This is a genomic window from Gilvimarinus sp. DA14, assembly GCF_024204685.1.
Classification (GTDB): Bacteria; Pseudomonadota; Gammaproteobacteria; order Pseudomonadales; family Cellvibrionaceae; genus Gilvimarinus.
Genome location: NZ_CP100350.1, coordinates 3,347,679 through 3,405,066 on the forward strand (window position 1 = coordinate 3,347,679; position 57,388 = coordinate 3,405,066).

Genomic DNA, 57,388 nt, shown 5'->3' on the forward strand with positions numbered 1-57,388 from the left:
TACAGCGCATGCGCGCGGCCAGCTGCGCCATAGTGTCGGGTGTGGATACCGTGCTGATGGATAATGCCAGCCTTACGGTGCGCGCTGAAGATTGGCCCGAAGCACCGGCAGACGGCGAGATTCGCCAGCCTTTGCGGGTGGTATTGGATTCTAAAGGCAGGCTCACGCCCGATTGTGCTCTGGTGCAGATCGAATCGCCCATACTGTTGTTGCACACCACCGAGGTTGATACCACAGGCTGGCCTGAGCATGTAGAGCATATGGTATTAGCCGAGCGCGAAGGCGGCGTAAACCCCTACGCGGTGCTGCGCGAGTTGGCCAAACGCGGCTGTAACCGGGTGATGGTGGAAGCCGGTGCTAAAGTGGCGGGCAGCTTTTTGCGTATGGGCATGCTGGATGAGCTGGTAATTTATATGGCGCCCAAACTTCTGGGCAATCGTGCCCGTGGCTTGTTTGAGCTACCCATTGACGCAATGGCCGGTCAGTTACCGCTCAAAATTACCGATATGCGCGCGATAGGGCAGGACTGGCGCATTACCGCCGTGCCCGATTTTGACTCTTAACCAGTAAAGGGTGGAATGTGTTTACCGGCATTATAGAAGCAGTGGGCGAGGTGGTTGAGGCCACGCCAAAAAGCGGCGATTTAAGCTTGCGGATTCGCACCGGCAAGTTGGACTTGACCGACGTTGCACTCGGCGATTCCATCGCCACCAATGGCGTTTGTCTCACGGTGGTGGACTTACCCGGCGACGGTTTTCGCGCCGACGTGTCGCGTGAGAGCTTGTCGCTGACGACGATTGGCCAATGGCGCCCCGGGCAGGCGGTAAACCTGGAAAAGGCACTGCTGCCTACTACCCGTCTCGGTGGACATATCGTCAGTGGGCATGTTGATGGTCTGGGTGAGGTGATAAGCCGCCACCGGGATGCTCGCTCCGAGCGCTTTCGCCTGCGTGCGCCGGACGATCTCGCCCGTTATATCGCGCACAAGGGTTCAATTACTGTGGATGGCACCAGTCTAACCGTTAACCGGGTTGAAGGCGCCGAGTTTGAACTCAATATTGTGCCTCACACGCTCGCCGAAACTATTATGGGTAGTTATCGGGCGGGCAGCGCGGTCAATTTGGAGGTGGATGTGCTGGCGCGTTATCTGGAGCGCTTGCTACAGGGGGCCGAGCAGCCCCAGGGCTCTGGATTGACCGAAGAATTTCTGGCCGAAAACGGCTTTAGGTAGCGCCACATCTGGCGCCACCTCGACACTCAACTAGCGTGAGCACTGCAATGCAATTTAATACCGTTGAAGAACTTATCGACGACTTGCGTCAGGGCAAGATGATTATCCTGATGGACGATGAAAATCGCGAAAACGAAGGCGACCTGATTATGGTAGCTGAGCAGGTCCGAGCCGAAGATATCAACTTTATGGCCAGTCATGCACGCGGTTTGATTTGTCTTACCATCACCCCCGAGCGCTGCGAGCAGCTGGGGCTGCCGCTGATGGTGCAGGACAACAAGGCTAAACACTCCACTAACTTTACCACCTCAATCGAGGCGGCTGAGGGGGTGACCACGGGAATTTCCGCCGCCGACCGCGCCCGCACGGTGCGGGCGGCCGTAGCGCTGAATGCCAAGCCCACCGATATCGTGCAGCCCGGCCACATTTTTCCTATCGTGGCCCAGCCTGGCGGCGTAATGAGCCGCGCCGGTCACACCGAGGCAGGGTGCGACCTGGCTCGCATGGCGGGTTTCGAGGCCGCTGCTGTCATTGTTGAGGTGATGAACCCAGACGGCTCTATGGCTCGGCGGCCCGAGCTGGAACAGTTTGCACAAACCCATGGTTTGAAAATTGGCACGATTGCCGATTTGATTCACTATCGCGCCACCAAAGAGCAGACGGTTGAGTGCGTTAATAAGCGCCAGGTAGAAACCGAGTACGGCAATTTTGCCTTGCATACCTACAAAGATACCGCCCGGGGCGATCTACACTTTGCTTTGGTGAAGGGCGAAATTAAGCCGGATGATGAAACTCTGGTGCGCGTGCACGTAATGGACACCGCCCGCGACCTGCTGGCCATTAAGCGCCCGGCAGTGGACGGCGTATGCTCCTGGACTTACGCCGAGGCGCTCGAGCGCATCGAAAAAGAGGGGCATGGCGTGCTGGTGCTGATTTGCCACGATGAGTCCACCGCGGATGTTGAAGAGTCCATCGACTGGCTGCTCTCTGGGCGTCAACAGCGGCGCAGCCCGGATGTGGTCTACAAACAAGTGGGTACCGGCTCGCAAATTCTGCGCGATTTAGGTGTTAGCAAAATGCGGGTGATGTCGGCGCCTATGCGGTTTTCGGCGCTGTCCGGCTTTGACCTGGAAGTGGTCGACTATGTCGGCCCGGACAACAGTTAATTGATTATTGAGACAAAACTATGACTAAACATGTTATTGAGGGCGATTTTTCCGCCGCTAGTGGCAAATATGCCCTGATCGTGAGCCGCTGGAATAGCTTTGTGGTTGAAAGCCTGAAAGAGGGCGCCCTGGATACCTTGCGTCGCCACGGTATCAGCGAAGACAAAGTGAGCATTTACTACGCCCCTGGCGCCTTTGAATTCCCGCTGGTCGCGCAAAAAATTGCGGCCAAAGGTGAGTTCGATGCAATTATCGCTTTGGGAGCGGTTATTCGCGGCGGTACACCGCACTTTGATTATGTAGCGGGCGAATGCACTAAAGGGTTGGCGCAGGTTTCTCTGGATGCCGGTATTCCGGTGACATTTGGCGTGTTAACCGTTGACACTATCGAGCAGGCCATTGAGCGCTCGGGTACCAAAGCCGGCAACAAAGGCGTCGAGGCCGCCTCTACCGCGCTGGAAATGGTTTCACTGTTGGGTAAGATTTAATGAGCGATACAGGTATTTCTCCTTCCGCACGACGCAAGGCGCGCCACTATGCGATGCAAGGTCTGTATCAGTGGAAAATGTCGGGCAATAGCGTCAACGTGATCGAGGCGTCATTTCGCACCGATTACGACATGAAAAACGTCGATATTGCCTATTTTCATGAGCTGTTGCACCAGGTTCCGGCCAAGCTGGATCAGGTGGAAGAGGTGTATGTGCCTCACCTGCAAGAGCGCAGTGGCGAAGAGCTGGATCCGATTACCGAGGCGCTGTTGCGCCTGGCAGCCTACGAGCTTAAGTTCCGTATCGATGTGCCTTACAAGGTTGTGATCAACGAAGCTGTGGCACTGGCCAAAAAGTTTGGCGCCACCGATAGCCACAAGTTTGTTAATGGCGTTCTCGATCGCGCTGCTGCTCAGGTGCGTGCACTTGAGGTTAAGGCCAACAAAGGTCCGCGCTAACCGTGCCTTTGGGTGAGTTTGAGCTGATAAACCAGTACTTTCGCCCCGCCGCGGATAAATCCGATGGCGTCGGCGTGGTGCTGGGTATCGGTGATGATGCCGCCCTGATCCAGCCCGATGCCTCTCAGCAGTTGGTGGTGGCTGCCGATACTTTAGTCTCTGGCGTTCACTTTCCTGAAACCGCTGCTCCAGAGTTAATAGGTGAGCGCTCACTTCGCGTAAATATAAGCGATATGGCTGCTATGGGCGCCGAGCCTGCTTGGTACACCCTGTCTTTAACGCTGCCAGCCGAGTGGCAGGAAGAGACTCGCCGCGACTGGGTGGCGGGTTTTAGTCGCGGTTTGCGCAAAGCCTCTGAAGCTTATACTTGTGTGCTTGTTGGGGGGGACACCACAAGCGGGCCACTCAATATTGCGATTCAGATGCTGGGCCAAGTACCGCCGGGTAAGGCTCTGCGGCGCGATGGCGCCTGCGTGGGCGACTTTGTACTGGTTACTCACTGTCTCGGCGATGGTGCCGCCGCTTTGGCGAGCTTTTCTGAGACGGGTATCTGGAGCGACACCGAGCGCGATTACTTATTCGAGCGCTTCTACCGCCCGACCGCGCGTGTGCGCGAGGGCGTATTGCTACGCGACTTCGCCACCAGTGCCCAGGATATATCCGATGGTCTATTGGCCGACTTAGGCCATATCTGCGCGGCCAGTGATGTGGGCGCCGAGTTGGACGTGGATAAGCTCCCTATCAGTGACGCGACTTTGGCTGCAGGCCTGGAGCGCGCCCGCCAATTTGCTCTCACCGGCGGTGACGATTACGAGCTGGTGTTTACCCTGAGCCCGGAGCAAATGCCCGAATTCGCCATGGCGCAGGCGCGTGGCGATATAAATGCCTGTGTGGTTGGTCGGATTGTCGCCGGGGCTGGTGTACACTGCCTGCTGGACGATAAACCCTATGTTGTAGAAGTGCCGGGTTACCGACACTTCTAATGAGATAAAGGCTCCATGAACCGCGCCGCCAGACTCCCCAAGCCCAGTGTTCGGCAGTTATATACCCAGGCCAGTCATTTTTTCGCCTTCGGTTTTGGCTCAGGCATGGCGCCTAAAGCTCCAGGGACTTTTGGTACTTTAGCCGCTATTCCCATCTACTGGCTGATCGCTGATCTCAGTCTGTCGCTGTATGCTCTTTGGTTGCTGGTGACTTTTGCGCTAGGTGTTTTCTGGTGCGACCGCAGCTCGAAGGCGTTACAGGTGCACGACCATCCCGGCATCGTCTGGGATGAAATGGTGGGATACTGGCTCACCATGATGTTGGCCCCAGCAGGATGGCAGTGGATGCTGATCGGGTTTGTACTGTTTCGGGTATTCGATATTTTAAAGCCATGGCCTATTGGTGCCATTGACCGCAAAGTGCACGGCGGCCTGGGTATTATGCTGGATGACATACTTGCCGCCGTATTTGCCTGGCTGGTGCTGCAGGCGCTGGCATGGTGGTGGCTGCCTTAACAATGAGCAAGCTATGAGATCAATGGATTTGAGAATTTTGCTGTGGTTAATGTGGTTAAGCCTTTTCCCTTTCAGCGCTGGGGCAGCCGACATAACGGCGAAAATGTTGGCAAAGGATGCGGCGTTAATTGATATCAACGGCAAGCAGCGAATGATGCGCGCCGGGCAAACCAGCCCTGAAGGTGTCACCCTGCTGAGTGCGTCGCGCAATGGCGCTGTCGTAAAATATCAAGGAGCAGAGTATAGCCTGTCATTGCAAAAACATATCGCCACTGACTTTGAACAGGCCGAGCGAGCTGAGGTCCGTATCGCCAGTGGGCGCGGTGGCCACTATGAGATCCCCGGGCGTATTAACGGCATTGCTGTAGACTTTATGGTAGATACCGGTGCTACTGCGGTGGCGATGAATAGCCAGCACGCGCAAAAGCTTGGTATTAACTATTTGGCCGGGCAAAAGATTCGCGTCAATACCGCCAACGGTACAGTTACCGCCTACAGCGTTTGGCTTGATCGGGTAGCGGCAGGCACGATTGAAATAAAACACGTTGAGGCGATTGTCCATGTAGGGACCTCGCCTCATGTCATTTTGCTGGGCAATAGTTACCTAAGTCTGGTGGATATGAGTACAGAAAACGGTGTGCTGGTTCTCAAGGCGCGCCACTAAGCAAGAGATAAACCGTTGAGCATACGTTTTGTAGAGTCCTGTAAGCTGCCCACCCCTTGGGGTATGTTTGTAATGCACGGCTTTAGTGATGACAGTTTAGATAAAGAGCATATCGTTCTCACCATGGGTGAGGTAAGCGATGGTGAGCCGGTGCTTGCGCGGGTGCATTCCGAGTGTCTAACCGGAGATGCGCTGTTCAGTATGCGATGTGACTGCGGGCCTCAGCTGCAAGCGGCAATGCATAAATTATCCATTGTTGGTCGCGGTGCTATTTTTTATTTGCGTCAGGAAGGGCGGGGCATTGGCTTGCTTAACAAAGTCAAAGCCTATCATTTACAAGATTGCGGCGCCGATACAGTTGAGGCAAACGAACAGTTGGGTTTTGGCGCCGATATGCGGGACTACAGTATTCTCAAGCCGATGATGGATCACCTGAATATTCACGCGCTTAAACTGATGACTAACAATCCGCGCAAAGTAAATGCGCTGCAGGAAATGGGTATTGATATCGTCGAGCGTATTCCCCACCAAACGGGCCGTAACCCGCATAATGCCAAGTACCTGGAAACGAAAAAGGGCAAGCTTGGCCACCTGTTTGAAGACGACAGCGAATTAAATTAAACAGAGAATTAATCCAAGGGTTTCATTCATGACTACTCGAATCGCCGTGACCGGTGCCGCCGGTCGTATGGGAAAAATTTTAATTGAAGCGACGGTAAAGTCCCACAGCGCTGAGTTAACTGCCGCAGTCGTACGTGCTGGCAGCTCCCTGGTAGGTGCGGATGCCGGCGAGCTTGCCGGCGTCGGTAAACAAGGTGTAGCCATTGTCGACAATCTGGCCGATGTGATCGACCAGTTCGATGCTATTATCGATTTCACTACGCCTCAGGCCACGCTTGCAAATGCCGAGCTCTGCGCTGCGCATGGTAAGGCTATGGTGATTGGTACTACCGGTTTTAGCGATGCTGAAAAAGACGCACTACTCGCTTATCAAAATAAAATCCCACTGTGTTTGGCCGCCAATTACAGCACCGGCGTAAACCTTTGCTTTAAATTATTGGAGACCGCTGCGCGTGTTATGGCTGCAGAGTCTGATATCGAAATAGTCGAAGCGCACCACCGTCACAAAGTCGACTCCCCGTCAGGCACCGCCCTGCGCATGGGCGAGGTAATCGCTGATACTACAGATCGCAACTTAAAAGACGTTGCCGTGTACGGCCGCGAGGGTATTAGCGAGCCCCGCGATCGCGACACCATTGGTTTTGCCACAGTGCGCGGCGGTGATGTGGTGGGCGAGCATACGGTGATGTTCCTGGCCGACGGCGAGCGGGTTGAAATCACCCACAAAGCATCAAGCCGATTAGCGTTTGGTTATGGCGCTGTGCGCGCGGCGCAGTGGTTGTTGACCAAAGATTCGGGTCTTTTCGATATGCAGGATGTGTTGGAGCTACGCTAGCCTGAGCTTTGAAATGAAAAACCATTCGCCAGATAGTTAGTTGCACGTCATTGTTGGGAAACTGAATGGACAGTAAGAGCCAAACATCAATCGCCACTTCAGCTGGCCTCGGCCTTGCATACCTTATTGTTGCTTCGCTTTTCATTTACGTGGTGGGGTACGACTTACTGGTGCGAGGGCCATTCGCTTGGCATTTGACTCGCCCGTCGGCGGTTCAGGGCGGTGTAGAAGCTATTATTTTGGCGAGTATTGTGACCTTTGCGTATGTGCACGCGCGTCTTTGGGTAACATGCTTTGCTGCAGTGGCGGTGCTTCTCTACCTCCGGCGCCACAATGCGGAATTCACCATTTTGGTGGCGTTAATTTATCTTGAGCTACTTTTATCTATTGGGCATCTGCTCCTGGGGCAGGGTTCAAAAAGTACGCAGCTGGGCGAGGTGCCCAATCTATTGGTTGGCGCTGCCCTGTGTGTATTGATTACCGCGGCACTTTCACTTTTCGGTTTGGCCTATCCGGCTACACTGCTTGTGCTATTCACTTTGCTGGGGATCTTTTCTTTAGTGTTGCGGCGTAGAGGGTTGGCGTTGGTTCGCCTGCTTCGCCCCTTGCGGCCCGAAACTAAGATGGAAGCCTGCCTTCTAGGGGTGACAGCCTCGTGGTTTATCGTTCTTGCCGCGAGAACTGCAAACGTTATTGGCCATGACTCAGTCTGGTATTTGGGGAGAGGCGATATTGTCTATGCTCCAGTGGGTAGTATTTTTGAGTGTTTGCAGTTTGTCTCACCGGTGCATTATTTCCCCAAGCTTTGGGAAACTCTTGTCTTGCCCATTACCACTTTTGATCAGCTAAGGCTACAGGAAGGGTTTGCCATTGCAGTGATGCTGGTGTCCTTGGTATTCGTATGGCAGCTTTGTGAAAAGCTATCGATTACTAGAGTTTGGCGTTTTTCCGCTGTTTTGCTGCTTGCCACTTTGCCTGCTTGGGCCAATACAGCTTTGCAGATGAAGTCGGATGTCATTTGTACCGCAATGCTTTTGTCGATGGTGTTGTGTTTGGCGAATTGGTTCGCTGAGCGCCAACTAAGCTACTTACTTTATGCGTCTGCAGCGGCTGCTTTAGCAGTTTCGAGTAAGTACACGGCGATTCCTTTTGTCGGGGTAACATTCTTATTTGTTGTATTAGAGGCGTTGATCTTTAGAGGTTATCTGACTCAAAGAATGGGCGCGTCTGCCATCAGACCTGCAGCTCTGGCTTTTTCTGTGTGTCTTTTGGCAGCTTTGGTGTTGTTGGTGCGTACTTGGTATCTCAGCGGTGCGCCTACTGTGGGACCCGATCCCTTACTTGCCATTTGGCGATTGTTGGGGTTTTCTCTTGATGAGCCTGTGGGGACTCTGAATTGGACTCGGCCGCAAGTTTGGTCCGATGTGCCCAGGCTGTTTTACGAATGGTTTTTTGCTCCAAGCCACATGCCAAAAATTAGGATCACTTGGCAGGGAAATTACTGGTTACTGTTTTTGCTATTTGGCTGTCTTTTGGTGCTTTTAAATGGTGGGTCTCCCCTGCAACATCAGCGCACTCAGTTAAGAAACTTGATATTTGTGCTGTGTTTAGTCGGCCTGCTGGTAGCCATTTTATGGCGTTATCACTCGAGGGGTGGGGACGGAAACTACTATATGTTTCCTTTGGCGCTAGTAACTTGCTTGGCAGTTAAGCTTATTGGTCGAGGGCTGGCCCTCAGATCAGGGTTGGCCTTTGTTGTTCTCTTGTCAGTGTTTGCCTTCGGCGCTTTTCAAGGGACGCAAAGCTTTATTGCAGCGGCTTGGTCTAAGCCAGGCACCCGAGTTTTGGATATGGATTTTTCTCGCTCGCCAGAGGAAGATGGCTTTTGGCGACAAAGATTGTTAAAGCGGATGGGAATTGCGGGAATTGCAGCTGAACTAAGAGGCCTACCTCCCCAGACAAGGGTTGTTGCGCTTGGGTTTGAGAAAGACGCCGTACTATTGCCAGTTCCCACAGAAGACTTGATGGCAATTGTTTACTCCCGTCCTGAATATGTGAAGTCTGCGCCGGCCGTTGTCGAGTATTTGCAGAGGTACAATATTCAGTACCTGCTGTTGGCGAACAACCCTGAAGACGTGCGTGCTCGAGCGAAGCTGCTGGAAGAGCTTCGCACAGAGGTGGAGGCAAGAGGCTGGAAAAAGCAAGTTGATAAAAAAGGGACGATATACTCTGTTGGGGAGTAGGCTTAGAACGCTCTACTCCTCAATGACGATATCACCAATCCTTATCTCACTTGCACCCCCGTTAATGCGAAGCGTCAAGGGGGTGCTTCCAGGTGCTTCTATAAGCGGCAGGGGAATAGAGGTGGTGAAGCCGAAAGTCTTTGGTGTGATGTGCAGTGGGTCATCACCGAAGAACAGTTTAGCCTGTTTGGGGAGACAGTCGATATGGACCCATACGCCCATTGAGCCGTCTGGCTGTTCGTTTTTCGCGACCCCTACTTTGGTTTTTTTAGGTCCCCATTTGGTTACAGCACAGGCCGCGCTAGTTCCATTGCCTTTTAAGTTGTCTTGGTAGCTTGGGTTTTTAACGACCTTAAGCTTTCCGATAGGTTGTTTGATTTTTTTGATGGGGTCTACCAGGGCTATTTCATATGAGCCTGGAGTTGACAATATTCGCTCCTGCATATCGCCAAATAGGCCTGAGGTTACGGTATCTTTCTTGATCGTAGTGCGAACCAGCTCGCCATCGATCATGATTTTGGCTCGTGCCGGCGCTCCCGCAATTTGAAACCACATACCGCTGTGACCGTCCGGCTGTACATTGAACTTTTCTCCCTGCTGTGTTTTTTTGGGGCCCCAGTTTTTAAGTGGGGCAATTTCACCCTCTTGCAGACTCGCGTTTAGTTTGGCCTTTTCTTGGGCGGCGATGATGGCTGCGTTGTCTGGATTAGCATCTATAGCCATAACACGTAAACCCGCCAACTTGCACTCTGTATCGCTCAGGTGCCAGCCATCGATAATACACAGTGATTGATCGTCAAAATCGCGTTTGATTTGTGTGTTAGTTGCCCCTGCTAAATCACTGGTGGCGTTGCCGAGTTTGGCCATGACCTGCTCTCCCAGTTGCTTGAGCGTTGGAGCTTTTTCCAAAGATGCGAGCCATTGCCGTCCCAGTTTGTCGGTATTCTCTAACGATAGTAAAAACTCATCCATCTGTGGCCCTAAGCCGGACTTAATGACAAGTTCTGAGGTTTGCGTTGGTTTTGCGGTGGGCGCTATGGTGGGCGGAGCTTGATACAGCGTATGCATAACTGCGGCTGTACCGCCAGCGCTTATGCCGGCAACAATAAAATCGCGACGTTTTATCATTGGCCTGCTCCTTCTGCTTGTGACAGATGTTTTGCTAGTCGTACAGACAGTGCCGCGATTGTCAGGGTTGGATTCGAATAACCGTAGCGCGGAAATACGGATGAGCTGGCTACGAAAAGGTTGTCGCTGCCAAATACTTTTAGGTTGGTGTCTACAACACCGTCGTGTTCGTTGGCGGCCATTCTGGTGGTTCCGAGGTGGTGGCAAGCTCCGGAAGCGGCGGCTTGGTTTGCTTCGGTATTTTGTCTCGTGATCTGGCTGCGCCCCAGTCCGGTTAAATTTAGCTCTTCTCCCAGCGAGCGATACAAGCGGTAGGCGGAGTTGAAGTCATCCCGATGAGGTTTCCAGTCTAGGTGCATACGTCGCATGCCGAGAGCGCAGCGTTCATTGGTTAGGATCAGTCGGCTGGATGGGTTGGGGCGTGGCTCAACGATCATCTGTACCCTGTAGTGCCAGTAGTTGCCCGAGTGAAAGCCGAGGGCGGGCTGCCCGCCGTATTGATTCAATACAGAATCGTCTGCGCTTTCGGCAGTCAAAATCATGCAGCTGTTGTGCTCTCGGTTTTGCCGTATCTGTTGCTCTGAAAAAGTGAGCACGGGCATGAGCGTCTCGTTGTTTTGGGTGAAGCGGTGGTATTTGAGTCCCTCCGGGGCCAAGATCATTCCGGGGCGGGCGCCGTAATGGTCGGAAAAGTAGCGTCCCAGATGTTTAGAATAAATGCCTATGCCATCGTCGGAGTCTTTGTCTCTAAGGTTTAACAGGTGTCGAGTGGATTCCATGCCGCCCATTGCCAAGACAAACTGGTCGGCATTGATGGAGGTGGAGTCGCCGTTTAGGGGTTTAACCGAGGCGCTGACGATACGGTCGCCGGATTTTTCCAGCTCATGTAGGTTGGCATGCAGCAAGCATGTTAAGTTTTCTTGAGATCTGAGCTCGTCTGTGTAGCGAGTGCCGAATCGGGTGGGGGGGCTAAACCGAAAGAGCTGCTCACCAATAGCACTGTCTTTGCGCAAGGGCAGCAGATGCCCTGTGTGGGCCTGTCTTATGCTGGCAAGATTGAATTCGCCGTTGTCAATTTCTGTCCAGTACAGTGCGCGATCGAGATGTTGTTCAATTTCAGAAGGGGTGATTGGCCAGGCGGGAACGTCCCATTTGGGATTGTCTTCATAGTCGGTGGTGTCTAGAGGTTTGCTCCATCCACCCCAGTGAATACTGGTCCCACCTAAGCGTCGACGTCGGGAGAAATCCAGCACAGGGTAGCTTTTTTCTCCCAAAGATACATTGTAGATATCACGCTCTGCTTCGGTCGCATTGTCAGGGCCGCCTGCTTCGCACAGAACAATGTGCCAATCTGGCCTAGCTCGCGCGAGCTCCAGCGCTAACACTATTCCTGCAGGGCCCGCACCCGCTATGCAAATGTCGGCGCTGAGAGTGTTGTGTGCCGGACTTTCTGTTTCTAAATCTTTGATCACGCCAGTCTCCAGTTGGTGTCGGCCCTGCAGGTATCTCAGGATCGGCGAATAATACCAGCATGCTTACGTTGGCGGCCAGTCGACCAAGGGTGGCTGTGCTGCTCAGTACAATACGGACTTAAATCAATGCTTTGGCTGGACAGGGGCTACTTACTCACCTAAAATACGCGGTTAGTTGCATTAACCCAAGCCGCGCCAATGGTCGCCGTAGCAAATTGAATAATAAGCGAGATGAAGCTAAATGTTTCATCTCGCTTTTTTGCAACTTGCGGCCGGGCTTTAATTATTCCGACGAGATGTATTCGCGCAAACGCACCGGGCTGGTGTGGTCGTTTCGCTCGGCATAAAGAAAGTGAAATCTGAGGAGGTTGACTTGATTACTGGGGCCCAAAGACCCGCTCTGCTGGTACTCGAAGACGGCAGTGTTTTTAAAGGTACTGCTATCGGCGCCGACGGCCTGTCCGCCGGTGAAGTAGTGTTTAATACCTCCATGACTGGCTATCAGGAGATCCTAACCGATCCCTCCTACGCTCGTCAGATTGTGACCTTAACCTATCCCCATATCGGTAATACCGGGGCGACACCGGAAGATGAAGAGTGTTCGACCATCTGGTCCGCAGGGCTGGTGATTCGCGACTTGCCGGCGCGCTCCAGTAATTTTCGCCAGACCCAGACCTTGGATGAATATCTGAAAGCGAAGAATGTGGTGGGGATTGCCGACATCGACACCCGCCGTCTGACTCGCCTGTTGCGCGACAAGGGTGCGCAGAACGGCTGTATTGTGGCCGGTGAGATCGACGAAGCCAAAGCGCTGGAGGCGGCTAAAGCATTCCCTGGTCTCAAGGGCATGGATTTGGCCAAAGAAGTTAGCTGCAGCAAGCCCTATCGCTGGACTGAGGGCACTTGGAAGCTGGGCGAAGGCCATCGCGATGTAGTGGAAACCCGCTTTAAGGTAGTTGCTTACGATTACGGCGTTAAAGCCAATATATTGCGTATGCTGGCCGACCGCGGCTGTGATATCACCGTGGTGCCGGCTAAAACGTCCGCCAGTGACGTGTTGGCGATGAAGCCTGACGGCGTATTTCTTGCCAATGGCCCGGGCGATCCGGAACCCTGCGATTACGCCATTGCCGCGATTAAGGAGATTCTCGAGACTGATACTCCTGTGTTTGGCATTTGCCTGGGGCACCAATTACTGGCTCTTGCTTCCGGTGCTAAAACCCTGAAAATGAAATTCGGCCATCACGGCGGCAACCACCCGGTGCAGGATACCGAAACCGGCCGGGTGATGATTACCGCACAGAACCATGGTTTTGCCGTAGATGAGGCCAGCCTGCCGGCCAACCTTAAGGTGACGCATAAGTCGCTGTTCGATGGCACCTTGCAGGGTATTCACCGCACCGATAAGCCGGCGTTTAGCTTTCAGGGTCACCCCGAAGCGAGCCCGGGTCCTCACGATGCCGACGGTCTGTTTGACCACTTTATTGAATTGATGGAGAGCGCGAAACGGTGACGGACAGCGCACGCCGCAAGACGACGCCTTGAACCCGTTAAACCGATTCTGACAGCGAGACCGACATGCCAAAACGTACCGATATTAACAGCATTTTGATTCTGGGCGCGGGCCCCATCGTCATCGGCCAGGCCTGTGAGTTTGACTACTCCGGCGCCCAGGCCTGTAAAGCCCTGCGCGAAGAGGGTTACCGGGTGATCCTGGTAAACTCCAACCCCGCGACCATTATGACCGATCCGGCCATGGCCGATGCTACCTACATTGAGCCAGTCGAGTGGGAAACGGTTGCTAAAATCATCGAAAAAGAACGCCCCCACGTGGTTCTGCCCACCATGGGCGGTCAAACCGCGCTTAACTGCGCCCTGGATTTGGCCAAACATGGGGTGCTGGAGAAGTACAACGTCGAGTTAATTGGTGCTAAAGAAGAGGCCATTAATATGGCCGAAGACCGCGATCTGTTCGACAAGGCCATGAAACGTATCGGCCTTGAGTGCGCCCGCGCCAAGATTGTTCACTCTATGGAAGAGGCCAAAGAGGTCCCCAAAGAGTTCGGCTTCCCCTGCATTATTCGCCCATCTTTTACCATGGGCGGTTCGGGCGGCGGTATTGCCTACAACTGGGAAGAGTTCGAAGAGATCTGCACTCGCGGTCTGGACTTGTCGCCCACCAACGAGCTTCTGATCGATGAATCGCTGCTGGGCTGGAAAGAGTACGAGATGGAAGTTGTGCGCGACAAAAACGACAACTGCATTATCGTTTGCTCGATTGAAAACTTTGACCCCATGGGTGTGCACACCGGCGACTCCATCACCGTCGCCCCGGCGCAGACGCTGACCGATAAAGAGTTGCAGATTATGCGTAACGCGTCGCTGGCGGTGTTGCGCGAAATTGGCGTAGAAACCGGTGGTTCCAACGTTCAGTTTGCAGTTAACCCCGAAAACGGTCGTTTGGTGGTGATTGAGATGAACCCTCGGGTATCTCGCTCCTCGGCGCTGGCCTCTAAGGCGACTGGCTTCCCGATTGCCAAGGTCGCCGCCAAGTTGGCGGTGGGCTATACCCTGGATGAGCTGCAAAACGAAATTACCGGTGGCGCCACCCCGGCCTCGTTTGAGCCGTCTATCGACTATGTGGTTACCAAAATTCCGCGCTTTACCTTCGAGAAGTTTGGCGATGCCGATGCTCGTCTGACCACGCAGATGAAGTCCGTGGGCGAGGTCATGGCTATTGGCCGCACCCTGCAAGAGTCTATGCAAAAAGCACTGCGCGGTTTGGAAGTAGGTTCCGCGGGTTTTGAATCCAAGCTGGACTTAAGCGCCGAAGAAACCCCTGCGCGTATTCGCCGCGAGCTAACCACCCCCGGTGCCGAGCGCATTTGGTACGTGGGTGACGCTTTCCGTTTGGGTATGACCGTGGAGGAGGTGTTTGAAGCCTCGAAAATCGACCCGTGGTTTTTGGAGCAAATTCGCGAGCTGATCGAGCTGGAGCAAAAGGTTCGCACGGCTAAGCTGTCCGATCTAACCGCAGAAGACCTGTATTTGCTGAAACGCAAAGGCTTCTCGGACAAGCGCCTGGCGTTGCTGCTGGGGGTTAAGGAAGCGAAGGTGCGTGCTGCTCGTCACGAACAAAATATTCGCCCGGTGTTTAAGCGGGTAGACACCTGTGCGGCCGAGTTTGCCACCTCTACGGCTTATATGTACTCCAGTTACGATGAGGAGTGCGAGGCGAATGTCAGCGCAAAACCGAAAATTTTAGTTATCGGTGGCGGCCCCAACCGTATTGGTCAGGGTATCGAGTTTGATTATTGCTGTGTACACGCGGCCCTGGCGATGCGCGAAGATGGTTACGAAACCATTATGGTGAACTGTAACCCCGAGACCGTCTCTACCGATTATGACACTTCAGACCGGTTGTATTTTGAGCCCATTACCCTGGAAGATGTGCTGGAAATTGTGCATAAAGAGCAGCCCAAAGGCGTGATTTTGCAGTTTGGTGGTCAGACCCCATTGAAATTGGCTCGTGCGCTGGAAGCCGAAGGCGTGCCGATTTTGGGGACCAGCCCCGACGCCATTGACCGTGCCGAAGATCGTGAGCGCTTCCAGCAGATGATCGACAAGTTGGGCTTGTTGCAGCCGCCGAATGCCATCGTGCGCTCGCTCGAAGAGGCTCTTATCAGCGCCGAGAAAGTGGGCTATCCACTGGTGGTTCGTCCGTCTTACGTGCTGGGCGGCCGGGCAATGGAAATCGTCTACAAAGAAGAAGAGCTGCGTACCTATATGCACTCTGCGGTAAAAGTCTCTGAAGATGCGCCCGTACTGCTGGATCATTTCTTGAGTGCCGCGATTGAGGTGGATATCGACGCGGTTTCAGACGGCAAAGAGGTAGTAATTGGCGGCATTATGCAGCATATCGAACAGTGTGGTGTTCACTCTGGTGACTCTGCCTGCTCTCTGCCGCCTTACTCGTTGCCCGCCGAAGTGCAGGATGAAATGCGTGCGCAGGTTAAAGCCATGGCGCTGGAGTTGGGCGTAGTGGGGTTGATGAATACTCAGCTGGCCTGGCAGGACGGCAAAATTTACGTGATTGAGGTTAATCCGCGCGCCTCGCGTACTGTGCCTTTTGTTTCTAAATGCGTGGGTGTGTCTTTGGCGAAAGTTGCAGCGCGTTGTCAGGCGGGCGTATCTTTGGCGGAGCAGGGCTTTACCCAAGAGATTGTGCCCAGTTACTTCAGTGTTAAAGAGGCCGTTTTCCCCTTCAATAAGTTTCCGGCGGTTGATCCGATTCTCGGTCCCGAAATGAAATCCACCGGTGAGGTAATGGGTGTCGGCGCCACATTTGGTGAGGCTTATGGCAAGAGCCAGCTGGGTGCGAACAGCAAGCTGCCCACCGCTGGCCGCGTGTTTATCAGTGTGCGCGATGTGGATAAGCCGGGTGTGGTTGCGGTCGGTAAAGAGTTGGTTGATCTCGGCTTCACTCTGGTTGCCACGCGCGGCACGGCCAAAGTGCTTGAAAGCGCCGGTGTATCGGTTGAAGTGGTAAACAAAGTGGGTGAAGGTCGCCCGCACATCGTGGATATGATCAAAAACGATGAGATCGAGCTGATCATTAATACCACCGAAGGGCGTCAGGCAACTCGCGACTCTGCTTCTATTCGTCGCAGCGCCGAGGCGCACAGCGTTTATTACACGACCACCTTGGCAGGTGGCGAGGCCGTTAATATGGCACTGCGCACCAGTAAAGACATTGAGGTTCGCCGCCTGCAGGACTTGCATAAGGAGGCCGCGCAATGAATAAGGTTCCTATGACCGTGGAGGGCGCCGACGCCCTTCGCACCGAGCTGGATGACCTGAAAAAAGTACAGCGCCCACGCATTATCGAGGCGATTGCCGAGGCCCGTGAGCACGGTGATTTAAAAGAGAACGCCGAGTACCACGCCGCCCGTGAGCAGCAAAGCTTTTGCGAGGGGCGTATTCAGGAAATCGAAGGTAAGCTGTCTAACTCGCAAGTTATCGATGTAAAAGCCATTCCCCATACGGGTAAGGTGATTTTTGGTACCACCGTGACCATCGTTAATGTCGAAACGGACGAAGAAAAAGTTTACCGCATAGTCGGAGACGATGAGGCGGACGTAAAAGCCAATAAAATCTCTATCAGCTCACCGATTGCCCGCGCCCTAATTGGCAAAGAAGAGGGTGACATTGTGGTGGTGAAAGCGCCCGGCGGTGAAGTCGAGTATGAAATTGACAAGGTGGAGCATATTTAAAGGGGCTAAGCCCCTTTTCTGGATGTCTGAAGTCGGACGACTGATGCAAGAGAGGATGTCGGTGGCATCAGTCAGTCACCAGACTTTAGGCGTCCGGGGTTTAACGCAACAAATTCGATAGCTTGGGGTTAGGCTTTTTGGCCGCCCGGTACAGCAGAGCGATCTTGCCGATGGTTTGTACCAGCTCGGTACGCGGTAGTTTCTTCAGCTCTTCGACCACCAGTTGGCGGTCCTCGCGCTCCGCCAGCGCCAGCTTGACCTTAATCAGTTCGTGATCGTCCAGGGCGCGGTTAAGCTCGCTAATAACTCCCTCGGACAGACCGTTTCCGGCGATAGTCACAATGGGTTTTAAGTCGTGTCCCATGGTGCGGAATTGTTTGCGTTTATCAGCGCTTAAGGGCATAGCTTTACCTTTACCAGAAATTGTTCAGCCGCCGTTAATGACGGGCGGCTATTGTAACTCAATAGGACACCCAATGGCCCGCTCCAAAAGCAGTAAACGTTGGCTGCAGGAACATTTCTCGGATCAGTACGTCAAACAGTCCCAGCGAGATGGCTACCGGTCCAGAGCCAGTTACAAGTTGCTGGAAATCGACAAAAAAGATCGCCTGTTTCGCCCGGGAATGACAGTGGTCGATTTAGGGGCCGCCCCCGGCGGTTGGTCGCAGGTGGCGGCCGAGCGCGTGGGCCACAAAGGCAAAGTTTTGGCTTCCGATATTTTGTCTATGGATTCCATTGCCGGGGTGGAGTTTATTCAAGGTGATTTTACCGAGGATAGTGTTTTCGACGCTCTGATGTCGGCCATCGACGGCTCGCCTGTCGACCTTGTAATTTCTGATATGGCCCCCAACATGAGTGGGGTAGACGCGGTGGATCAGCCCAAGGCCATGTATTTAGTAGAATTGGCGCTGGATATGGCCAGGCAAATACTCACCCCGGGTGGCGCATTTGTCGCCAAAGTATTCCAAGGGGAAGGGTTCGAGCCCTGGCTTGCCGAAGTGAGGGCTTCTTTTGCTAAAGTGGTGACCCGTAAGCCAGATGCCTCCCGGGCGCGTTCGCGCGAAGTTTATATTGTCGGGCGCGATTATAAAGGGTAATTTTTGGCCCCGAGTGTGACCTCGGGCGCTATACTGTCACTAATAATAGGGTGACAATGATCGGATAAGCCGGTCAAAGGAACACCGCTGGTGTTCAAAATGATGTAACTGAGGGTTTTACCTTGAACGATATGACCAAGAACCTGATTTTATGGCTGATTATTGCCGCTGTCCTGTTCAGCGTGTTTCAGGGGTTTGAGAGCAAAAGTCAGTCCGATACGGTGACTTATTCGGAGTTTGTAACCGCAGTAGAGCAGGATCGTGTGCGTGAGGTTACCATTCAGGAGATGCAGGTGCGCGGCGTCATGGCCGATAACACCCGCTTCACCACCAACCTGCCTTTGATTCGCGATGACGAACTGATGCCCGATCTGCGCCGCCACGGTGTCGAGATCACCGTGCTGCCGCGTGAAGAGCCCAGTCTGTGGCATCAATTGCTGGTGGCCAGCTTTCCCATCCTGATTATTATCGCCGTGTTCTTGTTTTTTATGCGCCAAATGCAAGGCGGCGCAGGCGGCGGCCGCGGCGGACCTATGAGCTTCGGCAAGTCCAAGGCGCGCCTGTTGGGTGAAGATCAAATTAAAACCACCTTTGCCGATGTGGCCGGTGTGGACGAAGCCAAAGAAGAAGTGCAGGAGCTGGTGGAGTATTTGCGCGATCCCTCCAAGTTTCAGCGTTTAGGCGGCCGTATTCCCCGCGGCGTGCTGATGGCGGGTCCTCCGGGTACCGGTAAAACCCTGTTGGCAAAAGCCATTGCGGGTGAAGCCAAGGTACCTTTCTTTTCTATCTCCGGCTCCGATTTCGTGGAAATGTTTGTGGGTGTGGGCGCCTCGCGGGTTCGCGATATGTTCGAAACCGCGAAAAAGCAGGCGCCGTGCATTATCTTTATTGACGAGATCGACGCTGTGGGTCGTCACCGCGGTGGTGGCCACGGCGGTGGTCATGATGAGCGTGAACAGACCTTGAACCAGCTGCTGGTTGAAATGGACGGTTTTGAAGGTAGTGAAGGTGTGATTGTAATCGCAGCTACCAACCGCCCCGACGTATTGGACAAGGCGTTGCTGCGCCCCGGGCGTTTCGATCGCCAAGTGGTAGTCGGCCTGCCTGACATTCGCGGCCGCGAGCAGGTGCTGAAAGTGCATATGCGCAAGGTACCTATTGCAGAAAGTGTTGAAGCCTCCGTTATCGCTCGCGGTACTCCCGGCTTCTCTGGTGCCGATTTGGCGAACCTGGTGAACGAGGCTGCATTGTTCGCAGCGCGAGCCAATAAGCGCCTGGTGACCATGGAAGAGTTTGAGAAGGCCCGCGATAAAATCATGATGGGCGCAGAGCGCCGCTCCATGGTGATGGGCGAGAAAGAAAAAGAAAATACGGCTTATCACGAGGCGGGTCACGCCATTGTGGGTAGATTAGTGCCCGAGCACGATCCCATTCACAAGGTGACCATTATTCCCCGTGGTCGGGCGTTGGGTGTGACCCAGTTCTTGCCCGAGGCGGACAAATACAGCCTGAGTCGTCGCGCCATCGAGTCACAGATATGCACCTTGTTTGGTGGGCGTATCGCCGAGCAGATGACTCTGGGTGACGAGGGAATTACCACCGGCGCCTCTAACGATATTGAACGCGCCACTGAGTTGGCCCGCAATATGGTGACCAAGTGGGGTTTGTCCGAGAAATTGGGCCCGCTTCACTATGGCGAAGATGAAGGCATGATGCCGGGGTCAGGCAATCCAAACTACTCCGGCGCCACTTCAAAAATCATCGATGAAGAAGTGCGAGATATAGTGGATCGTTGCTACAAGCGCGCGGAGCAATTGCTGCACGACAACCGAGATATTCTCGAATCGATGAAAGATGCGCTAATGGAGTACGAGACCATCGACTCCGAGCAAGTGGATGACCTGATGGCCCGCCGTAAAGTGCGCCCCCCTAGGGATTGGCACGACGGCGACTTTAATAGCCATATCGGCGGCGGTGGTGCAGGCGCTACTGCGGATGATCCTGCCGATAAGCCCAAAGAGTCTAAGGATGCGCCGATAGGCGGTCCGGCGGAAGGGCGCTAGCCTTCGCTGCCAACCTAACCCCGCCCCGGCGGGGTTATTTTTTTGCCTGGATTGAAGCCATTCAATGAATAATGATTTACCCGTCACCGGAATTATTCCTGCCGCCGGCTATTCGCTGGACCTCTCTCGCCCGCTTATCATGGGTATTTTGAATACCACGCCCGACTCCTTCTCTGATGGCGGTAACTGTTATCAGCAAGGGCGTTTAAGCCTTGAAGCCGCTGTTGAGCGCGCGCGCCAGATGCTGAAAGACGGCGCAAGCATCATCGATGTAGGCGGTGAATCCACCCGGCCAGGTGCCACTGCGGTGGGTGAGGCGCAAGAGCTGCAGCGCGTAGTGCCAGTGGTTGAGGCGATCGTAAGAGAGCTTGATTGCCCTGTTTCGGTGGATACTAGTACTCCTTCGGTTATGCGCGAATCGGCTGCTGTGGGGGCGGCAATGATTAACGATGTGCGCGCCCTACGACGCGAAGGCGCGTTGCAGGCCGCCGCAGCCACCGAGCTGCCCGTGTGTCTTATGCATATGCGCGGTGAGCCCGGCACCATGGAGCATGCGCAAGATTACGATGATGCAATTACCGAGGTAGAAGAATTCTTTGTCTCGCGCATGCAGGCGTGCCAAGCGGCGGGCATTGCGCGCGAGCGCATTGTGCTGGACCCGGGTTTTGGTTTTGGTAAATCTCTGCAGCACAATTTAACCCTGTTGGGTAAACTGGCGCACTTTCATCATTTGGGGTGCCCACTATTGGTGGGTATGTCGCGTAAATCCATGCTGGGGAAGTTGCTTGGCCGCGAGCTTGAGGAGCGTTTACCTGGTTCGCTGGCGCTGGCGCTTGAAGCCGCTATGCGTGGTGCACAGATAATCCGCGTACACGATGTACGCGAAACGGCGGATGTACTGGCGGTGCATTGCGCATTGATGGAGATAGACTGAACATGAGTCGCAAATATTTTGGTACCGATGGTATTCGCGGTCGCGTGGGCGAGGCGCCCATTACCCCCGATTTTATGCTCAAGCTGGGGTGGGCCGCAGGTCGCGTACTGGTCGATCGCTACGATGGCCCTGGGTTAATTTTGATCGGCAAGGACACTCGCATATCGGGTTATATGTTTGAGTCGGCTTTACAGGCGGGGTTGATTAACGCTGGCGTGGACGTGGGATTGTTAGGGCCCATGCCAACTCCCGGTATCGCTTACTTAACCCGTACTTTTCAGGCTCAAGCGGGCATTGTTATCAGCGCGTCGCACAATAGCTACTACGACAACGGAATTAAGTTTTTCAGCGCCAACGGCACCAAGCTCGCCGATGATATCGAGCACGCTATTGAGGCGCAGCTGGATGAGCCCATGTTCACCGCTGAACGTTTGGGTAAGGCACGGCGTATAACCGACGCTGCAGGGCGGTATATTGAATTCTGTAAAGGCACCATGCCCTGGGGTTTTAACCTCAGTGGATTGCAGATCGTTGTGGATTGCGCCCACGGCGCCACGTATCACATTGCCCCCAGTGTATTTTCCGAGCTGGGCGCCAAAGTAATTCCTTTTGCTACCGAGCCTAATGGCACCAATATCAATCGTAGTTGCGGCTCTACCAACCCCGAAGCTTTGAAAGAAAAGGTTCAGGAGGTGGGCGCTGACCTGGGGATCGCCTTCGATGGTGATGGCGATCGGGTGGTGTTTGTGGATCATAAGGGTGAAATTGTCGACGGCGATGAGCTGCTTTACATCATTGCCGCCTATCAGCAGGAGTACGGTGGCGGCTGCGCCGGTGTGGTCGGCACCCTGATGAGTAACTTCGGTTTTGAGCTGGGGCTGAAAAAGCTAGGTATCGGCTTTGCGCGCGCCAAAGTGGGCGACCGCTATGTGATCGAGACCATGCGCAAAAATGGCTGGGCCCTGGGTGGAGAGTCCTCTGGCCATATTGTTTGCAGTAATGTCACTACCACTGGCGACGGCATTATTTCGGCGTTACAGGTGTTGCTTGCGATATGCACTATGGAGCAAAGCCTTAACACTGCGAAGCAGGGCATGGCTAAGCTGCCGCAAACCATGATTAACGTCCATCGGGTTAAAAAGGTTGATTTGGCCAAAGACGAAGCGGTGCAGAAAGCCGTGGCTGCAACTGAAGAAAAACTCTCCGGTCGCGGACGCGTGCTATTGCGTCCTTCCGGTACTGAGCCCGTGGTACGGGTTATGGTTGAGGGCGAAGACAAGGCCCAGGTAAAGTCCTTGGCGCAGGAATTGGCCCGTGAAGTTGAAAAGGCTCTAAGTTGAAGCGAAAGCTGATGATTATCAGGCGGGGCAACGGTAATGCAGGACAATTGCCGTTGTATCTTGCGGAACGTTCCGCTACCATTGGCGGCCGTTTTACGGAGGGTAGATTATGACGTCGCAGCCCAGAGCGCAGCGTCGTCGGCTGGTGGTCGGCAATTGGAAGATGAACGGTACTCGGGACGCTAATTCCCGCCTGTTGCAGGAGATTCTCTCCAATTGGAAACCTCTTGAGAAATCGGATGCGGCAATATGCCCTCCCTTCGTATACCTGGAACAGGTAGCGCAGGCGCTTAGCGCCAGCCAGCTATATTGGGGCGGGCAAAGTGTAAACCCCAATGACTCCGGTGCGTACACTGGTGAAATATCGGCCAAAATGCTGATTGATCAGGGGTGTCGCTACGTGATTGTCGGCCACAACGAAAGGCGGCGATTACAGAGCGAGAGCGACGACTATGTTGCGCGACAGTTTGTTGCCGCGCAGGCCGAGGGCCTGATCCCCATATTGTGCGTGGGCGAGAGCAGCGAGCAGCGCGAACAGGGCAAGGCGCTGGAGACGATCGGTAGGCAGTTGCAAGCGGTGCTTGATATTGCCGGTTTACAAGCTTTTGCCACCGCCATTGTCGCTTATGAGCCGATTTGGGCCGTAGGCACTGGAATAACCGCAACCCCGGAAGAGGCTGCACAAGTGCACGCCTTTATTCGCAAGCAGTTCGCCTCACTCGGACATGAGTTGGTGATTTTGTACGGCGGGAGCGTCAAGCCGGAGAACGCGGCAGAGCTATTTGCTAAAGAGGATATCGACGGCGCGCTGTTGGGCGGCGCTTCTTTGCAGGCTAAAGATTTTATTGCTATTTGCCAAAGCGCTGAGGTCGCGGGCAAATAAATATTCAGATAGGCTCAAAACAGAGAGCAGAGTAATGGAAAAAATTGTTTTAATCGTACACATCTTGACGGCATTGGCGATTATCGCGCTGATTTTGATGCAGCAAGGTAAAGGCGCCTCAGCGGGTGCTTCTTTTGGTGCCGGGGCCTCACAGACAGTCTTTGGCAGTGAAGGTGGTGGTAACTTTTTTACCCGCGCTACAGCCGTCTTTGCATTCGTATTTTTCTGCACCAGCTTTGGTTTGGCAATTATTGCAAAAAACAGTGCCGGAGTGACTGACGCTGCGATTCCTTCCATGATAGAATCCGCTCCCGCTGAAGCCGCACTGGAAAGTGATGTACCAGCAGCTGACGAAGCCTCCGACGTGCCCAGCATGGGAAGCGATGCAGGCGAAGTGCCCGCAGTACCGGCTGAGTAAGTTTTTTGCAAGATTCGATGCCTTAAGGCATCTTCCCTTTGCCCAATTGGTGGAAGGGTAGACGATGCGCAGGATGCGCAAGTGTCGCGTGAGGCAGGACGCCGTAAGCGACCACGCGTAGCGTGTCGGGACTACCGCACATTACGTTTAAATAGATTCGATGCTTACAGCATCTCCCCTTTGCCCAAGTGGTGGAATTGGTAGACACGCTATCTTGAGGGGGTAGTGGCGCAAGCCGTGCCGGTTCAAGTCCGGCCTTGGGCACCATTTTGAAAAAGCCTACGCTTTTGCGTGGGCTTTTTTGTTCGCTCTCCCCCGATGTCGTCTCGGCTCGCCCAATTGTTACTGATAATTAACGCAAATTATCGGCTGTCCCGTCGAAAATTAATGCTGAAGCCGCTATTCTATTGCTCAACAGGAAGGGCCTGTTACAGGTTGATTTATCTACCACTCTTTAGGGAATGAAATATGGAAACTCGTCTACTCAAGCCGGTTTGGGCACTTGGTTGTCTGCTGCTTGCCCTGGCTATGCCTTCACATGCAGATCGAATGAATAAATATGAATTCTCTTTACAGGTGCCTTATCTGTATGGAGAGACTATTGATTTTGAAGGTGGTGCATCGGCCGATATCGCTTCAGATCCGGGGTTTGGTTTTACTGCCGGTTACAACTATTCCAATCGTCTGAACTTACGTGCCAGCTTCACCTGGAACGACACTCGCTATGATGGCCAGCGGATTATCGACGATGGCGAGCGCACCACGGAAAGCGTTAGTGGTGTTATGGACACATTCAGTTTTAATGGCGTCGCTGACTACTATTTTATGGAGGGGCGCTTTACCCCATTTGTAAGCGGTATGATCGGTTGGAGCTCAATCGACAGCAATATTGCCGCCGGTTTCCCGGAGCAGGTATGTTGGTGGGACCCCTGGTGGGGTTATGTGTGCGATTACTACCAGCCGACTTATGGCGGTGATTCTTTCTCCTATGGTGTGGGCGGTGGCCTGCGCCTCGATTTGAGCCCCAACCACTTTGTCCGAGTCGGCTACTACGAGCGCTGGATTGATGTGGATTATGCCGAGAGCGATCCTTCGCTGGGGACCGCAATTTTTGAGTTCGGCTTTATGTACTGATCGAATTGCGAGAGCTGCTTGAAAGCGCCGGGTCATTTGGCCCGGCGTTTTTTTATGTGCAGAATTAATCTCTGCTGACGTTTTCAGTTAAAAAATAAGCTTGGTAGCGGGTGTCGATGTCCTTTAAATAAGGATTCGGGAGCACGAATATTCGTCTGCCTTTTAGTGAAACACCTGCCAGTGCTTCATCATAGTATTGATGCCAAAGCTGCAAGGCGCTGCCATCCTCATAGGCGCGTTCCAGTCCCTCTTGAATTCGTGCAAAGGCCGCAGGTTTGCTTTTGTGAACCCAAAAAAAGCGTGGTAGGGGATAGTAGAGTGCAAAGCTGGTATCGAGCTCAAAGCCACCCAGGTGACCAAAGTTTTGCCACTCATTGATGATTTCGTTTTGCGCCCGGCAAACCATATCGAACCGGCCTGCTGAGAGCATAGGGAACAGACTTTCGTAGCTTGGCGCCTCTCTCACAGTAAAACCCGCGTTGGTTAGAATTTTATTGTCGAGCCAGCCCACGCCCTGACCGATATTAAATTTCTGCAGCGCGGTTCTGGTGTCTGCCTTGGCGATATCCGCTGCACGATGCTCGTTAACAAAACACAGGCGGTAGCTAAAGATACCCCGATCGATTGGAAACTTGGGGTAGTGAAAGTCACCTGTCAGGCCAGGGTTGTAACTGGTTTTAAAAATGTAAGGGTGTTCGCTTTGTCTCGCTATAGCCATAGCCCGGGGAAGATTGCTGGATTTGCCCGGCAGTAGTTGATAGGCGCCATACTCGTTAATTGTTTTCTCCAGTGCCAGGCGTAGCAATTCCACTTCGTAGCTAAAGCGGTGATCGGCATCGCTAGAAGGAGTGCGATATAGAAAGACTTGCGCCTGTGTCTCCTTGAGGTCGGCTGCCAAAGCGTGCATGCAAATCAGCACAGCGAGGGCGATTACTAGTGATTTCATAACAGATCCCGTGTTTGGGGTTTGTTAAGTTTAGACGGTTTGCGCCGGCAGGCTCCAGTGAATGAGCTTAGGTGTTTCGGCGCTTTGGTGGATGCAGGCCAGGTAGGTATGCTCAGTGGATAACAGCTGGGGCGGCCAGTGTTCCCCGCGCCATTTGTCTGGCTTTAATTCCTCTGGAGCTTGCGGGTTGGTGCTGTTGGAAAAGTCCACCTTGGCTAGCCCCTCTGCTAACCCTGTGCCGCGCGCCTTAAAAAAAGCCTCTTTCAGGGTCCAGAGGCGGTAAAACTCGCGCTCCAGTGCGGCCTCATTAAGAAACGACAGTTTCTCTACCTCGGCGGAAGTAAAAAACTGCTTGGCAATAGCGAGCCAGGGACGCTTTTTCTGCGCCTGCTCCAGATCAATTCCGAGGGGACCGCAGCAGCTTATGCCTAGCGCAAGCCAATCGCCACTGTGGCTTAGGTTGAAGTGCACCCCACCACTATGGTCCAGAATCGGTTTGCCCTGATCCGAAATGGCAATATTGATATCCGCGGGGGCGAGCGAAAGCTCGCGCGACAAGAGTGTGCGGCACATCAACCGCCCAGCCAGAAAGCGCAGTTTTGCCGCTGGTGAGTTAAATCGTTCGGCCTTTTGGCATTCACTGCTCGGGAGAAGCTTGCGGATTTTCTCAGGCTCACAGTGGCTGGCGAGATTTGCCAGCTCGCTCAGGTAGATAGTCGTGCTCACAACAGTTCCTGAGTGGCTGCGGTCAGTTGGCCGCTTAATAGCAACTGCTTTTGCGCGTAGATCGTGAATTGGCAGCGGCTACTGGATGCGGTACGGCTATCTATGTCGACTCGAATGGTCAGCTCTTCAGCGAATTCATCCAGACGCTGCGCCTGCGCTTGCAGCGTAGAGGCGGTAATTAGAAGGCCTGCTTTAGGGGGGGCGGCAATGGGCTCGCACAGGCGGGCATGCGCTGCCAGCGCCTGGGCCGCGTACTCGACCCCGCTGAAGACCGACAGTTCACCGTTAATGCGCAGCGGATGCTGAGCCCAAACGGGTGCAGCAGCGCAGCAGATAATATGTGAATCGCTGTGCTCAATGATAGAATCCAGCAGCACCATAGGCGGGGCGTGCGGCAGAAGCTGTTCTGGTGGTGGGTAGGACACACTCATAGGTAATCGATGGATAAAAAGGGCATGATACCTCATGTGCGAAAACTTTAGCGTAAGTCGAGAGGCCGCGTGTGTACAGGGACATTTCCCCGGCGCTTCTGTAGTGCCTGGCGCTTATTTGCTGGCGCAGCTGCACCTGGCGTTTGGACGGCGGCACAACTGCGCTGGGGGATTAATCTGGCAGAAAGTTAAATTTATTTCTCCTGTAGTGCCGGATGAAACAGTTTCCCTGCACTGGGATGAAAGCGCCTGGCCCAGAGTTAGGGTGAAACTAAAGGTCGGTGATGAAACTAGATTACAAGCTTCGGCCACGGCCAGTGAATAAGCGGGCGTTTAACACTAATTAATCTGCGCACCGCAGGTGGGTCGTGTAAAATGACGCCGGTTTTCATTGGTTCCGATACTCATTTTCGCTCGAACAGGATGAAGCCCCAGCGTCCGGGCGCGCTCGGACGATAACTACGGATCACACTTATGCACGCGAGGGTAATACAGCTATCGGCCTGGGCTCCGGGTTTTAGCCGGGCGCATGACTGGGGCTGTTTCAACCCCAACGAGCTCCCCTCTGGAAATGAAAAGCCGCCGGCCAAGCAGGTGCCCGCCATGACTCGTAGACGTCTGACCCGCTGGGGGCGGCAGGCGCTTGAGGTGTGCGAGGCCGCTGGTGAAGAATTGACACCGGACACACCGGTGGTATTTTCGTCGCGTCATGGCGACACCGCCCGCACCTATAAACTACTCGCCGCCCTCGCTGAGGGTCAGCCGCTATCTCCCAATGGTTTTAGCTTGTCCGTGCACAATTCGGCGCTGGGCATATTCAGTATATTGCGGCAGATAACGGCGCCCGGTATCGCCCTGGCGGCGGGGCGAGACACCTTCGCCGCAGCCTGGTGCGAAGCGCTGAGCTGGCTGGATCAAGGGGCCCCTCAAGTGCTACTGGTGCACACCGATGAGCCTTTGCAGGGGGTGTATCGGCCGTTTGCGGATGAACAAGAAATGCCTGCGGCGGTGGCCTTGTTATTAGCACCCGAGCAGGCTGACGCAGGGCGCAGGGTATCTTTGCGCATGCAGCCAGTGCAGCAAGAGCCATCCGAGCATTCACTGATGATTTCGTTCTTACACTGGTGGTACAGCGGCGCTGAAAGCCTCGAGGTGAGCACCGATCAACACACCTGGCAGTGGCGTCGCGATGCTGACCCGGTTTAAGTTCTGGGGTGATAGGCTGTGGCGCACTTTAGCCACGGGCCTATGTTTCGCCAGCTTTTCTGTGCTTGCTTTGGCGCAGAGCCTGCTGGTGTTTCCGGTAATTTACGCTCTGCCCGGCACCCGGCTTAACAAGGCGGCAAAGGTCAGGGCGATACAGCAGCGCAGCTTTTTTTGTTTTGTTCGTTTTATGGAATGGCTGGGGTTGATTCGGGTGAGCCTGCACAATACCGAGTTACTGCAGCGCGCCGGAGGGTGCCTGGTGGTAGCCAATCACCCAACCTTGATAGATGTGGTGATACTATTCTCGCGCCTGCCCAAAGCCAACTGCGTGGTAAAAGGCGAGCTTTGGCGCAATGCGTATATCCGTGGCGTTATGCTGGCCGGTGGTTTTATTAGCAATGCCAGTGGCAAAGAGCTGCTGCAGGGGTGTCAGCAGGCATTGGACAGCGGCCAGGCCGTGTTGATTTTTCCCGAGGGATCGCGCAGTGTGCCGGGCCAGCCACTGGCGTTTAAAAGAGGGGCTGCGAATGTCGCCGTGCGCACTCAAGCGCCTATAGTGACGGCATTTATTACCTGTGAACCACTTACTTTGGTAAAGGGGGCGCCCTGGTATCAAATTCCGCCGCGGCGGGCCGATATTAACGTGTACTTTCACGAAATTATTACGCCGTCTCAGGTGATTGACGATTTCGATGACAAACCCAAGGCGGCGCGCCTTTTGACGCGCTACCTGGAAGATTATTATACAGAAGGTCTAAAGCGCTATGGCTGATATCGATACTGATATTAAACAGATGATTATTACGGAGCTGGAGCTGGAAGATATTGAGGTTGAGGACATCGATACGGAAGCGCCACTGTTTGGCGAGGGCTTGGGGCTGGATTCTATTGATGCCCTGGAGCTTGGTTTGGCGTTGCAAAAACGTTTTAACGTAAAAATTGATGCAAATTCAGATCAAAATAAAGAGCATTTTCGCAGCGTAGCCAGCCTGCGGGAGTTTGTCCTGGCACAAACGGCTTCGTAACACGCGACACAACAGATACCATCATGAATAAAGACGAAATTTACAGTGAACTGAAAACCGTCCTCATCAATTCATTTATGATCGAGGAAGAGGACATTTCTCCCGAGGCAGATCTTTACGCCGATCTGGATTTCGATAGCATTGATGCTATTGATCTGGCCGCCAAAATTCACAGCGTGACCGGCAAGCAGCTTAAGCCCGAGCAGTTTAAAGGCGTACGCACCATTGGTGATGCGGTTAACGTCATCGACGAGCTTTTGAGGGCGGGGTGACCCGCGCATTGGCGGGCTTGGCCGCGTTGCTATTGCTGCTGTACCCGCTACTGATTTATTTTGGCGGCCAGTGGCTGGAGCCTCGTTATCTTGGTTTAGCGCTGGCGAGCATTTATGGTTTGCGCCTATTTCTGACCGCTCGCCGGTGGGAGGCAAAGCTTGCAATTGGTATTGCCTTGGGCTTGCTTGCGGCGGCGCTGTGGCACTGGAATGACGAGCGCTTGCTGAGGCTTTGGCCGGCGCTGATAAACGCCCTGCTGGCCTGTTATTTTACTTATACCCTATATCGTCCGCCGACCTTGCCTGCACGTATGGCAAGCCGCGAGTTTAGTCATGGCCTGCCGCCGTTAGTGGAGTGGTATACCCGTAAAGTGACCCAGGTATGGGTTGTATTCTTTGTTTTTAATGGTGCGCTTGCTTGCTACACAGCACTGTTCAGCAGTCGCGAGCTTTGGGCCTTGTACAATGGCTTGCTGGCTTACGGCCTCATCGGGCTGTTGTTCGCACTGGAATATGGCTACCGAACTTTTATATTTAAGAAAAAACATGGATTGTAAGCCGTCAATAAACTTGCGTAAGCAAGGCTTGTTCTATTCCGAGCAGGTGCTGGCCTATCGAGGTGAGGACGCGATTACCCGGGCCGATTTTTGTCGTCAATTGCAGGCCTATTACCGGGCCCTGCGTGTCCGGCCCGAGCACAGAGTGTGCCTCTGGTTAAGCTCGGGGGTAGATTTTCTCGCCGCTGTGCTGGCCCTTGCCATGGCCGGCAAACGTACCGTCATGCCGCATAATCTACAGCCCCAATCGGCCCGTGAGCTCGAACCTCATTTCGATGCTTTAATTACCGATACACCAATTGCTGAGATCGATTGTCCACAGTGGTCTCCGGCGGAATTATCTGCGCTCAATGCGGACGATAACTGCGTTGATGAGGAGGCGTTAACACGCCCGGCTGAGCTGCTGTTGTTTACTTCGGGTAGCACCGGCGCCCCCGAGCCCGTAGTGAAAAAGCTTACCGATTTCGAGCATGAAATCGCGGCGTTAAATCTCGCTTTTGCCGACAACGTAGGCTCCACAACGGTGGCCGCCACGGTCAGCCACCAGCATATTTACGGTCTACTGCATGTGCTTTTTTGGCCGCTGGCGCGCGGTGCGAGTTTTATCGATGGCAGCTGCCATTTCCCCGAGCTGTTGGCGAGCTATGCCGAGCAGCATAAAAAGTTGGTGCTAGTCTCAAGCCCAACACATTTGACCCGCCTGCCTCTAAGCGAGGAATTTGTCGCGAGTGCCAAATCTTATCGAGCGATATTCTCCTCCGGCGGCTTATTGACGCCAGAGGCCGCCCTGGCCATGGCCGGCGTGTGCGATAAAGCGCCGCTGGAAATTTTAGGCAGCACTGAAACCGGCGGAGTGGCCTGGCGCTGCCAGACGGATGGACCTTTGTGGCAGCCACTGCCTGGCGTGCAGATCATGGAGGGCGAGGCCAAAGCGCTGGTGGTAAGTGCCGCTCATGTAGGTCAAGCTGGGCGCTTTACCATGGGCGACTGTATCACTCTGCAAGGCGAGGGTTGTTTTGCGTTGTTGGGGCGCAAAGATAAAATCGTCAAAGTGGAAGGCAAGCGTTTATCCTTAACGGAATTAGAGCGGCGCTTGGCACAAAACGCTCTGGTGCACCAGGCAAGTGCCGCAATTTTAAAAGGCAAAAGAGATGAAGTGGTGGCGCTGGTGAGTCTGGCCGAGCCGGGGCGGGAGTATTTGGCCGCGCGGGGTAAAAGAGCCTTGAACCAGTTACTGCGTGAGTATTTACGGCAGTATTTCGAAGCGCCATTGTTGCCCCGACGTTGGCGTTATGTGGCAGAGCTGCCACGCAACAGTCAGGGCAAGTTGCCCCAGAATGAAGTGCTAAAACTGTTTCACCAGGAGGGAGCATGATTGCGCTGCCGCCGTCCATTGAATATTTGGATGTGTCCCATGAGCGTCTATTGTGTGAATTCGATTTACAGGCGGATCACCCCTGTTTTAGTGGCCACTTTGATGATTTGCCTGTGTTGGCGGGAGTGGTGCAGATTGCCTGGGTGTATCAGTTGGCGCGACGGCATTTTAACGGATCGCTGATATTTTCTGGATTAAAATCAAATAAATTTCAGCAGCTGGTGCGCCCGCCTGTTCGGCTGCGCTTGCAGTTAGATTACCAAGCGGAGAAAGGCTTGATTAAATTTACTTATCAAAGTGCGCGCGGGGTGACCGCCAAGGGCGCGATTGCGGTACAGAGGCACAGTGTTGACTGAAAGGCTGAAAGTGTGTGCGGTTATCCCGGTATACAATCACGCGCATTTAGTGGGTGCAACTGTGTCGCGGCTGCAATCTCAGGGGTTTAACTGTATTTTAGTTAATGACGGTGGCGACGAGGAGGCCACTGCCTTGTTACGCGAGTTAAGTGAATCAAGCGGTTGCGAGCTGGTTGAGCAGCGTCCAAACGGTGGCAAAGGGCGCGCGGTAATCCTGGGACTGCATCATGCCGCCAACCTCGGTTACAGTCACGTATTGCAAATCGATGCCGATGGCCAGCACGACACAGACGACGTGCCGCGGCTGCTTTCCCTAGCCCAGCGTTATCCCCAAGCGGTTATCACCGGTGTGCCAGAGTATGATGAATCTGTGCCCAAGCACAGACTGTACAGCCGTTACATTACCCATGTGTGGGTTTGGATCGAAACGCTATCGTTGGAAATCAAAGATTCCATGTGCGGTTTTCGCATTTATCCGGTGGCACCGGTGGTAGCGCTTTCGCGCCAGGTGTCGCTGGGCGGGCGTATGGACTTTGACACTGAAATATTGGTGCGTCTTTACTGGCGCGGGGTAAGAATCATCTCTTTACCCACCCGGGTTATCTACCCCGAGCAGGGCATTTCAAACTTCCGTCTCTGGCGCGACAATCTTGTTATCAGCTGGATGCATACGCGGTTGGTGTTTGGCATGTTATTGCGTTTACCCAAGTTACTGTATTGGCAATTGCGGGGGCGTGACTGTGACTGACTGGCACCAGCAGAGCGAGCGCGGCAGCCGTTGGGGGATGGCCTTACTGTTTTGGCTGTATCGGCACGGTGGGCGGTTTGTGATTTTGCCGATAGTCTATCTGGTGGTTTTTTATTTTTTTCTTACCCGCGCGTCAACTCGCCGGTACAGCCGCTTGTATTTACGCCGCACCGGGTCCTCCAGCGGCTGGTGGCAAGTGTGGTTGCATCACTTGAGTTTTGCGCGCGCGCTGTTAGACAGGATTGCGGCCTGGATGGGGCGGCTGAAACGCACCGATGTCGATTTCTCCGGGCATCAGTTGCTACTGCAGCTGCAGCGCGAGAAAAAAGGCGCGGTTATGCTGGGTGCCCACTTTGGTAACCTGGAAATGTGTCGCGCGGTGGTGGAAAACGAAGGTGCGTTAAAGCTCAATGTTATTTTACACACTGCCAATACCCAGAACTTTAATCGCTTAATGGACAGCGCCAGCGATCAGGTGCAAGTGCGCTTAATTCAGGTAACGGAGGTGACTCCGGCCACCGCAATAGAGCTGCGGCAAAAGTTGGACGATGGCGAGTTCTTGATTCTGCTGGCCGATCGACTGCCCCCGGGTAATCAGCAGCGTTATTTTGCCCACTCTTTTTTGGGGGCGCCGGCGCACTTTCCCGTGGGCCCATTTTGGCTCGCGCTACTTTTGCAGGCACCGGTATTCTTTATGGCAGGCTATCGTACCGAAAAGGGCTATCGCGCCGAATTGCAACCTCTGTACAACGGTGCCAAGGTCGCTAGAAGTGAGCGTGACGAAAAGTGCCGCACGCTGTTAACAGACTTTGTGCAACAGCTAGAGCCACTATGTCGCCGCTACCCGCTGCAGTGGTTTAATTTTTACGATTTTTGGGGCGATGATAAACCCCGGCACGCCACCGATGATAACCAGGAGTCTTAGCGCGTAATGACATCAAGCACTGCCCCAGTAGAGTTCGGCGCAAAGCCAGTAACCATTGAAGACGTTGTCGCCATTGCTCGTGGAGCTGGCGCACAAATTACCGATGATGCTGAGGCCTGTGCGCGTATCAATGCCAGTGCCAGGTTTGTCGCTGATCTGTGGCGAGAAGAGGGCGTCATCTATGGCGTGACAACCGGCTATGGTGACTCTTGTACCGTCTCTATTCCGTCCCATTTGGTTGAAGAGCTGCCCTTACATTTAACCCGGTTTCACGGCTGCGGTTTGGGCCGGGAGTTTGACGCTATACAGGGGCGGGCCATTCTGGCAGCGCGGTTAGCATCTTTGTCGCGGGGCTATTCAGGTGTGAGAATGGAGTTGCTCCAGCGCCTAGCTCAGTATATCAACTTGGGTATTGTGCCTGTGATACCCGAGGAGGGCTCGGTGGGGGCCAGTGGTGACCTGACCCCTCTATCTTACGTAGCGGCCAGCCTGATTGGCGAGCGCGAAGTTTACTATCAAGGCGTTCGCAAGCCTGTTGCCGACGTACTTGCTGGCGTCAACCTACAACCTTTGCGCTTGATGCCTAAAGAGGGTTTGGCGATTATGAATGGCACCGCAGTGATGACGGCGGTGGCCTGTCTGGCGTTTGATAGGGCGCAATACCTCGCCAAGCTGGCAACTCGGATTACCGCCATGGTCAGCGTTGCGCTCAAGGGCAATAGCAACCATTTTGACGGCAAGCTGTTTTCCGTAAAACCACATCCGGGGCAGGGCCAAATCGCCCGTTGGATTCATCAAGATTTACACGCGCCCGAAGTGGAGCGCAACTCGGATCGACTGCAAGATCGCTACTCGGTACGCTGTGCCCCACATATTATCGGCGTGCTGCAAGATTCTTTGCCCTGGTTGCGTCAGTTTATCGAAACCGAACTGAACAGCGCCAACGACAATCCCATTATTGATGGTGAAGATGAGCATGTACTGCACGGCGGTCACTTTTACGGTGGGCACATAGCCTTTGCCATGGATTCATTAAAAGTAGCGGTCGCCAATGTGGCTGACTTAATTGATCGTCAGCTGGCGCTGCTGATGGACATAAAATTCAACAACGGTTTGCCAGCCAATTTATCCGGCGCTAAGGCGGAACGCAGTATGATTAACCACGGTTTTAAAGCGGTGCAGATTGGCGCTTCGGCCTGGACCGCCGAAGCACTGAAACACACCATGCCCGCCAGTGTATTTTCGCGCTCCACCGAATGTCACAACCAAGATAAAGTCAGTATGGGTACCATTGCCGCGCGGGACTGTCTGCGAGTACTTGAACTAACCGAGCAGGTGGCCGCCGCCGGATTACTCGCGTCGACCCAGGCGCTGCACTTGCGTCAGCAGCAAGCGGGCTTTAAGCAGCAAACTATCACCCCCGCCTTGCAGGCGATGGCAAATAAGGTGACAGAGTATTTTGATTTGGTCGAGGAAGATCGGCCGCTGGAGGGCGTGCTGCGCCAAAGCCTAGCACTGATACGCGAACAACACTGGGAGTTATACCCCGATGAGTAAAGGAACTGTCAGCGTAGCGCAAACGGTCAAGGTGCCATTTTACGATGTCGATAGCATGGGCATTGTATGGCATGGCCATTATATAAAATATTTTGAGGATGCGCGCTGCGCCTTACTGGACGCATTCGACTACAACTACGAGGCTATGAGCGAATCGGGCTATGGTTACCCGGTGGTGGATTTGCGTCTTAAGTATGTCAAGCCTGCACGCTTCAATCGGCTTTTAAAAGTGGTCGCCACCCTGGAAGAGTGGGAGGTGCGTCTAAAAATCGACTATCGAATTATCGATCTGGAAACGGGCGAGACCTTAACCAAAGGTCACAGCGTGCAGGTGGCGGTGGACTTGGCCAATGGCGAAATGTGCTTCGCAACCCCGGCTGTTTTACAGCGGAAAGTGGCTGCGTATCTGGGTGAATCAGATGAGGCTTAATGTTAAAAGTGCAAGCGTCTGCCGGTTACTGCTCTTAGTAGTAGCGCTCACTGTGCCGCTTTCTCAGGCTCAGGGAATTCTTGAGCACCCGGTAAAAACCACGGCTCAGGTTGAGCGATTAGACACTATTGCCGAGACTATGCGCCGTGAGCTTCCCGTTCAGGCTAAGCTGGTGCAGGAAAAGCACCTGTCAGTGTTGGCAGAGCCTTTGGTTTCCGAGGGCGAGTTTTCACTGGCACAGAACGGCGATATTGTCTGGCAAATTAATCAGCCCTTTGCGGTCCGTTATCAGGTTCGCGGTGACGACATAACCCGCACGGTCGATGGAGAAGTAGAGACAATCACTCCCGGCAACGAGCCATCGGTGTACGGTTTTTTTCGTATGTTTGAGCAGTTGTTTGCGCTGAATGCTAAGTCGCTACAAGAATATTTTACGGTTTACCTCGCTCCGGCTAAGAGCCAGGAAGTATTTGATCTAGCGCTGGTACCCAAAGGTGCGCCGCTTGATGAGGTGGTGGCAACTTTACTGCTTAGCGGCCGCGGCGGTCGAATAGATTCCGTTACTATCACCGAGCCAGGCGCCGATTATTCTGTTCTGAATTTTCGCTACAGCGATGCGCCGGACCAAGAGCCACGTTGATGTCGGTGATGTTTAGTCGTGCCTGCCGGCTGGTGGTAGTAGCCATTGTACTGCTGGCGATATGGCAGCTGCCGCGCTTAACGATAGACAATAACCTGCTTGCGCTGTTTCCGAGTAATACTCAATCAGAGGCGCAACGCATAGCCGAGCAATCTCTCTCGCAAAAATACGAGCGTCAGGCGCTGCTGTTATTAACGGCCGAGGAGCCGGACGACATCCGCCGTGCGTTGCCGGATATTACAGCGAAACTTAAATCCTGCCGCTGTATTGCCTGGGCAGGCAGTGACCGCAGTGCGGATAATAATTCTGCAGCGCTGGACGCAATATATGCAGGCCATGCTCGCGAGCTGCTTACAGCCAGCGACCGCGAGCGGCTGCAGAACTACCCCATGCCGGGTATAAAAAGGCAGCGGCTGCGCGAATTGCTGACGTCTCCTGGCGCACTTAATGAGCAGACCCTGTCTCAGGACCCTTTGGGTAACTTGCAGAATTTTCTCAACACGTTAGCGCCGCTACCCGAGGCGCTGAAAATCGATGGTCAGGGCAACCCTTACCTAATTATTGATGACGAGCGTTACTATTTGCTGCGCCTAGAGTTAAGCGCTTCGCCATTTGCGTTGAATACACAGGCCGAGTTTTCTCATGCGCTTGCGAACGCTTTGGCAGAGGTGCGCCTATTGCCGGGCTTCAAGCAGCTGCAGACCGGAGCAATTTTTTATACCCTGGCGGGCACAGAGCAGGCCCGCCGTGAAGTTTCCACTGTAGGCTTGGGCTCGGCCCTGGGAGTGACCTTGCTGTTACTGCTGGTGTTTCGCCGCGCTGAGCTGTTGTTATTAGCCTTCGCCCCTATTGCTTTGGGCGTCGTTGCAGGGCTTGTGTTTACTCAGTGGATTTTCGGTCGCGTGCATGTGATGGCGCTGGTATTTGGCGCTGCTTTGGTGGGAGTTGCCATTGACTACAGTCTACATTTTTTTGCCAAGCGACTCGACAGCGGCCCCCATTGGCAGGCGCGCGAGGGTAGCCGTCGTTTATTTGTTCCCTTGTCACTGGGGCTTATTTCAAGTTGTGCCGGTTACCTGAGTTTTGTAGCGTCAGGCTTTCCAGGATTTATGCAAATAGCAGTGCTCTCCAGTGCCGGCTTGGTGGCGGCCTACGCTTTTGTGCTGGGCTGGTATCCGCTATTGCTCGCGCGGCCTCAAAAGCATGGGTTACCTCGCTGGCTGGCCATTGCTATAGATGCAGTGATTGACGTTCAGTTTTTGCTACTGCGCCAAGTGCGTAAACCGGTAGTAATATTCGGGCTTTTCTTGCTGTTAGGGTGGGGCGCACTGCAGTGGCAGGTTAACGATGATATAAGAAGTATGCAGAGCATAGACCCGCAGCTGCAAAATTCCGAGCAGACAATCCGCGAGCATATGGCGGGCCAACCCGCGCTGCAGTATTTTCTGCTACAGGCGCCCGATGCTGACACTTTGCTGCGTCGCAGCGAAGCGCTGCAGCAAAAGTTGGATATATTGGTGCGCAAGCAAAAGCTGGGAGGCTATCACAGTCTGTCTCAGTGGTTGCCTTCACTGACTACACAAAAAGCAAACGCCGAGCTGTGGCAGCAACGAGTTCTAGACAGTGGTTTACTTGCCGAGTTGTATGGCGAGCTGGGGGTTAAACCTAATCAAGTGGAAGCCTATCTCAGACGTTGGCAACAGGAGCGTTTTCTAGAACCGGGCAAAGCGCTTGCCGCCATTAGCCGTTTGCCTGGCGCGCCGGGTTACTATGTGCGAGACGGTAAATTCTATGGGGTCGTGCAGCTGTTGGCACCGATTGATGGCGAAGCCTTAGCAGGGCTTGCCGCCAAACACTCGCACAGGCAATGGGTGGACCCGGTGGCGCGCACCAGCGGCTTATTGCAAACCTATCGTGAGCGTGCCAGCGTTTTATTGTTAGTCGCCTACGGTATTATTTTCTGTGTGCTGTCGGCTCGCTACGGCTTTAAAGGTGCGTTAGCGGTGATTACGCCCCCGGCCCTTGCCAGCGCACTCGCTCTGGCGTTGGTGCTGACATGGGGTCAGGCTATCAGTGTGTTCCACATCATGGCGCTGCTATTAGTGCTGGGCATTGGCGTAGACTACAGCTTATTTTGGCGCGAAAGCGGCCGCCAATCCCGGGCAACGGTATTGGCGATTGGTTTATCCGCTTGCACCACCGTGCTATCTTTTGGGCTTTTATCCCTCAGTTCGACGGCGGCCATACACAGCTTTGGCGCGGTGGTGCTCAGCGGAATTTTACTGGTATTTGTGCTCGCTCCTTTGGCCTTGGGCCGGGGGCTAAGTGAATAGGGATCGTCTATGACCGACAAGCCACAAAAGCGAATCGTGCCCGCCAAAGTTGACGTTGTGGTAATTGGCGCTGGGCCTTCTGGGGCTATTGCCTCGGCTTTGTTACGTCGGGCAGGGGTGGATGTATTGGTACTAGAGCGCGATAGTTTTCCCCGTTTTTCGATTGGCGAAAGCCTGCTGCCACAGTGCATGGAATACATCGAAGAAGCCGGCTTTTTACCTGCGTTGCGCGCCGCCGGATTTCAGTATAAAAATGGCGCTGCGTTTGCTTGGGGTGAGCGCACCACTTACTTTAATTTTGAAGAGAAGTTCTCCCCCGGCCCCGGTACCACCTTTCAGGTAGAGCGTGCGCGTTTTGATCAGCTGCTGGCTGAGCAGGCTGAAGCTCAGGGTGTGCCCATCGCGTATCAACACAGTGTTACCAGTTACGCCCCCACGGCGGACGGTGTGTGTTTGGGCTATTGTGACAACGAGGGCAACAGCGGCCAACTGGACTGCCGTTTTGTGCTCGATGCCAGTGGCTTTGGCCGGGTGTTACCACGCCTGTTGGAGTTACAAACACCGTCAAACTTTCCTGTGCGCCAGGCCGCCTTTGCTCATATTGACGATGGCATTCGCGATGTAAATTTTGATCGCAATAAAATCTTAATTACTGTGCATCCCGAGGAGCGAGACATTTGGTTTTGGTTAATTCCGTTTGCCAATGGAAAAAGCTCACTCGGAGTCGTCGCCAGCGAAGAAAAACTCGCCCGGCGCGCAGCGCAATCTCCCCTACAACTATTGCAACAAATGGTGGCTGAAACTCCGTCTTTAGCCAATGTATTGCACCGGGCACAATGGAATTATCCCGCCAATCAAATTACGGGCTACTCCTGCAATGTGAAACATCTTGCCACTGACCGCTATGCTCTGTTGGGAAATGCCGGGGAATTTCTCGACCCGGTTTTTTCTTCGGGCGTCACCATTGCCATGCGCTCGGCGAGTAAAGCGGTAAAGGTGTTATTGCGTCAGTTCAACGGGGAGCGCGTGGACTGGCAAAAAGAATACGAGCAGCCTTTGCGTCAGGGGGTGGAAACTTTCCGCGTATTTGTGGATGCCTGGTATGAGGGGCTGTTTCAGGACATTATTTTTTACCCGGATCCGGCGGCAAATTTACGTGAAATGATATCGTCTATTTTGGCGGGCTATGCCTGGGATACCGAGAACCCTTTTGTTGCCCAGCCTAGGCGACGGATGAAAACACTGGCGCAGTACTGTACCCCGGCGGCGTGATGAAGTCCGTTGTTCGGTTGTTTGTTTTTGCTTTGGTGTTGCTTGGGGGCTGTGCGCGTCAGATTGTCCTTCCCGGCGAATCCGTCTGCCCGCCGCTATACGATGCCACGGCCTTACTTACCCTGCGCGAAGACGATTCCAGTCAGCGGTTAATTTTACGTACCCAAGTAAGTGACACGGGTATTGTTTTTGTCGCCCTGGACACGCTGGGCGCTCCGCTTTTTACGCTGCAGCGGGCCGGCGATGGTGCTGACTGGCAGGCGGATGTGAGTAAACTCTACCGGGGCCCCGCGGCAGGCGAGTTGATAGCCGCTTACAGCTGGTGGCAAAGACGCGCCGAGCTCACTCCTGAGTGTGCAGCGGCAGCGCAGCTGGATTTGCGCGAGGACAGCGAAGCCATAGTGTTAAGCCACGCCAACCGAACATGGTGGCGCTGGCACAAGGCTGCACCGGGGCAATTCGAGTACGCCGATGTATTGGTGCGGGTAAACGAAACCCGCAAAGAGATTTCAGAATAAGGCGGCAGCATGAAAGTTTACTTGACCGATATGGGCTTGGTGAATGGTTTGGGGAGCGACCGCAGTGCGGTGGCCCAAGCCCTGTTCGCCGGTGAGCGCGCCTTTCAACCCTGTGACTGGGTGCCAGATAGATCCACCTTTGTTTCTGCCGTTACTGCGGCCCTGCCAGATCTGCCTCCAGAGCTGGCGGTGTTTAACAGCCGCAATACACGTTTGGCCTGTAGTGCATTAACCCAATTAAACGGCGGACTCGAGCAGGCTCGAGCCCGTTATGCGCCCGAGCGTATTGCGGTGGTGGCAGGTACCAGCACCTCGGGTATCGCCGAGGGCGAGGTAGCCGTGGCGGCCGAGTTGCGCGGCGCACCCTTGCCGCCTCAGTATCACTATCAGGCTCAGGAGATCGGTAACCTGGGGCAGGTGGTGGCGCGGCTGGTTGGTGCTCGTGGTCCGGCCTATACCATTTCAACGGCTTGCTCATCCAGCGCCCACGCCTTGGCCTCTGCGCGCCGTTTGCTGGCAACGGGGATGGCCGATGCGGTGATAGCCGGTGGAGCTGACAGCTTGTGTCGCCTAACGGTCAATGGTTTTGCCGCACTGGAGTCGGTCAGTCAGGGTGTCTGCAGTCCGTTTAGCCAGAATCGCGATGGCATTAACATTGGTGAGGCGGCGGCCTTCTTTCTTGTCACTCGTGAGCCGTTAGTGCAGCGCATAGAGTTGTTGGGTGTCGGGGCGTCAAGCGATGCGCATCATATCTCTGCTCCTGACCCCCAAGGTAAAGGCGCCGAAGCCGCAATTCGTGCCGCCTTGCATCAGGCCGAGTTGGCGCCTGAAGCGGTCGATTACATCAATCTGCACGGCACAGGCACAGCGTTAAATGATGCCATGGAAGCGTCTGTGATCGATCGCCTTTTTCCCCAGCGGCCGCTTTGCAGCAGCAGTAAAGGGCAGCTGGGACACACCTTGGGCGCGGCCGGAGCCACCGAGGCGGCCTTGATCTGGCTGGCACTGACGGGCCATGGTGGTAAACTGCCACCCCATATTTTCGACGGTCACTATGACCCGGCGCTACCTCGCTTAAACCTGGTGCCGCAGGACAATCACGCTGCGGCGGGCGCGAGGGTGTGCCTGAGTAATTCATTCGCTTTTGGCGGTAATAACGCCGCAGTAATAATGCATGCTGGACATTGAACGTTATATCCCCCACCGGCCACCCATGCGCCTGGTGGATCGAGTTGTCAGCGCAAGCCCCAATAAAGTGGTGAGCTCGCTGCAAGTATCGCGTGACAATATATTTTACGATGACCAGCTCGGCGGGGTGCCTGCCTGGGCAGGCATCGAGTTTATGGCGCAGACAGCGGCGGTTTGGCTCGGCCTTGCGGATGAGCGGGCAGGGCGTGCAATAGCTCCGGCGTTTTTGGTCAGTACCCGCCATTACAGTGCCAATGTGCCGGTATTTGCCGAGGGTGCCTGCCTCGATGTGGCCGTAGAGGTGGCGGTAAGTGAAGCGCAAGTGGTCGCTTTTAACGGCAGCATTTACGCGTCTGCCCATTCAGACCATCATTTGGTAGAAGCCGTTTTCTCCGCTTATCGCCCGGACGATGCCACAGGCTATCTGGCCGCCAGTGAACCGCCGGGCTTGAATAAGTGGTAGTACAGGAGAGTGTTATGCAACGTCGGGTATTGGTGACCGGCTCAAGCCGTGGCATTGGCCGCGCCATCGCCCTGCAGTTAGCACGGCAAGGTTTTGCAGTCAGTGTGCACTGCCGCGGCAATATCGAAAAAGCCGATCAGGTGTGCCGTGAAATTGAAGCCTTGGGCAGTGAGTGTGAACTATTGTGTTTTGATGTCGCCGATCGCGCGGCAACCCGGGCAGCGCTGGAGCAAAGCGTGGCTGACAAAGGCGCATTTTACGGGGTGGTGTGCAACGCTGGCATTACCCGCGACAATGCCTTCCCGGCCATGAGCGAGGACGACTGGGACAGCGTCATTCACACCAACCTGGACGGCTTTTACAATGTGGTGCAACCTCTGGTAATGCCAATGGTACAGGCCCGCAAGGGCGGCAGAATTGTGACCTTGTCTTCGGTCGCCGGGGTGGCGGGCAATCGCGGGCAGGTAAACTATAGTGCCACTAAAGCTGGCCTGATAGGTGCCACTAAAGCACTGGCGCTGGAGTTAGGTAAACGCAAAATCACGGTGAACTGTGTCGCTCCGGGCATTATCGAAACGGATATGATTGACGAAGTTTTTGCCGATGAGGCCAAAAAAATGATTCCGCTGCGCCGCTTTGGCCAGGCCGAAGAGGTCGCAAGTTTAGTGGGTTATCTTATGAGCGATCAGGCAGCATACATCACCCGCCAGGTGATTTCGGTAAACGGTGGAATGATCTGATGCGCCGCGTCGTGATTACCGGTGTCGGCGCCGTCAGCGCGCTTGGCGATAACTGGGCAGACGTAGAAGCAGGCCTGCGCGCCGGCAAGAACAAAGTGCGCGTGTTCCACGAGTGGGATGAGATCGAAGGCCTAAACACCCGCTTGGGTGCGCCTGTTGAATTTACTCAGCCCAAGTATCCGCGCAAAAAACTGCGCAGCATGGGGCGGGTTTCGGTGATGTCCGTATTTGCCACCGAGCAGGCATTGCTGCAGGCGGGCTTAACCGATGCCCCCTGTCTGCGCGATGGTACTACCGGGGTGTCCTATGGCTCGTGTATCGGTACACCGGGGGATGTGCCCGCCCTGAGCAAAGTCATCACTGACAACACCACGGTTGATCTCACCGCCTCGACCTACCTGCGCACCATGACCCACACGGCAACGGTCAACATTGGTATGTTCTTCGGTATGACCGGGCGTATCATTCCCACCGCTTCGGCCTGTACCTCGGGCAGCCAGGGTATTGGTTACGCCTACGAGGCCATCAAATACGGCATGCAAAATGTGATGGTCGCCGGGGGGGCGGAAGAATTTCATGTAACTCCGATTGCTGTGTTCGATACTTTATTTGCCACCAGCACCTGCAATGATTCCCCCGAGCTGACACCGCGCCCTTTTGACAGTGCGCGCGATGGCCTGGTCATTGGCGAAGGCGCCTGCTCGTTGATACTGGAAGACTATGAACATGCCCGTGCAAGGGGCGCGACGATTCTCGGAGAGATTGTCGGCTATGGCACCAACTCCGACGGCGCCCACGTCACCGAACCCAAGGCTGATACCATGGCGCGTGCCATGCAAATCGCTCTGGCGGATGCCGGTCTCGATGCCGCTGCGATCGACTACATCAACGCTCACGGCACCGCTACGACCAAAGGTGATATCGCAGAAACTCAGGCTACCTTTCAGGTGTTGGGCGAGAATACGCCCTTTAGCTCGTTGAAAAGTTACATCGGGCATACCCTGGGGGCCTGTGGCGCGCTAGAGGCCTGGATGACCCTGGAGATGATGCGCACCGGGTGGTTTGCCCCGACTATAAACCTGCAAAACCCCGACCCACAGTGCGCCTCGCTCGATTACATTATGGGTGGTGGTCGCACGCTGGATGCCGAGTACGCCATGAGTAATAACTTTGCCTTTGGCGGCGTTAATACTTCTCTCATTATCAAACGCCTATGAAGCGAGTGGTGGTGACCGGTATGGGGGCGGTGACTGCCCTTGGTAACAGCTGGGCTGAATTTCGCCGCGCCCTTGAATCCGGCACCAGCGGTATTCGCCTTATGCCCGAGTGGGCCGCTTATCGCGGCCTTAACACCCAGGTGGCCGGCCCCGTGGATCACTTTGTTATGCCTGCGCATTTTCCGCGAAAAAAAGTGCGCAGCATGGGGCGGGTGTCTCAACTGGCTGCCGTGGCCAGTGAGTCGGCACTGGCGCAGGCGGGCTTGCTGCAAAGCTCCTTACGTCACAGCGGTCGTATGGGCATTGCCTATGGTTCATCCACAGGCAGCACCGATGCTATTTGCGATTTCGCCGCTCGCCTCAGCGGGCGCGATTTAAGTGGCGTCACCGCGACCAATTACATCAAAATGATGAGCAACACTACAGCGGTTAATTTAAGTGTGTGCTTTGAGATTCAGGGGCGCAGTTATTCAACCTCTACCGCCTGTACCTCCGGCAGTCAGGCGATTGGGTACGCCTTTGAGGCAATCGCCAGCGGCAAGCAGGATATGATGCTCGCCGGCGGCGCCGAAGAGCTCTGCCCGTCTGAGGCGGCGGTATTCGATACCTTTCGTGCCTCCAGCCGCAAAAATCACAGTCCGCAACAAACCCCCAGCCCTTTTGATGCCGAGCGCGATGGTTTGGTTATCGGCGAGGGCGCTGCTAGTTTAGTGCTGGAAGAATACGAGCACGCCAAAGCGCGAGGCGCGATGGTGTACGGTGAAGTGATTGGTTTTGCCACTAACTGCGACGGCGGTCATGTCACTCAGCCTGATGCCGCCAGTATGGAGCAGTCCATGACTCTTGCATTGCTCGATGCGCGCTTAAGTGCTGCGGATATCGACTATGTAAATATGCATGGTACCGCCACCGAGTGGGGCGACATCGCCGAGAGTAATGCCTGCTATAACGTCTACGGTGAACACGTACCAGTGAGCAGTATTAAGGGGCACATAGGCCACAGCCTGGGGGCCAGTGGCGCCATTGAAGCCTGGGCGTGTTTACATATGTTGGCCGATGGTGTGTTAGCTCCTACATTAAATCTGCACCACCCCGACAGCCGCTGCGCCCCTTTAAATTACTTGAAAGGTGCTTTGCACGAGCAAAAGCTGACCACCGTGGTTAGCAATAACTTTGCCTTCGGGGGGGTAAACACTTCGCTCATCTTGCGTGCGCCTTGATTGTCAGTGTCATAATCCAAAGCTATATTTAGGTCTGTCTCAAGGCCCTTGCCTTTGTTTAACGCATTCAATAAGAGGATGTGATATGCGTTCTGCTCTACGATTTTTATTACCCGTCTTAGTGTTAACTCCCGCCGCTTTTACTTTTGCCGATGAATTGGATGATTTGCGCGATGAAGTGCTGATGACACGCGCCGAGCTGGAAATGTTGCAGGCACGCCTGGGGCTGGATGAAGCGATAGTATCCAGCAATGACAGCTGGCGGCAAAAGTTTGAAATTTACGGCTTTGCCCAGCTCGATTACATTCAGGATTTTGAGCGTGTGCAGCCCGAGTGGGACTCCACGTTGCGGCCGTCGCGTATTCCTACGCTTGCGGGTCAATACGGCAGCGATGGCCAGGCGATATTGAGCGCACGGCAAAGTCGTTTGGGGGTCAAGGCGGATTTTCCCGCCGGTGACGACAGTATTTATACCGTTTTCGAGTTCGATATGTTCGGCGTAGGTTCTGATGAGGGGCAAACCACCATTCGCTTGCGTCACGCCTATGGTCAATGGCGCAGTTTGCTTGCCGGGCAAACCAATACCCTGTTTATGGACGGTGATTTATTTCCCAATGTGATTGATTATTGGGGGCCGGCCGGTATGGTTTATTTGCGTAATCCGCAAATTCGTTGGACGCCTCTGGAAGGGCGTAACAGTTTTGCCCTGGCCATTGAAAATCCAGGCAATGATGTGGACGACGGCTTACTCGGCGCGGCCGGGTTTGATTTAAGCGGCAGTGAAGCCCTGCCGGATTTAACCGCCCAGTATCGTTTGCAGGATCAGTGGGGGCATCTGCAAGTTGCCGGCATATTGCGCGAGCTGAGTTACGAAGAGCAAAACACCAGCAATCACGAGCCCGATGGCAGCGACCTTGGCTATGGTATTAATATCTCCAGCGTTTTAAATTTTGGCGACGACCATTTGCGCGCGGGTGTGGTGTACGGTGAGGGTATTGCCAGTTATATGAATGACGGCGGTATGGATATGGCGCCGGATAATCTCGATCCGACCGATTTGGCAGCGGTACCACTGTTGGGGGTAGTGGCTTATTACGAGCACGCCTGGAATGATCGCATGAGCAGTGCCGTGGGTTACAGTTTTACCGAAGTGGACAACCAAAGTTTGCAGCTGGATAGCGCGTTCAACAAAGGTGAATACGCGTCGGTAAACGTTTTGTATAGCCCGCTGGAGCAAGTGTTGTTGGGCGCTGAATATTTGTGGGGTAAGCGAACAGACTTTGGCGGCGCTAGCGGTACGGATAACCGAGTTCAGTTTTCGGTGAAATACACCTTTAGCAGTAAAGATTTTTTCTAAGGAGTGGCGAATGAAATATTTTATAGGGTTTCGTAAGGGCAGCGTAATGCTGGGGTTATTGTTAATCGGTTTACTTAACGGTGCCCTGACAAGCGCAGCCGATTTGAGTGATAACAATATCAAGCAAGCGCTGCGCGATGCCTATCAGAAATACCGCGGCCTGGATGAAGGAGAAAACGCCGACTATATTCCCGCTCTCGCCGAGGTCGATTCGAGCATTTACGGCATTGTGCTGGTGACAGCCGGCGGCAAGGTCTACACCGAAGGGGATGTAAAATCCGAGGTGTCCATTCAATCCATTTCCAAAGTGTTTACCATGGCGTTGGTGATGGATCAGGATGGTACTCAAGAGTTAGTGCAAAATATGGGTGTGGATGCCACCGGCCAAGTGTTTAATTCGATTGTTGCGATTGAGCAGTATCAGGGGGCGGAAATGAATCCGCTGGTAAATGCCGGAGCAATCGCCACCACGGGTTTGGTCGATGGCAAAGATTACGACGAAATTTGGGGCAAAATTGCTCGCGAGTACAACGAGTTTGCCGGGCGCGAGCTTGAGGTGCTGGAGGATGTATATCAATCCGAGGCCGCCACTAATCAGCGCAACCGGGCGATTGCCTCGTTGATGCACGCCTATGGTCATATCGACGAAAATTTTTTACGCGCTACTGATATTTATACTCGCCAGTGCTCGGTGGGGGTAAATGCCAAAGATTTAGGGGTAATGGCTGCTACACTGGCCAATGCGGGTAAAAACCCGGTGACCAATAAGCAAGTAACCTCAGCGGAAAATGTGCCGGAAATTCTTGCGGTAATGGCCACCGCCGGCTTATACGACGATGCAGGTAAATGGCTGTACAAAACCGGGTTGCCGGCAAAAAGCGGCGTGGGTGGCGGTATTATCGCCGTATCGCCGGGTAAGTTTGGTATTGCCGTTATCTCTCCCAGGCTCGATGCCGCGGGCAACAGTGTTCGCGCGCAAAAAGCCATTGCCGACATTTCCAATGCGCTGGGCGGCAACCCCTATGAGGTTACTCCTCGCTAATCCCTAACTTATGGTCTTGGGCCGTAGACTCGGCCCATGCTTTGCCCCCTTGCCTAGTGTAAAATCGCCGCTGCGAAAATGGGGGCACAATGATCGATCAATGGTTGTTCTACGCACTCGCCGTACCGGTGGTGTTGTTAGTTGGGTTATCCAAGGGCGGTTTTGGCGGCGGTCTGGGTTCGCTGGCCGTGCCGGTGTTGTCACTGGCGGTAGACCCCCGCTTAGCGGCAGCGGTTTTACTGCCCATTCTCTGCAGCATGGATTTAGTCAGTCTGTGGAGTTTTCGCGGCCGCTGGGATAAGAAAAATCTCGCTATTATGTTTCCCTTCGCTATGCTTGGGCTGGCACTTGGCGCTGCCATGTTCACCTATATGGACGCGAATATGATTCGCTTTATGGTGGGCTTAATGGCGCTATACTTTGTTGGCCACTATATGTGGGGCAAGCATATTTTGCAGCGTGTAGCGGTACAAGAAGCTAGCGTCACGCGCGGCGGCTTTTGGAGTACTATTGCCGGTTTTGTCAGTTATATCGCCCACGCCGGAGGCCCCCCAATTTCTATTTACCTGCTGCCTCAACATTTACCTAAAACAATTTTTGTCGGCACCACGGTATTGTTTTTTAGCGTGGTTAACTACATCAAACTGGTGCCCTATGTCTGGACGGGGCAATTGGATACCCGCGCGTTTGTGACCTCTTTGGTGCTGCTGCCCTTGGCGCCGATAGGGGTGCGGCTTGGCGTTTGGCTCCACCACCGGGTTTCCGACCGCTGGTTTTATGGTGTTTGTTACGTACTCTTAGCCGTTGCTGGCGTAAAACTTCTCAGTGAGTCGCTGCTCGCTTGGCTGGGCTGATCGTCGCAGTACCTTAACCCCCCGTGCTATAGTAATTGCCTTAAGGAAAAGGTGGCTTGGCTTGCGCGGAGTTTTGTCATTGACTTTGCCAAGTACTGCTTACCTAACTTTCGTGCCAAAATAGGAATTTAAGCTCGATGTCTCGCTTGGTTTCCCCCGCTGTTGTTTTGTTCTGGTCCCTGTCTCTATTACTGCTGGGTTTGCTTTCGCCTATTACTAATGCGCAAACTTTTTCTGATGCGTGCGCTAGCCCGACGTTGATTGATGAGGGGGGAGGGGCTAATTACAACTTAAATCCCGGTGATGTGCTTTTGGTACGTACTAATGGCAATCCAGGGTCAGGGATGTTCACAGGCTCAATTAATAACTTTGCTGCCGGCTCGAGTATTTGTGTTGAGAGTGGCGCGGTGTTTATGCCCAGCACTATGAACAACTCGGCGGGCGCATTATATGTGCGTGGGGAAGCGAATATTCCCAATGTGGTGGTCAACACTGGTTTTGCCCTGAATAACGAGGGCTATACAGCGTTCAACTCCGGTATGAACATCAATGGTGAAATCACCATGACCAATCATGCGGATGCCACCTTAGCCATTGCCGGGGCTACTAATCTAAACTTTATTACCATCGATAATGCGGGCAGTCTGCAATTTCCGAGCGGACTAAATCTTAATTCGGGGACTATTCTCAACTCGGCGGATATGCGAGTTGCAGGTGCGGCGAACATTGGTGGTTCGCTGGTCAATACCGACCATCTGCAAATCGATGGGCAGATGCAGCTGAACAGCAATGGTGATATTTACAACAGTTGTCAATTTTTTGTAAATGCCAATGCGATTATCAGCTCAACTATCGATAACACTGGCCTGTTCCTCATTCAGACTGAAGCACTGGTCGATGGTGGTGGCATTATCAGTGTCGGCCCCGAGGGCATAATGAGCTCCGATAGCCTTAGTTTAAACGGCGCAGTCAATGGCTCTGGAACGCTGCGCATCGAAGGCTATTCCATTAACCAGGGCAGCGCCGCGGGCGATGCCGGTGACCCTCTCAATGTTTACGATGCCTCGCAGTCCAATCCTCCCGATTATTTTGACGTCGATACCGGTTTTGAGAGCAACCTGGAACGCGTGGCGGTGGCGCGCCCCGACCCGAATGACCCCACGCTTGGGTGCACTGTCGACCCGCACGGTGGCAGTGCGACGGTTACCATTGTTAAAGACAGTGGCACCACCGATGGCGCTTTTGGCTTTTCCGGCGATTTGGGCGACTTTACTCTGACCACTGCCGCAGGGTCGGCGAGCACAGTTTTTACCGATGTAGCGCCCGGCACCTACAGTGTTACCGAGCAGGACCTACCCGATTGGGTGCTGGAGTCGATCAGCTGCAGCGACGGTTCTGCGGTAAACCTGGCAACTGGAACGGCGCAAATCGACGTTAGCAGTGGCGAGCATATTACCTGTACTTTTACCAACGAACTTCAAGAGCCACCGCCGGGTAGCATTGTTATCGCTAAGCACTCTACCGGAGCTGACGGCACCTTTAGCTTTAGTGGCGATCTGGGCAGCTTCGATTTAACCACGGTGAATGGCAATGCCCGCCAGCTGTTCAGTGGACTCAGTGCCGGTACTTACGATGTCAGTGAAACCTTGCCTGCCGGTTGGATGCTGGATTCTATTCGCTGCAGTGGCGGCCAGCAGGTGAACTTAAGCGCCCAAGAGGTGAGCATTGATTTGCCCGCAGGCGGTGGAGTGGCCTGTGTATTTGTAAACTCAGAAATTCCGCCCGAGCCAGGTTCGATTACTATTGTTAAAGACAGTGGCGCAGATAATGGCCTGTTTAGTTTTGCGGGCGATTTGGGTGACTTTACCCTGACGACGGACGGGGCCAGCGAATCAATTACTTTTAGCGATTTGCCCCCGGCCACTTACAGTGTCAGCGAAGTGGTTACCGCCGGTTGGACTCTGGATAACATCAGTTGTTCGAACGCCAGTGCCACCAATTTGGAAACGGCCACGGCCAGTATCGTCGTGGGCGCAGGCGAAGACGTCACCTGTACCTTTAGCAACAGCATGGACCCGCCGCCTACCGATACCATTATTATCGCCAAAATCGCCTTGGGCGGCGACGACACCTTTACTTTTAACGGTGACTTGGGCGCCGGGGTGTTCGACATGGTCACCACCAACGGTCATGTCACCCGTGCTTTTACCGGACTGCCGGCCGGCGATTATTCGGTCAGTGAGTTGGCCTCCGATGGCTGGGCATTAGAAGATATTCGCTGCACCGGCGCTCAGGCTATTAATGTGGCCAATGCCGAGGTCACGATCAGCCTTGACGGCACCACGGCCGGGGCGGCCTGCGTATTTATCAATCGCCAGGAGCGTGGCTCAATCACTGTGGTAAAAGACAGTGGCGAACACAATGGCGTGTTCGCGTTTAGCGGCGATATGGATGACTTTACCCTGACCACTCAGGGCGGCAGTGCCTCAACGCGGTTTGATTACTTAACCCCCGGCACCTACGAGATTACCGAGGCGGTGGAGCCAGATTGGACTTTAACGGGGTTATTGTGCGACGACGGCTCTAGCGTGGATGTAAATACCGGTACCGCCAGTATCGACCTGGCAGCGGGTGAAAATGTCACCTGTACCTACACCAACCAACTCAACCCGCCGCCGGTAGGTGCATTGGTGGTTACCAAACTGGCGCTCGGCGGCGATGCTACGTTTAGCTTCGGCGGTGATCTGGGGGCATTCGATTTGGCCACCAGTAATGGCCGCGCGCGTCAGGTGTTCACTGGTTTAGACGCGGGCGAATACACCCTCAATGAGCTGGTGCCCGAGGGTTGGGCCCTAACCCGAATTCGCTGCAGCAGCGCTCACACCAGTAATACGCAAACCGGCGCAGTGACGGTATCAGTGCCTACTGGCGCCGGCGCCGTTTGTACTTTCGTCAATCGCTTACTACCACCGGCGCCCGCTTCGATAACCGTAGTAAAAGACAGTGGCGCCAACGATAGCACCTTTGCCTTTAATGGGGATTTGGGCAGCTTTAATCTAACGACTAGCGGCGGCAGTGCCACCCAGGTGTTTGATTTTCTGGCGGCGGGTAGCTACACCATTAGCGAAACCCAGGTCGCCGGTTGGAGTCTGGACTCATTGAGCTGCGATGGCGACAGCAGTGTGAACGGCGCCTCGGCAACCGTTAACCTGCAGGCCGGGGAGGATGTCACCTGTACCTATGTAAACTCGCTGGATCCACCGCCCTCCGGCAGCATTGCCATTGCCAAGATCTCGTTAGAAGGCGACGACAGTTTCAACTTTAGCGGTGATCTGGGTGCGTTTACCTTAAGCACCAACAACCATCATGCGGAACAGTTGTTTACCAACCTGGCGCCCGGTAATTACACCATTGCCGAATCGATTCCCGCCGGTTGGTCGCTCAATAATATTCGCTGTACTGGCACTCAGGCGATCGACCTTGCAGCGGGCTCTGTCACCGTGACTTTGGACGGCTCCGGGCCGGGCGTGGCCTGCGCGTTTATCAATCGGCCGCTGCCGCCCGAGCCCGGCGCCATTACTATTGTTAAAGAGTCGGGTTCACAGGATGGCGCGTTTGGCTTTAACGGTGATCTGGGGGATTTTTCCCTCGAGACCGAAAACGGTACGGCGCAGCGTCGGTTTGATTATCTGTTGCCCGGGGTTTACCAGGTCAGTGAGATATTGATCTCCACTTGGCGATTAAACGCGCTGAGTTGTGATAATGGCTCCAGCACAGATTTGCTGAACGGCCGCGCTGAGATTGCTGTGGCCGCAGGCGAAGAGGTTACCTGCACCTTTACCAACGTCCGCCGTCGCATTCGCGGGGGCGTTCTGGCGCTGGGTAAAGTATCGATTGGTGGCGATGACAGTTTTAACTTTAGCGTCACCTCACCGATTAATTCGTTAACTTTAACCACCAGTGACGGCAGAGCCGCGCGGGGCTTTGGCGTACCGGGGGGCGATTACACCGTAACCGAAATACCGTCCGACGGTTGGTCGCTGCGCTCTATTCGCTGCTCGGGTAGCCACTCGATTGATCTGGCAAACCGCTCGGCTACCATTACCATGCCAACCGACGGCAATGGGGAGGCGTGCGTGTTTCTTAATGAGCGCACTGTAGCCCCCACCGCTACCTTAATTGTGACGAATGTCGCGGTGGGCGGCGACGATAGTTTTCCGTTCAGCGGCGATCTGGGTAGCTTTGTGCTGACCACGACCGGTGGTCGCGTGTCCACCACCTTTACCGATTTGGCGCCCGGTGATTATCAGCTCAATGAGGCCGTGCCCGACGGTTGGAATCTGCTGGGGGCCACCTGCGTCGGCGGGCCTTCTGTTTACGATGGCGACAGTGCAGTGAGCGTAACGCTCGAGGCGGGTGATACGGTTCGCTGTGTTTTTGTGAACAACGCTGCAACTCCTCCACCACCGCCACCTGTGCCCGGCGGGCCGGCTAATTTGCCGGTTAACTCGCCCGTGGCGCTTCTTTTTCTGGTATTGATGATGCTGGGCGCTGGCACTATAGGTTTGCGCCGCCGCTAAGCCCACTGGGTTTTAACCCGGTGGGTGTGGTTATTGCCAACTGTTTCGCATTGCGTTCAGGTATTTGCCGGGTGCGACAATTTGTCACTGGGCGCCGGGGCCGCTTTGCCATAAATTCTCTACCCTCTTTGGGGGAGATTTATGAAAATAAGTAACATTCTGTTGCCCGGGTTCGGGTTGGTTGTATCTTTAAGTGGGCCTGCAGCGGCCGAACATACGTCTAAAATTGAAGAAATAAAGGTCTGGGGGCAGAGCGCCGAGGCCAGCAGCGCCGAGCGTGTAGGGCCGATCAGCCGGTTACTGCCGAGTGATTTTGCCAGCATCAACATGGCCACCACCGAAGATGTGGTGAAGTACGAACCCAGCCTGGTGATTCGCCGCCGTTTTATAGGCGACTCCAACGGCACTCTGGGTATTCGCAGTGCCAATATGTTTCAAACCTCGCGCTCCATGGTATTTGCCGATGGCGTGCCTTTGCATTATTTACTGCAATCGCGCTGGAGCGGTGCGCCGCGCTGGACCATGGTATCGGCCAGTGAAATTGCACAGGTTGATGTTATTTACGGCCCTTATTCAGCTGAGTACAGTGGCAACGCCATGGGCGGCGTGGTGGAAATTGAAACCGCCATTCCCCAGCGCCGTGAGTTTCATATGGATGGCTCCTGGTTCAGCCAGGACTTTGCCGATTACGGCTTTGACGATTCGGTTAGTGGTTACAAAGGATTCGTTTCCTATGGCGATAAAATCGGCAATACCAGCTTTTATGTATCCTATAACCATTTAGACAACGACTCGCAGCCCCAGTCTTTTTACTACGCGGCTAGTGCTCCGGCCGAAGGTGCAAGCGCTGCCAGTGGTGGAATTTGGGGGCCCGACTCACAAGAGAACGAACGCCTTTACTTCGGCGACTCGGGCGTTATTAACACCACCACCGACAATTTAAAGTTTAAACTCGGCTACGAGTTAGACCGTTTCTCCGCGCTGCTTAATGTCGCCTTTGAAGACCGTCACTCCGATACCGATAGCCCCAACAGTTACATCTTGGATGCCTCTGGCCAGCCTGTGTATGGTGGGCGAGTCGAGATTGACGGTGAAGGTTTTGCCATCCCCGAGCACCGTTTGAATGTTGCCAGTGCAGACCGTGAAAGCTTGTCGGTAGGCTTACGTTTGCGGTGGGATTTGGGCGAGCAAACCAGCCTTGAGGCCAATCTGAGCCAGTTCGATATTCTTGAAGACATCAGTCGTTCCTCGGCTTCTAATCCTGCCTACCAAGACTACGATTTGACGGGCCAGGTTTCAGACTATGACGACACCGGCTGGCAGACTGCTGGACTGACGCTGAGCAGCAGCGATTTTCTGCTGGATAATTTGGATTTGGTTGCCGGGGTTCGCTACGAAGCTTATGAACTGAATTACAGTGTTTTTGCCTCGGATAATTACCAGGCTTCTAGCAAAGACAGATACACCAGCCGCAGTGGTGGTGAAACCAACATCGCGGCGGCCTTTGCTCAGTTTAATTGGCAACTGACCGACGTATTGGATATCGCGTTTGGGGGGCGTTTTGAAAGCTGGCAGAGCGAGTCGGGTTACTTTTCTGATGACGATCCGAACACGGCAGAATTCGATGTTACCCCTGTACCCGGCAACAGCATTGATAAATTCTCACCCAAGTTTTCTGCCGGTTGGCAGTTAAGCGAACGCTGGCAGTTACGCTACTCGGTCGCCGAGGCTTATCGTTTTGCGATTGTCGAAGAGTTGTTTAGTCAGTACAGCGCTTACAATGCTATCAGCGTGGCCAACCCTGAACTTGGGCCCGAGGAGGGCTTTCATCAAAACCTGATGCTAGAGCGCGCTCTCGATAACGGCTATTTGCGTCTTAACGTGTATCAGGATGATGTCGAGCAGGCGATAGAATCTCAGTCCACGATTTTACCCGGCGGTTCATCCATTCGCACTTTCATTCCTATCGATGAAGTTCGTACCCGCGGGGTAGAGTTTATCGCCAACATCAACCAGCTGCTGCTGGATCAGCTGGATGTTCGTTTTAATATTGCGTACACGGATTCAGAAATTCTCGCTAATGCCGCCGACCCTTCTATTGTTGGCAATGAGTTTCCGCGCACTCCCGAATGGCGTGGCAACTTGCTTGCCACTTATCACCTGTCTGATAGCTGGAACCTGGGTGCCAGCGTGCAGTACGCCAGCAATAGCTATGGCCGGTTGGATAACACAGACACGGCGCGCAATGTTTACGGTGCGCAAGATCCCTATACACGGCTTGGTTTTAAAACCAATTACCAGTTCAGTAAGGCGTTTAGCGCGGGTCTGGGGGTGGATAACATTACCAATGAGATTGCCTATGTGGCGCATCCCTGGCCCGGGCGAACGGTTTATCTCAACTTCTCCTACGACATTTAATTTATGAATCAGATGATATCCAGTGAGAGGCGATCCGTGTCTGAGCGCGGATCGAACCTCAGTGTAAGTCAGCGTCTTTATCGCACTCTTTGGCGCTGGCATTTTTATGCGGGAATTTTCTGTATTCCCTTTGTGATTACTCTGTCGGTATCCGGTGCGCTTTACTTGTTTAAACCTCAGTTTGAGGCTTTTACCGACCGGCACTTGCATAATATTGCGGCGCAGCAACAACAACGCCTATCGATTAACGAGGTAATAGCCCGAGCGCGTGCGAGTTTGCCCGGTGCCCAGTTTCTCTCGTATGAGTTGCCGCAGAGTGAACGTGAAGCCGCTTTGGTGAATCTGCGTTTTGAGGGGCAAAAGTATCAAGTGTTTGTTAACCCTTACAGCGGGGAGGTATTGTCCCAGGTACTTTTTGATCAGCGCTTTATGCGTCAGGTACGCGAATTTCACGGCGAGCTGATGGCCGGAAAAGCTGGTTCAATATTGGTAGAGTTGGCAGCGTGCTGGGCCATTATTTTAATTCTTACCGGCGTTTATCTGTGGTGGCCGCGCAATGCTCAGGGAATGGCGGGTGTGCTTTATCCGCGCCTGCACCAGAGCAAGCGTATTTTTTGGCGTGACCTGCACGCCGTTACTGGTTTTTGGCTCAGCGCATTCACCCTCTTTTTACTCTTAAGCGGATTGCCCTGGGCCTTGGTGTGGGGCGGCGCTTTTAAAGAAGTGCGCAGTTGGAGCTCGCCACCGGTGCAGCAGGATTGGAACCAGTCCCGCGCCGAGGAGAAAAAATCCTGGGGTCCTATGGCCGTAGATAATGTGTTTATCTCTGAGCAGGCTCTGGTGCAGATAGAAGCTTTGAATTTCGCCCCGCCTGTTGAAGTGTCGGTGGCCGATCCAGACCTCGGTACATTAAAGGTAAGCTCGCAAGCGCAAAATCGACCGCTGCGCGCAGACGCCTGGATAGATGGCACCAGCGGCGAAGTGCTGCGGCAAAAAACGTTTGCCGAGAGACCGCTGGTGGACAAAGTGATTGGCGTGGGCATAGCCGCCCACGAAGGGCATTTGTTCGGCTGGCTCAACCAACTGCTGGGCGTGTTGGTAACTTTGGGGCTGGTGCTCTTGTCGGTGACAGGAGCGGTGCTCTGGTGGCGCAGAAAACCCAGCGATAAATTAGGGGCGCCTGCGGCTCTGCCTAAGACATCATTGGCCAGGGTGGTTGGTATCATGATACTGGCGCTGGGTGTGCTTTTGCCGGTAGTGGGAATATCGCTATTGGTACTTTGGTTCATTGAGCTAGTCATACTGCGGCACATTCCCCGCCTGCGTTACTGGTTCGGGCTCGCTTAAGTTATTCTCTTGCGGCTTGTCACCCGGCAAGCCGCTGTCTCAATTGCGCTTCTCTCCTATCTTGGCATCTGTGTTGCTCTAATCCTTGCTGTGAGTTGTTTTTAACTCGGGCTGGGGAGTTTTTTACAACCCAGACGTTATAGGTGTACGAATTACAAAGGAGAGACCTATGAAGCGCTTTACGCTAATCATCCCTGCATTACTTGCGCTGTTGATGCTCGGCTGCGCCACGCAAGATCCGGTATCCGAATCGGTAGTTGCGCAAACCGAAGCTCGTATTGAACAGGCGCGCAGCCTCAATGCAGATCGCCATGCGCCAGTCGCATTTCGCGATGCCCAGACTCACCTTGAAGCGGCGCAAACCGCCATGAGCAAAAAGGAGTTCGATCGCGCCCGAGCCTTATTGGAGCGCTCGATGGCTGATGCCGATTTGGCCGTTGCCACCAGTCAGGCAAAGAAGTCTGAACAGGCCGCACAAGAACTGGAGAAAAACTTACGGGCATTGGAAGCGGAAATTCGCTAGCGCCTGGGTAACGAATCAATGAATTTGGAGGATGGCACATGTTGAAACAAACCATAGCCACTAGCAGTTTAATGGCCCTGCTGATTGCGGGCGGTTGCGCGACCACTCAAGAGCCGGATGATCGTGTCGAACGTCTGCGCGACCAATATTCGATGGTCGCCACAACCGAGCAGGC

Annotated in this window: 55 protein-coding genes and 1 tRNA gene (2 of these 56 only partly in view); 50 read left to right on the forward strand and 6 right to left on the reverse strand. The window is 54.2% G+C overall.

The genetic code is table 11. The features are described from left to right. From ribD to NHM04_RS14705, 11 genes are all read left to right on the forward strand, one after another. A protein-coding gene (ribD, locus tag NHM04_RS14655) for a bifunctional diaminohydroxyphosphoribosylaminopyrimidine deaminase/5-amino-6-(5-phosphoribosylamino)uracil reductase RibD (protein ID WP_254264500.1) crosses the window boundary here: on the forward strand, positions 1-563 show its final stretch. It extends 592 nt beyond the left edge of the window; 563 of the gene's 1,155 nt are visible here — the last part of the coding sequence; its start codon lies off the left edge, out of view; the stop codon is at positions 561-563. Positions 564-580: 17 nt separating this feature from the next. Continuing rightward, the gene (locus tag NHM04_RS14660) at positions 581-1,231 is read left to right on the forward strand and encodes a riboflavin synthase (protein ID WP_254264501.1); all 651 of its coding nucleotides are present in this window, start codon (positions 581-583) and stop codon (positions 1,229-1,231) included. A gap of 47 nt (positions 1,232-1,278) precedes the next feature. Next, entirely contained in the window at positions 1,279-2,397 is a 1,119-nt protein-coding gene (gene ribBA / locus NHM04_RS14665) for a bifunctional 3,4-dihydroxy-2-butanone-4-phosphate synthase/GTP cyclohydrolase II (protein ID WP_254264502.1), read from the forward strand. A gap of 20 nt (positions 2,398-2,417) precedes the next feature. Next, positions 2,418-2,885: a 6,7-dimethyl-8-ribityllumazine synthase gene (gene ribE, locus NHM04_RS14670; RefSeq protein ID WP_254264503.1), complete on the forward strand. Its 468-nt coding sequence runs from the start codon at positions 2,418-2,420 to the stop codon at positions 2,883-2,885. Beyond that, on the forward strand, positions 2,885-3,343 hold the full coding sequence (gene nusB, locus NHM04_RS14675; RefSeq protein ID WP_254264504.1) for a transcription antitermination factor NusB: 459 nt from the start codon (positions 2,885-2,887) through the stop codon (positions 3,341-3,343). The genes ribE and nusB overlap by 1 nt, the downstream gene beginning before the upstream one ends. 2 nt (positions 3,344-3,345) lie before the next feature. Beyond that, positions 3,346-4,326 (forward strand): thiamine-phosphate kinase, encoded by a 981-nt coding sequence (gene thiL / locus NHM04_RS14680; protein WP_254264505.1) that lies wholly within the window; start codon positions 3,346-3,348, stop codon positions 4,324-4,326. 15 nt (positions 4,327-4,341) lie between these two features. Further along, a complete protein-coding gene (locus tag NHM04_RS14685) occupies positions 4,342-4,842 on the forward strand; it encodes a phosphatidylglycerophosphatase A (RefSeq protein WP_254264506.1) in 501 nt (166 codons plus the stop codon). Positions 4,843-4,855: 13 nt separating this feature from the next. Continuing rightward, on the forward strand, positions 4,856-5,506 hold the full coding sequence (locus NHM04_RS14690) for a TIGR02281 family clan AA aspartic protease (RefSeq protein ID WP_254264507.1): 651 nt from the start codon (positions 4,856-4,858) through the stop codon (positions 5,504-5,506). Between the two features lie 15 nt (positions 5,507-5,521). Continuing rightward, complete coding sequence (gene ribA / locus NHM04_RS14695) at positions 5,522-6,127, forward strand: GTP cyclohydrolase II (protein ID WP_254264508.1); 606 nt, start codon at positions 5,522-5,524, stop codon at positions 6,125-6,127. A 28-nt stretch (positions 6,128-6,155) separates the two neighbouring features. Then, positions 6,156-6,962: a 4-hydroxy-tetrahydrodipicolinate reductase gene (dapB, locus tag NHM04_RS14700; protein ID WP_254264509.1), complete on the forward strand. Its 807-nt coding sequence runs from the start codon at positions 6,156-6,158 to the stop codon at positions 6,960-6,962. Between the two features lie 65 nt (positions 6,963-7,027). Further along, a complete protein-coding gene (locus tag NHM04_RS14705; RefSeq protein ID WP_254264510.1) occupies positions 7,028-9,205 on the forward strand; it encodes a glycosyltransferase family 39 protein in 2,178 nt (725 codons plus the stop codon). Between the two features lie 12 nt (positions 9,206-9,217). Here NHM04_RS14705 and NHM04_RS14710 read toward each other — a convergent pair whose 3' ends face one another. Together NHM04_RS14710 and NHM04_RS14715 are read right to left on the reverse strand one after the other, a co-directional pair. Further along, positions 9,218-10,333 (reverse strand): hypothetical protein, encoded by a 1,116-nt coding sequence (locus tag NHM04_RS14710; protein ID WP_254264511.1) that lies wholly within the window; start codon positions 10,331-10,333, stop codon positions 9,218-9,220. Beyond that, the gene (locus tag NHM04_RS14715; RefSeq protein WP_254264512.1) at positions 10,330-11,805 is read right to left on the reverse strand and encodes a GMC oxidoreductase; all 1,476 of its coding nucleotides are present in this window, start codon (positions 11,803-11,805) and stop codon (positions 10,330-10,332) included. The genes NHM04_RS14710 and NHM04_RS14715 overlap by 4 nt, the downstream gene beginning before the upstream one ends. A gap of 373 nt (positions 11,806-12,178) precedes the next feature. Here NHM04_RS14715 and carA point away from each other — a divergent pair, with 373 nt between their 5' ends. From carA to greA, 3 genes are all read left to right on the forward strand, one after another. Then, positions 12,179-13,318 (forward strand): glutamine-hydrolyzing carbamoyl-phosphate synthase small subunit, encoded by a 1,140-nt coding sequence (gene carA, locus NHM04_RS14720; protein ID WP_254264513.1) that lies wholly within the window; start codon positions 12,179-12,181, stop codon positions 13,316-13,318. Positions 13,319-13,383: 65 nt separating this feature from the next. Next, positions 13,384-16,605: a carbamoyl-phosphate synthase large subunit gene (gene carB / locus NHM04_RS14725; protein WP_254264514.1), complete on the forward strand. Its 3,222-nt coding sequence runs from the start codon at positions 13,384-13,386 to the stop codon at positions 16,603-16,605. Beyond that, positions 16,602-17,078 (forward strand): transcription elongation factor GreA, encoded by a 477-nt coding sequence (gene greA / locus NHM04_RS14730; RefSeq protein WP_254264515.1) that lies wholly within the window; start codon positions 16,602-16,604, stop codon positions 17,076-17,078. Before carB ends, greA begins: the two co-directional genes overlap by 4 nt. A 100-nt stretch (positions 17,079-17,178) precedes the next feature. Here the strand turns inward: greA and yhbY are convergent, their stop codons facing one another. Next, positions 17,179-17,481 (reverse strand): ribosome assembly RNA-binding protein YhbY, encoded by a 303-nt coding sequence (gene yhbY / locus NHM04_RS14735; protein ID WP_254264516.1) that lies wholly within the window; start codon positions 17,479-17,481, stop codon positions 17,179-17,181. 73 nt (positions 17,482-17,554) lie between these two features. Between yhbY and rlmE the strand changes: the two genes are divergently transcribed. The 8 genes from rlmE to NHM04_RS14775 all read left to right on the forward strand — a co-directional run bounded on the left by rlmE (position 17,555) and on the right by NHM04_RS14775 (position 24,947). Continuing rightward, positions 17,555-18,175: a 23S rRNA (uridine(2552)-2'-O)-methyltransferase RlmE gene (gene rlmE / locus NHM04_RS14740; RefSeq protein ID WP_254264517.1), complete on the forward strand. Its 621-nt coding sequence runs from the start codon at positions 17,555-17,557 to the stop codon at positions 18,173-18,175. A 131-nt stretch (positions 18,176-18,306) separates the two neighbouring features. Beyond that, positions 18,307-20,238: an ATP-dependent zinc metalloprotease FtsH gene (gene ftsH / locus NHM04_RS14745; protein WP_254266650.1), complete on the forward strand. Its 1,932-nt coding sequence runs from the start codon at positions 18,307-18,309 to the stop codon at positions 20,236-20,238. A gap of 64 nt (positions 20,239-20,302) precedes the next feature. Beyond that, entirely contained in the window at positions 20,303-21,172 is an 870-nt protein-coding gene (gene folP / locus NHM04_RS14750) for a dihydropteroate synthase (protein WP_254264518.1), read from the forward strand. Positions 21,173-21,174: 2 nt separating this feature from the next. Next, positions 21,175-22,512 carry a phosphoglucosamine mutase gene (gene glmM / locus NHM04_RS14755; RefSeq protein ID WP_254264519.1) on the forward strand — a complete coding sequence of 446 codons (1,338 nt, stop codon included), beginning with the start codon at positions 21,175-21,177 and terminating at the stop codon, positions 22,510-22,512. Between the two features lie 109 nt (positions 22,513-22,621). Further along, complete coding sequence (gene tpiA, locus NHM04_RS14760; protein ID WP_254264520.1) at positions 22,622-23,395, forward strand: triose-phosphate isomerase; 774 nt, start codon at positions 22,622-22,624, stop codon at positions 23,393-23,395. A gap of 34 nt (positions 23,396-23,429) precedes the next feature. Then, entirely contained in the window at positions 23,430-23,813 is a 384-nt protein-coding gene (gene secG, locus NHM04_RS14765; protein WP_254264521.1) for a preprotein translocase subunit SecG, read from the forward strand. Between the two features lie 182 nt (positions 23,814-23,995). Then, positions 23,996-24,080 (forward strand) — tRNA-Leu (locus tag NHM04_RS14770). A 201-nt stretch (positions 24,081-24,281) separates the two neighbouring features. After that, positions 24,282-24,947 carry an outer membrane protein gene (locus NHM04_RS14775; protein WP_254264522.1) on the forward strand — a complete coding sequence of 222 codons (666 nt, stop codon included), beginning with the start codon at positions 24,282-24,284 and terminating at the stop codon, positions 24,945-24,947. A gap of 64 nt (positions 24,948-25,011) precedes the next feature. Here the strand turns inward: NHM04_RS14775 and NHM04_RS14780 are convergent, their stop codons facing one another. From NHM04_RS14780 to NHM04_RS14790, 3 genes are read right to left on the reverse strand one after another with little or no spacing between them, the layout of a single operon-like run. Further along, positions 25,012-25,893 (reverse strand): hypothetical protein, encoded by an 882-nt coding sequence (locus tag NHM04_RS14780; protein ID WP_254264523.1) that lies wholly within the window; start codon positions 25,891-25,893, stop codon positions 25,012-25,014. A gap of 30 nt (positions 25,894-25,923) precedes the next feature. Beyond that, positions 25,924-26,619, reverse strand: coding sequence for a 4'-phosphopantetheinyl transferase superfamily protein (locus NHM04_RS14785; protein WP_254264524.1), 696 nt, complete (start codon positions 26,617-26,619; stop codon positions 25,924-25,926). Beyond that, entirely contained in the window at positions 26,616-27,050 is a 435-nt protein-coding gene (locus tag NHM04_RS14790; protein WP_254264525.1) for a hypothetical protein, read from the reverse strand. Before NHM04_RS14790 ends, NHM04_RS14785 begins: the two co-directional genes overlap by 4 nt. Positions 27,051-27,524: 474 nt before the next feature. Here NHM04_RS14790 and NHM04_RS14795 point away from each other — a divergent pair, with 474 nt between their 5' ends. The 28 genes from NHM04_RS14795 to NHM04_RS14930 all read left to right on the forward strand — a co-directional run. Further along, entirely contained in the window at positions 27,525-28,256 is a 732-nt protein-coding gene (locus NHM04_RS14795) for a beta-ketoacyl synthase chain length factor (protein ID WP_256526736.1), read from the forward strand. Then, positions 28,240-29,028 carry a lysophospholipid acyltransferase family protein gene (locus NHM04_RS14800; RefSeq protein WP_254264527.1) on the forward strand — a complete coding sequence of 263 codons (789 nt, stop codon included), beginning with the start codon at positions 28,240-28,242 and terminating at the stop codon, positions 29,026-29,028. Before NHM04_RS14795 ends, NHM04_RS14800 begins: the two co-directional genes overlap by 17 nt. Then, positions 29,021-29,281: a phosphopantetheine-binding protein gene (locus NHM04_RS14805; RefSeq protein WP_254264528.1), complete on the forward strand. Its 261-nt coding sequence runs from the start codon at positions 29,021-29,023 to the stop codon at positions 29,279-29,281. Before NHM04_RS14800 ends, NHM04_RS14805 begins: the two co-directional genes overlap by 8 nt. 23 nt (positions 29,282-29,304) lie before the next feature. Continuing rightward, the gene (locus tag NHM04_RS14810) at positions 29,305-29,553 is read left to right on the forward strand and encodes an acyl carrier protein (protein ID WP_254264529.1); all 249 of its coding nucleotides are present in this window, start codon (positions 29,305-29,307) and stop codon (positions 29,551-29,553) included. Further along, on the forward strand, positions 29,550-30,110 hold the full coding sequence (locus tag NHM04_RS14815) for a hypothetical protein (protein WP_254264530.1): 561 nt from the start codon (positions 29,550-29,552) through the stop codon (positions 30,108-30,110). The genes NHM04_RS14810 and NHM04_RS14815 overlap by 4 nt, the downstream gene beginning before the upstream one ends. Next, the gene (locus NHM04_RS14820) at positions 30,100-31,485 is read left to right on the forward strand and encodes an AMP-binding protein (protein ID WP_254264531.1); all 1,386 of its coding nucleotides are present in this window, start codon (positions 30,100-30,102) and stop codon (positions 31,483-31,485) included. The genes NHM04_RS14815 and NHM04_RS14820 overlap by 11 nt, the downstream gene beginning before the upstream one ends. Further along, positions 31,482-31,841: a hypothetical protein gene (locus NHM04_RS14825; protein ID WP_254264532.1), complete on the forward strand. Its 360-nt coding sequence runs from the start codon at positions 31,482-31,484 to the stop codon at positions 31,839-31,841. The genes NHM04_RS14820 and NHM04_RS14825 overlap by 4 nt, the downstream gene beginning before the upstream one ends. Before the next feature lie 10 nt (positions 31,842-31,851). Further along, entirely contained in the window at positions 31,852-32,589 is a 738-nt protein-coding gene (locus tag NHM04_RS14830) for a glycosyltransferase family 2 protein (RefSeq protein WP_256527351.1), read from the forward strand. Further along, entirely contained in the window at positions 32,582-33,514 is a 933-nt protein-coding gene (locus NHM04_RS14835; protein WP_254264534.1) for a hypothetical protein, read from the forward strand. Before NHM04_RS14830 ends, NHM04_RS14835 begins: the two co-directional genes overlap by 8 nt. 6 nt (positions 33,515-33,520) lie before the next feature. Further along, on the forward strand, positions 33,521-35,071 hold the full coding sequence (gene hutH / locus NHM04_RS14840) for a histidine ammonia-lyase (protein WP_254264535.1): 1,551 nt from the start codon (positions 33,521-33,523) through the stop codon (positions 35,069-35,071). Further along, positions 35,064-35,501 carry a thioesterase family protein gene (locus NHM04_RS14845; RefSeq protein ID WP_254264536.1) on the forward strand — a complete coding sequence of 146 codons (438 nt, stop codon included), beginning with the start codon at positions 35,064-35,066 and terminating at the stop codon, positions 35,499-35,501. Before hutH ends, NHM04_RS14845 begins: the two co-directional genes overlap by 8 nt. Then, the gene (locus NHM04_RS14850) at positions 35,491-36,141 is read left to right on the forward strand and encodes an outer membrane lipoprotein carrier protein LolA (protein ID WP_254264537.1); all 651 of its coding nucleotides are present in this window, start codon (positions 35,491-35,493) and stop codon (positions 36,139-36,141) included. Before NHM04_RS14845 ends, NHM04_RS14850 begins: the two co-directional genes overlap by 11 nt. Further along, complete coding sequence (locus tag NHM04_RS14855; protein WP_254264538.1) at positions 36,141-38,474, forward strand: MMPL family transporter; 2,334 nt, start codon at positions 36,141-36,143, stop codon at positions 38,472-38,474. The genes NHM04_RS14850 and NHM04_RS14855 overlap by 1 nt, the downstream gene beginning before the upstream one ends. 9 nt (positions 38,475-38,483) lie before the next feature. Next, a complete protein-coding gene (locus tag NHM04_RS14860; protein ID WP_254264539.1) occupies positions 38,484-39,746 on the forward strand; it encodes an NAD(P)/FAD-dependent oxidoreductase in 1,263 nt (420 codons plus the stop codon). Then, positions 39,746-40,264: a hypothetical protein gene (locus tag NHM04_RS14865; protein ID WP_254264540.1), complete on the forward strand. Its 519-nt coding sequence runs from the start codon at positions 39,746-39,748 to the stop codon at positions 40,262-40,264. The genes NHM04_RS14860 and NHM04_RS14865 overlap by 1 nt, the downstream gene beginning before the upstream one ends. A 9-nt stretch (positions 40,265-40,273) precedes the next feature. After that, the gene (locus tag NHM04_RS14870; RefSeq protein WP_254264541.1) at positions 40,274-41,452 is read left to right on the forward strand and encodes a beta-ketoacyl-ACP synthase; all 1,179 of its coding nucleotides are present in this window, start codon (positions 40,274-40,276) and stop codon (positions 41,450-41,452) included. Beyond that, positions 41,439-41,915: a hypothetical protein gene (locus tag NHM04_RS14875; RefSeq protein ID WP_254264542.1), complete on the forward strand. Its 477-nt coding sequence runs from the start codon at positions 41,439-41,441 to the stop codon at positions 41,913-41,915. Before NHM04_RS14870 ends, NHM04_RS14875 begins: the two co-directional genes overlap by 14 nt. A gap of 14 nt (positions 41,916-41,929) precedes the next feature. Beyond that, a complete protein-coding gene (locus tag NHM04_RS14880) occupies positions 41,930-42,655 on the forward strand; it encodes a 3-ketoacyl-ACP reductase FabG2 (protein WP_254264543.1) in 726 nt (241 codons plus the stop codon). Continuing rightward, positions 42,655-43,872, forward strand: a complete 1,218-nt coding sequence (locus NHM04_RS14885) for a beta-ketoacyl-ACP synthase (protein WP_305881952.1) — start codon at positions 42,655-42,657, stop codon at positions 43,870-43,872. The genes NHM04_RS14880 and NHM04_RS14885 overlap by 1 nt, the downstream gene beginning before the upstream one ends. After that, positions 43,869-45,092 carry a beta-ketoacyl-ACP synthase gene (locus NHM04_RS14890; RefSeq protein WP_254264544.1) on the forward strand — a complete coding sequence of 408 codons (1,224 nt, stop codon included), beginning with the start codon at positions 43,869-43,871 and terminating at the stop codon, positions 45,090-45,092. The genes NHM04_RS14885 and NHM04_RS14890 overlap by 4 nt, the downstream gene beginning before the upstream one ends. Positions 45,093-45,177: 85 nt before the next feature. Then, positions 45,178-46,449, forward strand: a complete 1,272-nt coding sequence (locus NHM04_RS14895) for a DcaP family trimeric outer membrane transporter (RefSeq protein WP_254264545.1) — start codon at positions 45,178-45,180, stop codon at positions 46,447-46,449. A 10-nt stretch (positions 46,450-46,459) separates the two neighbouring features. Beyond that, positions 46,460-47,491, forward strand: a complete 1,032-nt coding sequence (glsA, locus tag NHM04_RS14900; protein WP_254264546.1) for a glutaminase A — start codon at positions 46,460-46,462, stop codon at positions 47,489-47,491. An 89-nt stretch (positions 47,492-47,580) separates the two neighbouring features. Further along, the gene (locus tag NHM04_RS14905) at positions 47,581-48,345 is read left to right on the forward strand and encodes a sulfite exporter TauE/SafE family protein (RefSeq protein ID WP_254264547.1); all 765 of its coding nucleotides are present in this window, start codon (positions 47,581-47,583) and stop codon (positions 48,343-48,345) included. Between the two features lie 344 nt (positions 48,346-48,689). Next, complete coding sequence (locus tag NHM04_RS14910) at positions 48,690-52,925, forward strand: hypothetical protein (protein ID WP_254264548.1); 4,236 nt, start codon at positions 48,690-48,692, stop codon at positions 52,923-52,925. 141 nt (positions 52,926-53,066) lie between these two features. Further along, a complete protein-coding gene (locus tag NHM04_RS14915; protein WP_254264549.1) occupies positions 53,067-55,343 on the forward strand; it encodes a TonB-dependent receptor in 2,277 nt (758 codons plus the stop codon). A gap of 36 nt (positions 55,344-55,379) precedes the next feature. After that, positions 55,380-56,690, forward strand: a complete 1,311-nt coding sequence (locus tag NHM04_RS14920; RefSeq protein ID WP_254264550.1) for a PepSY domain-containing protein — start codon at positions 55,380-55,382, stop codon at positions 56,688-56,690. 169 nt (positions 56,691-56,859) lie between these two features. After that, on the forward strand, positions 56,860-57,213 hold the full coding sequence (locus NHM04_RS14925) for a DUF4398 domain-containing protein (protein WP_254264551.1): 354 nt from the start codon (positions 56,860-56,862) through the stop codon (positions 57,211-57,213). 38 nt (positions 57,214-57,251) lie between these two features. Further along, positions 57,252-57,388: the 5' end (the start) of an OmpA family protein gene (locus NHM04_RS14930; protein WP_254264552.1), read on the forward strand. 736 nt of this gene lie beyond the right edge of the window; 137 of the gene's 873 nt are visible here — the first part of the coding sequence; its start codon is at positions 57,252-57,254; the stop codon falls past the right edge of the window.

What these genes read in the sequence shown, in the direction of transcription:
- ribBA (WP_254264502.1), top strand. Translation starts at nt 1,279, where the DNA reads ATGCAATTTAATACCGTTGAAGAACTTATCGACGACTTGCGTCAGGGC.
- ribE (WP_254264503.1), top strand. Translation starts at nt 2,418, where the DNA reads ATGACTAAACATGTTATTGAGGGCGATTTTTCCGCCGCTAGTGGCAAA.
- nusB (WP_254264504.1), top strand. Translation starts at nt 2,885, where the DNA reads ATGAGCGATACAGGTATTTCTCCTTCCGCACGACGCAAGGCGCGCCAC.
- NHM04_RS14685 (WP_254264506.1), top strand. Translation starts at nt 4,342, where the DNA reads ATGAACCGCGCCGCCAGACTCCCCAAGCCCAGTGTTCGGCAGTTATAT.
- NHM04_RS14690 (WP_254264507.1), top strand. Translation starts at nt 4,856, where the DNA reads ATGAGATCAATGGATTTGAGAATTTTGCTGTGGTTAATGTGGTTAAGC.
- dapB (WP_254264509.1), top strand. Translation starts at nt 6,156, where the DNA reads ATGACTACTCGAATCGCCGTGACCGGTGCCGCCGGTCGTATGGGAAAA.
- NHM04_RS14705 (WP_254264510.1), top strand. Translation starts at nt 7,028, where the DNA reads ATGGACAGTAAGAGCCAAACATCAATCGCCACTTCAGCTGGCCTCGGC.
- NHM04_RS14710 (WP_254264511.1), bottom strand. Translation starts at nt 10,333, where the DNA reads ATGATAAAACGTCGCGATTTTATTGTTGCCGGCATAAGCGCTGGCGGT.
- carB (WP_254264514.1), top strand. Translation starts at nt 13,384, where the DNA reads ATGCCAAAACGTACCGATATTAACAGCATTTTGATTCTGGGCGCGGGC.
- greA (WP_254264515.1), top strand. Translation starts at nt 16,602, where the DNA reads ATGAATAAGGTTCCTATGACCGTGGAGGGCGCCGACGCCCTTCGCACC.
- yhbY (WP_254264516.1), bottom strand. Translation starts at nt 17,481, where the DNA reads ATGCCCTTAAGCGCTGATAAACGCAAACAATTCCGCACCATGGGACAC.
- rlmE (WP_254264517.1), top strand. Translation starts at nt 17,555, where the DNA reads ATGGCCCGCTCCAAAAGCAGTAAACGTTGGCTGCAGGAACATTTCTCG.
- ftsH (WP_254266650.1), top strand. Translation starts at nt 18,307, where the DNA reads ATGACCAAGAACCTGATTTTATGGCTGATTATTGCCGCTGTCCTGTTC.
- folP (WP_254264518.1), top strand. Translation starts at nt 20,303, where the DNA reads ATGAATAATGATTTACCCGTCACCGGAATTATTCCTGCCGCCGGCTAT.
- glmM (WP_254264519.1), top strand. Translation starts at nt 21,175, where the DNA reads ATGAGTCGCAAATATTTTGGTACCGATGGTATTCGCGGTCGCGTGGGC.
- tpiA (WP_254264520.1), top strand. Translation starts at nt 22,622, where the DNA reads ATGACGTCGCAGCCCAGAGCGCAGCGTCGTCGGCTGGTGGTCGGCAAT.
- secG (WP_254264521.1), top strand. Translation starts at nt 23,430, where the DNA reads ATGGAAAAAATTGTTTTAATCGTACACATCTTGACGGCATTGGCGATT.
- NHM04_RS14775 (WP_254264522.1), top strand. Translation starts at nt 24,282, where the DNA reads ATGGAAACTCGTCTACTCAAGCCGGTTTGGGCACTTGGTTGTCTGCTG.
- NHM04_RS14780 (WP_254264523.1), bottom strand. Translation starts at nt 25,893, where the DNA reads ATGAAATCACTAGTAATCGCCCTCGCTGTGCTGATTTGCATGCACGCT.
- NHM04_RS14790 (WP_254264525.1), bottom strand. Translation starts at nt 27,050, where the DNA reads ATGAGTGTGTCCTACCCACCACCAGAACAGCTTCTGCCGCACGCCCCG.
- NHM04_RS14795 (WP_256526736.1), top strand. Translation starts at nt 27,525, where the DNA reads ATGCACGCGAGGGTAATACAGCTATCGGCCTGGGCTCCGGGTTTTAGC.
- NHM04_RS14800 (WP_254264527.1), top strand. Translation starts at nt 28,240, where the DNA reads ATGCTGACCCGGTTTAAGTTCTGGGGTGATAGGCTGTGGCGCACTTTA.
- NHM04_RS14805 (WP_254264528.1), top strand. Translation starts at nt 29,021, where the DNA reads ATGGCTGATATCGATACTGATATTAAACAGATGATTATTACGGAGCTG.
- NHM04_RS14810 (WP_254264529.1), top strand. Translation starts at nt 29,305, where the DNA reads ATGAATAAAGACGAAATTTACAGTGAACTGAAAACCGTCCTCATCAAT.
- NHM04_RS14820 (WP_254264531.1), top strand. Translation starts at nt 30,100, where the DNA reads ATGGATTGTAAGCCGTCAATAAACTTGCGTAAGCAAGGCTTGTTCTAT.
- NHM04_RS14825 (WP_254264532.1), top strand. Translation starts at nt 31,482, where the DNA reads ATGATTGCGCTGCCGCCGTCCATTGAATATTTGGATGTGTCCCATGAG.
- hutH (WP_254264535.1), top strand. Translation starts at nt 33,521, where the DNA reads ATGACATCAAGCACTGCCCCAGTAGAGTTCGGCGCAAAGCCAGTAACC.
- NHM04_RS14845 (WP_254264536.1), top strand. Translation starts at nt 35,064, where the DNA reads ATGAGTAAAGGAACTGTCAGCGTAGCGCAAACGGTCAAGGTGCCATTT.
- NHM04_RS14850 (WP_254264537.1), top strand. Translation starts at nt 35,491, where the DNA reads ATGAGGCTTAATGTTAAAAGTGCAAGCGTCTGCCGGTTACTGCTCTTA.
- NHM04_RS14855 (WP_254264538.1), top strand. Translation starts at nt 36,141, where the DNA reads ATGTCGGTGATGTTTAGTCGTGCCTGCCGGCTGGTGGTAGTAGCCATT.
- NHM04_RS14860 (WP_254264539.1), top strand. Translation starts at nt 38,484, where the DNA reads ATGACCGACAAGCCACAAAAGCGAATCGTGCCCGCCAAAGTTGACGTT.
- NHM04_RS14865 (WP_254264540.1), top strand. Translation starts at nt 39,746, where the DNA reads ATGAAGTCCGTTGTTCGGTTGTTTGTTTTTGCTTTGGTGTTGCTTGGG.
- NHM04_RS14870 (WP_254264541.1), top strand. Translation starts at nt 40,274, where the DNA reads ATGAAAGTTTACTTGACCGATATGGGCTTGGTGAATGGTTTGGGGAGC.
- NHM04_RS14875 (WP_254264542.1), top strand. Translation starts at nt 41,439, where the DNA reads ATGCTGGACATTGAACGTTATATCCCCCACCGGCCACCCATGCGCCTG.
- NHM04_RS14880 (WP_254264543.1), top strand. Translation starts at nt 41,930, where the DNA reads ATGCAACGTCGGGTATTGGTGACCGGCTCAAGCCGTGGCATTGGCCGC.
- NHM04_RS14885 (WP_305881952.1), top strand. Translation starts at nt 42,655, where the DNA reads ATGCGCCGCGTCGTGATTACCGGTGTCGGCGCCGTCAGCGCGCTTGGC.
- NHM04_RS14890 (WP_254264544.1), top strand. Translation starts at nt 43,869, where the DNA reads ATGAAGCGAGTGGTGGTGACCGGTATGGGGGCGGTGACTGCCCTTGGT.
- NHM04_RS14895 (WP_254264545.1), top strand. Translation starts at nt 45,178, where the DNA reads ATGCGTTCTGCTCTACGATTTTTATTACCCGTCTTAGTGTTAACTCCC.
- glsA (WP_254264546.1), top strand. Translation starts at nt 46,460, where the DNA reads ATGAAATATTTTATAGGGTTTCGTAAGGGCAGCGTAATGCTGGGGTTA.
- NHM04_RS14905 (WP_254264547.1), top strand. Translation starts at nt 47,581, where the DNA reads ATGATCGATCAATGGTTGTTCTACGCACTCGCCGTACCGGTGGTGTTG.
- NHM04_RS14910 (WP_254264548.1), top strand. Translation starts at nt 48,690, where the DNA reads ATGTTCACAGGCTCAATTAATAACTTTGCTGCCGGCTCGAGTATTTGT.
- NHM04_RS14915 (WP_254264549.1), top strand. Translation starts at nt 53,067, where the DNA reads ATGAAAATAAGTAACATTCTGTTGCCCGGGTTCGGGTTGGTTGTATCT.
- NHM04_RS14925 (WP_254264551.1), top strand. Translation starts at nt 56,860, where the DNA reads ATGAAGCGCTTTACGCTAATCATCCCTGCATTACTTGCGCTGTTGATG.